The sequence below is a fragment of the Caloramator sp. E03 genome, from assembly GCF_006016075.1.
Lineage (GTDB): Bacteria > Bacillota > Clostridia > Clostridiales > Caloramatoraceae > Caloramator_B.
Genome location: NZ_CP040093.1, coordinates 749,729 through 807,399 on the forward strand (window position 1 = coordinate 749,729; position 57,671 = coordinate 807,399).

Genomic DNA, 57,671 nt, shown 5'->3' on the forward strand with positions numbered 1-57,671 from the left:
TGTACAATCTTTGGTGCAATTCATACATTGAATGCAGTCTAAACTATCAACTCTATTAACTTTATTAAGTTCTATACCCATGGGACAATTTCTTGTACATATACCACATCCATCTAAACAAATAGATTTATTTTTATTTATCCTAACTATTCTAAAGACTTGAAGTATAGATAAAAATGCTCCCAATGGACATAAATACCTACAAAAAAACCTTTCTATTAATAAAGAACCAATCAATATTAAAATTAAAACACTCAGTCCTGTAATACTTGGAACTGACGGCGGAAGCTGAGTTATTTGTGCAAATGCATTCCAAGGATTCAAATCATTCAACCCACTATATCCTAATGTCCAGACAAAAATAATACAAAACAATAGAACTATATATTTAATAAGTTTTAAATATTTATCTGCCTTTTTATTAATCTTGAACCTTATATTTAAAACCTTTGATGACAATTTATATAAAAGATCATTTATTGTTCCAAAGGCACATAGATATCCACAAAAAAACCGTCCAAATATCATTGTTAAAGGAATTAAAATTAAAAGATCCATAGTTAATGGTAGTATTTTATTTATCTCAAAATCACCATTTATAACATAGATATATATTTGTTTTACTTGCCCAAAAATCAATGTAAAAAGTTCAGGCATAATTATCAAAAACAAAATCTGAATTACTAATCTGATATATGATACATTATTTCTCTTATTCAATATTGAACCTCCTCAATGTTATGTCAGTACAATTTTCTTTTGACAAAATCTTTTCCTAAAATATAGTACAAATTAATTTATATCTTCCAGTAAACCTACCTTCTCTTGAAATAGTGGCCATTAAAATCTCTAAAATTATGTTTATCAATTAATCTTTTATCTTTGTTAATGTCCTTTACACTCATTACCTGACCTGATAAGTTTTTCTTTATAACTATTTTATCTCCAACCTGTATATTATCTAATGTATTTATAAAACTACCTATATCTACAGTTTGGGTTGTAAGATAATTAACTACTGTTATTTTACTTCCATCAATCCTGCTTACATAACCTTTTACTTCAAATGCAAAAGAATATGTAATTTTTAAAGCAGCAGCTATTATTATTACAATAACTACTTTTTTAAGATTTCTTTTATTAAAAACTCTTTTAATATTTTCCTTTACTTTTTCATTTTGTAAAAAAGCCATTATTTTTTCCTTCATTTTAATTACTCCTTTCATTTTTAAAAATATAATCAATTGAATTAAATTACTTATAGGCTATTTTATTAATAGAACCTTAAATAAACCTTAAATAGCAAAAAATTTCTTGGATTTGTTCTGTATAATTTAAAAGCTTCCATTTATATTTAAGGTTTAATTAAGGTTTGCTGTGATATAATTAATATTATTAAATCTCAAACAGAGAGGATTGATTTTAATGAGAATATTAATAGTAGAAGATGAAGTTCATCTTGCAGAGGCATTAACACAGATATTAAGAAAACATAACTATATAGTTGATGCAGTAAATGATGGCAGCAAAGGACTTGATAATGCTTTGAGTGGAATATATGATTTAATTATACTTGATATAATGCTCCCTGAAATGGATGGAATAACTGTACTTAAAAATATAAGAAAAGAAGGAATTTCAACACCTGTTATACTTCTTACAGCCAAAGGCGAAATCTCTGATAAGGTTAAAGGACTGGACAGTGGTGCTGATGACTACCTTGCTAAACCTTTTGCAACAGAAGAGCTACTTGCAAGAATTAGAGCTGCTCTAAGACGTAAAGGTGAAGTTTTACCTGACAACAATTTAAAGTTTGGAGATATAGAACTAAACACTTCTGCATTAAAATTATGCAAAGGAGATAAGGAAATTAAACTTATTTTAAAAGAATGCCAGCTTCTTGAACTTCTTATATTAAGAAAATCTTCTGTAACTCCAAAAGAACTTGTGATTGAAAAACTCTGGGGTTTTGATTCTGATGCTGAACATAACAATGTAGAAGTTTATATTTCATTTTTAAGAAAAAAGCTTGCTTCTTTAAACTCTAAAGTCTGCATAAATACCGTCAGAGGGGTAGGCTATATTCTGGAGGTGCAGCCTTAATGTTTAAGCAACTTAGGAATAAATTTCTTATTCTAAACCTAATTATAATATCAATAATGATGTTTATATCCTTTGGAGCAATTTACCTTATAACATATCAGAGCATACGTAGTAGAGTGTATGAAGAACTAATAGATGTTTCAATGTTCTATGGCAAAATGGATGAAAATTTTACACCACCAGAATTAACTATAAAAGTACCTCATCATAAAAAGCCTGGAAAGTTTGAAAATATATCAGAGCGTTCAATTTCTTTTTCACTGCTTACAGACAAGCAGTATAATATTATATCTAAATTATCAACATTTAATATAGATGATGCTCTCTATGAAAATGCACTAAAGAAAATACTATCGCAAAACAAATCTATAGGTACCTTTAAAATAGATGAAAATAATTGGGCTTATGTAATTAATCCTATAACAAATGGATATAGGATTGTTTTTATTGACATTACTTCCGAGCAACAGATTTTATCAAGCATGATATATACATTTATTTTAGTAGCTTTCATTATGCTAATTGTAATTTATTTTATAAGCAGATTTTTTGCAAACAAAGCTATAAAACCGGTTAAAGAAGCCTTTGAAAAACAACAGCAGTTTATTACAGATGCATCTCATGAGCTTAAAACTCCTCTTACTGTAATAAATACAAGTGTAGATGTACTTTTATCTAATAGCAGCGACACAATTAGCAGCCAGTCAAAATGGCTTTATTATATAAAATCAGAATCTGAAAGAATGGCTAAATTAACAAATGACCTTTTATATCTTACGCAAATGGATACATCTAATAATAAAATGTTTTTTTCAAATTTCAACGTAAGCGAAATTGTAGAAAATGTTATTTTGACTATGGAGGCAATAATATTTGAACATAATATTTCTTTAAATTATACTATAGAACCTAATTTGATAACTTTTGGAAATAGCGATCAAATAAGGGAAGTTGTTATGATACTTTTAGATAATGCTATAAAATATACCAATAATTCAGGCTCAATTAATGTTTCCCTAAAAAAACACAATAATAATATATTATTAACAGTAACTAACACTGGTAAGGGAATTCCTGAAGAGGATTTAGAAAAAATTTTTGACAGATTCTATCGCATAGATAAGTCACGTTCACGTAATAGCGGCGGATATGGTTTGGGCCTTGCTATTGCAAAAGCAATTATAAATCAGCATAAAGGTAAAATATATGCTAAAAGCATTATAAATGAGAAAACATCCTTTTATGTTGAACTACCATTTGTTCATTCATAAAATATAAGCCTTTGAAGATGAATCTTCAAAGGCTTATATTTTATTTCCAATTTTCAAGCAGGTATCTTTCTGCTTCTTTGCACCAAAGTCCATTATTTCTTTTTACTATTTCTGCAAGCTTTTTAAAGTGTGGATTTGTTTCACCCTTTTTCTCAAAATCATCTATTGCAGTAAGTTCCATATTTATATGTGTATAGATAAGTTTCTTTCCTCCAGGAATACCTGGTAAATTTAAAACAGTATCTGCAACTGAATCAATTCCCCCTATATGTGTTACCATAACTGCAGGATTAATAAGTCCTTTTTCTGTCATTTTTAAAGCTTCAATAAGATCATCAGTATTTCCACCTGTTGTTCCCATTACATGGGTATAAGAATAGTGAACGTTATAGAGATTAATTTTAGCAGAAAAATTTGTATCGGTAGGTCCTGCAAAAAAGTTTAAGCATCCATCTCTTCCAAGTATTTTATCGCCCTGCTCAACTACTTCTGAAACAGGGGCAAAGACAAATACATCATCATATCCCTTGCCGTCTGTTAATGATCTTAAATATTCAACAGGATTGTCTACTTTTTTTGTATTTACAAATATTAACTCAACATTACATCTTTTAGCTTCCTCTTCAGTAAATATCTGTCTTGCCCTTTTTAATCTTTCTTCATCAATGTCTGTAACAACAAGCTTTCCAGGCCTTCTATCACAATGAAGAGCATAATCTATGGCTCCAAGTCCCATAGGTCCTGCCCCTGCAAGTATTGCCATATTACCTCCTTCTACGATGCCCATCTTGTGAACATAGTTTCCCATTTCAGTATGATAATTTGCATGGAACGCTCCTATAATACAAGACATTGGCTCAGCAAGCGAAGCTTCATAGTATGCTTCTCCATTGTATTCTAATAAACATCCTATTTCCATAACTTCTTGAGGTATTATATTATATGTGGCATCTCCTCCAAAATACATATAAGAATATCCTGGAGACCACATAGTTCCTTTGTAGTTTAACGCTGGTTGAAGTGCAAACTTGCTTCCTTCTTTAAATTTGTCCTTCCACTTTGAACCTACTTTTATGATGTTACCTGCAAACTCATGTCCTATTATTATTGGATTTTTATCTACATCCTGTGGAACTCTTTTATGTCTTTTGCCTTGAATTACAGCTTTATAAGTAGACATACATACACTATCTGAAATTACTTCAACTAATATTTCATCATCCTTTATTTCAGGAAGTTCAAACTCTTCAAGCCTTAAATCATTTTCCCCATATAGTCTTACTGCTTTTGTTTTCATCTTTATACCTCCTAATCAACAATTAACTTATGTTTACCATATTCTTATATTTCAATATGTCTTCAATTTTTGGTGGTTGAGTCCCTGGTGATGCAACATTTGCAGTTGCTGCAGCAACTGCAAGAGAAGCGGAATTTTCAAGGTCATATCCTTTTTCAATAGAATACGCAAGAGCAGCTACCATAGAATCCCCAGCTCCAACAGTACTTTTTACATCAACAGAAATCCCTTTTACTCTTAATACCTTTTCTCTACTTACAAAAACTGCACCATCTTCTCCAAGAGATACAACAACTACTTCAATTCCATAATCTAAAAGTGATTTAGCAGAGCTAATAACATCGTTAATATCATTTATTTTTATATCTAAAATCCTTTCAAGCTCATTAACATTTGGTTTTATAACGTATGGACCAGCTTTTATTCCTTCCTTTAAAAGTTCTCCATCAGCATCAAGAAGAACCTTTACCTTATAATCCTTTGCCTTCTCAATCCATTTTTTATAGATATCCTTTTTAACATTACATGGCACACTTCCTGCAAGAACAAGTATTGAATCCTCTTTTAAATCATTAAATATCTTATTCTCTAACATCATCAAATCATCACTTGATACTTCATTTCCTGGCTCGTTTATATCAGTATTTGTATTATTAATTTTATCTACAACTTTTAAGTTTATCCTTGTTTCTCCATTTATAAATACAAAATCATTTTTTATATCTAATCCATCAAGATAATTTTTAACAAATTGTCCATTTATCCCTGCAAGAAAACCTGTTGCAATGCTATCTCCATTTAAAACCTTAATAACCTTTGATACGTTAATGCCTTTGCCTCCAGCATCAAGCATAATTGTTTTTATTCTATTTACTGAATTTATTTCAAAATTATCAATTTCAACAGTCTTATCAATGGCTGGGTTTAATGTTACAGTTTTAATCATTAGTTATCACCTTCTGTTAAAATATTAAGTATTTCATCTTTAGATTTTGCTTTTACAAGTTTTTTAACATTATTCTCATCCTGACAAACAAGTGCAATATTTGAAAGTATATTTATATGCTCGTCCCCAACCCCAGCAATTCCAATTAAAATATATGCAATATTCCCATCTCCAAAATCAACTCCATTTGGATACTGTGCTACAACTATTCCAGATTTTTTTATAAATTTAATATATTCTGATGTCCCATGTGGAATTGCTATTCCATTTCCAATATATGTTGTTACTTCATCTTCTCTTTTTCTCATACCTTCAATGTATTTATCTTCTACATATCCATTATCTTTTAAAATATTTCCTACCCTTTCAATTGCACTATATTTATCCTCAGTTTTTAAATTTAATAATATATTATTTTCATTCAATATATGCTTTTCCAATTACATCTCCTCCTTATTTATTATATCTACAAGTTTATTTCTAATATCAATTATATCTCCAAACCTTAATGCCTTAGTAAATTCATTATCTTGTACCATTGCAATGCTTATTTTTCCTAATGTTTCTAAAATATAGCTGCTTTCATTCTTTCTTGCAAGCATAACTAAAATAGTATCTACATTTTCTTTTACAACTCCTACTCCATTCATTTCGATAAAATTTTCAAGTCTATATGCTCCTAAATAAGGAGATTCGATTTCTTCTGTCCTTATATGAATAAGGGCAGTATGGCTTCCTGGTACTACTACACTTCCTTTTTCTTCTCTCTTTCTAATCTGATATTCCACTATTTCTTTTTTATTTATTGTATTTGATTTATAAAGATCATCTACAATTTTAATAATTACATCATTTATACTGTTTCCAGATATATTTCTAAGTCTAAAATTCTTCAATATATCATCAGCCAAAATAAAATCATCTCGACTTTCTGATTTTTCATCTTTATAAAATGGTATAAATAGATTTTTTATATTTTTACCTTCAGATTTTGCTTTGATTAATGAATTTATTTTTTCAACATCATCGTTTTGTAAAAAAGGTGAAATTACAGCTATATTTTCATACTTTTTATTTATTTCTACCGTTGAAAGGATTATATCGTAATCTTCTTTTATTTTTTCATCCATCTCTCTTAATGAGCAAACATCTATTTCATTAATCTCTGGAAACCTGTTTTTAATCTTGTTACATAATATTTTTGCAGTACTTATTCCATTAGGGCATACAATTAAAATCTTAAGGTTTTCCTTAAACTTACTTTGCCTTTCAATTGCTGCACCTATATGCATAGTTATATAGCCAACTTCGCTATATGGAACAGAAATGTTGTACTTTGAAAAAACAAGCTTGCAGGCATATTCAACTGTATCAAAAAGCTCCCTATAATATTCTCTAATCTCGTTTATTACAGGATTTCTAATTTCAAGTCCTAATGTAAGTCTGTAAATTGCTGGATTTAAATGCTGTTTTAACCCTGCCATAAGCTGATTATCGCAATGTAAATAAATATTAAGTCTTTTTGATACTATGTTTATTATTTCATTAATCAAATCTTCAATATCAAACCCAAATTCCATATTTTCTTTGTTTTCGCTTAAATTTATATTTTCATCTCCATTTAAGTGAATTGCAAGATAAGCAAGTTCACCCTCAGGAAGTTTTATTCCATTTTTAATAAATATTTCATCAATGCTTTTTGCTAAATTTCCTCCTTTTAAAGAAAATGCATTTTTTATGAAATGTTCAGGAAGTTCAATAGCCATATTATTTTCTGTTCTTTCAATTGATAGCAAAATGTGTATGAAAGCACTGAAATAGCTAATATCATTATCCTTTAATATATTTTTATTATTATAAAATTCCTTTATAATGTTTTTTGCCTTTAAAATCAAATCATCACCAAACGTAATTTTAAAAAAACTATTCAGCATATAGTCATTGCTGTCTTCATATAGATATGATAAAAGCTCAATAATGGAATTATAATCATATAAAAGTTCAACAAAAGCATTTCTTTTGTTCCATTCTGAACCAATAACCTGAATTCCATACCCTCGTTTTCTTATTAATTCTAAATTCTTCAATTTAAGATAACTTTCAATTTTATCAAGATAAAACGTAATAGTACCCTCTACAACATTAAACTGATAGCTAAAAAAAGCAGCTTTAATCGGCTCCTTTGCAAGAAGAAGTTGAGCTGTAATTAATAATTGCCTTTGTTCCTGTGTAAGCATCCATAAGAGTGGTATTTCATCAAACATTTTTTTTACTTTTTCAATATTTTCGGTGCTTCCATTTAATTGAATCTTACCACCACAATCTGAAATTCTAAGATTATACTGCTTTATAAAACTATTTATTGAAGAAATCTCTCTAAGAATAGTTCTATCACTAACATCGATTTGTTGAGAGAGGCCCTTAATATCTAAAGGGCCTTTCTCTATAAGACTGTTTAATATAAACTTTTGTCTTACAGTTAAACTCTCCATAAAATCACAACCTGATATCAATTTTTTATACTTTTTATAAATTCATCATAAGCTGATTGATCAAGGAAATTCTTTATTTTAACGATTTTAGCATTAGGTACAACCTGTGCTGCTCTTTGTGCAAGGCTCTCCTGTGTAAATACAACGTCTGCATTTTCAGGTATCTGATTTACTGCAGCATGTTTAACTTCTATTTCAAGGCCTGCATCTTTAATCTTTTTCTTAAGTATAGATTCTCCCATTGCTGAAGAACCCATACCAGCATCACATGCAAAAACAATAAGTTTAGGCATGTTTATTTCTATCTTTTGTCCTTTACTTTCAGCTTTCATATTGGCAACCATTCTCTTTGCATCATCAAGTGAATCGTATTCTGATTCATCTCCACTTCTTTTTATAATTACTGAAGCAATTGCAAAAGATACTATTGCCCCAACTGCAATACCTGAAATAACAGGTAAGAAACCTCCTTTTGGAGTCATCGCAAGTTCTGCAAAGATACTTCCTGGAGATGGAGTTGCTACAAGCCCTGCCTTTGTTATTACAAATGTTAAGTCAGCTGCCATTCCTCCTCCAATTACTGCAAGAAGAAGTAGAGGCTTCATCAATATATATGGGAAATAAATTTCATGAATTCCACCAAAGAAGTGGATTATAATAGCACCTGGTGCTGACTGCTTTGCTGTACCTTTTCCATAAAGCCAGTACGCAAGTAATACTCCAAGACCTGGTCCTGGGTTCGTTTCAAGAAGGAAAAATATAGATTTTCCAACTTCTTTAGCCTGTTGAATACCAAGAGGTCCTAAAATTCCATGGTTAATTGCATTGTTTAAAAATAATACTTTTCCTGGTTCAATAACTATTGATATTAATGGTAATAGTTTTGCATTTGTAACTGCTGTTGCAAAACTTCCAAGTGCTGTAGAAAAGCCTTGAACTACTGGTTCAACAACTGTATATGCAAGTAGAGCTAGAATTCCGCCAAGTATTCCTGATGAAAAATTGTTAACAAGCATTTCAAAACCTGTTGGTACTTTTCCTTCTACAAGCTTATCAAATTTTTTAATCGCCCATCCACCAAAAGGTCCCATTATCATTGCACCAAGAAACATAGGAATAGAAGAACCAACTATAATTCCAAAAGTTGCTATTGCACCTACTACTCCTCCTCTTACATCGTAAACAAGCTTACCACCTGTATAACCTATTAGTATAGGGAGAAGATAAGTTATCATTGGGCCAACCAACTTCCCAAGATACTCATTAGGAATCCACCCTGTTGGGATGAAAAATGCAGTAATCAATCCCCACGCGATGAACGCTCCAATATTAGGAATTACCATTCCTGCCAAGAATCCTCCAAATTTTTGGATTCTTGCTTTTGTTTTAGAAGTATTTTTTAAAGCTGTAGTATTTTGTATCATACATCCCCCTCCTTATTATTTATACTTTTATAATAAGGCAGAAGCTCTTGTGTTTCAATTTAAAGAAACCTTAAACTTGTCATGAATCTTCAATGACAAATTTAAATTATTAATAAGTAAAACACTATCTTTATATGCTTTTTTTTAATTCTTAACATAAAAAAACTTCTTTTGTAGCAAAACTTTATTAATAGTATAGCTACAAAAGAAGTAAAGTTATTCATGCACTATTCTTCATATATTCTTATAACATTTTCAACACTATTTATTCCTTCTAAAGCTTTTATTTCTTCTAATGAATTGACTATTTGCTTATGCTTTGCTTCATGAGTTATAAAAACAAGGTTTACATTATGCTCTTCTAATACATCTTGTGTTACTGACAATATACTTACATTATTATGTCCAAGTATTGCTGCTATCTGTCCTAAAACACCTGGCTTATCTTTTACATTAAGCCTTACGTAAAATTTTGATACATAATCATTTGAATCTTTAACATTCATTTTATGGTTATTATTTTCATATTGAACAAAAGAAGTATTGTTAAAATTGCTCCTTATTATTGAAATCACATCGCTAACTACTGCACTCCCAGTAGGTAGATCCCCTGCTCCTCTACCACAGAACAGTAAATCACCAACTGCATTACCTCTAATATATATTGCATTAAAAGAATCTCTAATATTTGCTATTGGATGATTTTTATTAATCATTGCCGGATGAACTCTAAGCTCCAAACTACCTTTTTCCTCCTTTGCTATGGCTAAAAGTTTAATAGCATATCCAAATTTTTTTGCATATTCAATATCGGTTGATTTTATTTTTGTTATGCCCTCTCTATATATTAAATTTACATTAACAGGTGTATTAAAAGAAAGAGATGACATAATTGCAAGTTTATAAACTGTATCATAACCTTCAATATCTAATGTAGGATCTGCTTCAGCATATCCAAGCCTTTGTGCTTCCTTTAATGCATCTTTAAATTCAACACCATCCTCTGTCATTTTGGTTAAAATATAATTTGTTGTGCCATTAACTATACCAATTATCTCTTTTATTCTATTTGCAGTTAAACTTTCATTTATGCTGCGTATTATTGGAATACCTCCTCCAACACTTGCTTCATAGCAAATCATAACATTATTATCATTTATCACTTTAAAAATCTCTTCTGCATGATTTGCAACAACAAGTTTATTTGCAGTAACAACATGCTTTTTTAATCTTGCAGCTTCTAATATATATTCCTTTGCAGGATTTTCTCCACCAATTAATTCTAAAACAATTTTTATTTCTTCATCATTAAAAATCTCATTAGGATTCGTTGTTAAAATATGCTTCGGAACATTAACTTCTCTTTTTTTATTTACATCTCTTACAAGAATTTTTTTAATTTCAATCTCATGACCACATTTTAAAGCTATTTCTTTCATATTTGAGTTTAATATTTTCCATACTCCTTGACCTACAGTTCCAAAACCTAATAATCCTATTTTAATTTTCTCCATAACCATCATCCTTTCAGCTTATTTTTTTGTCATTTATTTCATTTTCAACATTATCAATAAAAACATCATGTAATAAGTTTACTGCAGCCTTTGCATCTTCTTCCTTTACAAGGCACCATATAGTTGTATGAGAATCAGCTGTTTGAAGCACTTTAATATTTTTACTTCTTAGTGCTTTTAATATCGTTGCCATCACACCTGGCACTCCTCTCATTCTATTTCCAACTACTGCTACTTTGCTACATCCCTGTATTATTTCAAACTCAATATTTAATTCTTCTAATATATTTTTAACTTTTTTTTCATCACATTCATTTATTGTAAATACTTTTTTCTCTGGAAATATGTTAATCAGATCTATGCTTATATCGTTATCAGCCAAAATCTCAAATATATCATCATTTTCACAGTTAATAGTTACCTGTGATATTTTATTCGTACATGCAATACCAGTAATTAAATTATCATTATTAGAAACAAAATTTGCTATTAAAGTACCCTTTTCATTTGAAAGAGTATTCTTTATTAAAACAGGGACATTTCCTTTCATTGCATATTCAACAGCTCTGGGATGTATTACTTTAGCTCCTTCCTGTGCAAGTCTAAACACTTCATTATAGCTGATTTCATCTATTATCTTTGCATCTTTAACCATATTAGGATCTGCTGTCATAATTCCATCAACATCAGTATAAATCTCAACAAATTCTGCATTAAGTGCAGCTCCTAAAACTGTTCCTGTAATATCGCTTCCTCCTCTTCCAAGGGTTGTAAACTCTCCTTTTTTTGTTGCACCTTGAAATCCAGTAACAATTGGAATCATACCACTTTTTAATGTATTTATTATATCTTCAACTCTCATATCGATAATTTCTGCATTTCCAAAATTATCATTAGTTATAATACCTGCTTGAAATCCAGTAAAAACTTTTGCTTTATATCCCTTTGATGCAAATACATCCGACAATATAACAGATGAAATAATTTCTCCACAGCACATCAATAAATCAACTTCTCTTTTATTTAAACTATCCTTTTCATTAATTAAAGATAAAAGTGTATCTGTAGCATAAGGATCTCCTTTTCTTCCGATTGCAGAAACTACAACTACTGGGCTAAATCCTTTATTGATTGCTCCAATTACTTTATCAACAACCATTTCTCTCCTTTTAGCTGTTGATACTGAAGTACCGCCAAATTTTTGTACTATAATCTTCATATTATATCACCTTCATTCTATTAATTTCTTATAATATTCGCTCCTTGTTTATCAATATTTAGTTCTTTTAAAAGCCAGTTACTATTTATGCCTTTTAAAAAGCCCCCCATTTTATTAACAAAGAATTCATCATTTCCCCTTAAAACAGCCATAATAGTTGGACCTGCTCCACTTAAGAACACTCCTATTGCTCCATATTCATAGCATTTTTCAACTATATCATCATAATTTGCAATTAATTTTTTTCTGTATATTTGATGCATCCTATCTTCAAGGGCATATTTTACAAAGTCAAAGTTTCCATTTACAAGAGAAGAAATAAGAAGAGCTGTTCTGCCAATGTTATACACACCATCACTAAAAGATATTTCCTTTGGAAGTACTTCTCTTGCCTTTTTGGTCGAAAGCCTAAAATTAGGAATCAATGCACAAAACTTTATATTATCCAATATATTTATTTTTTCAAATATAACATTTTCATCCTGCATTATTGAAACAGTCATTCCACCAACTATGGCAGGAGTTGTGTTATCAGGATGCCCTTCAATTTTTGCAGCAATATTTATTATATCTTCTCTTTTTAATATGCCTCCAGATAGTTCATTAGCAGCCATAACACCTCCAACTATGCATGATGCGCTACTTCCAAGTCCCCTTGAAACTGGAACATTCCCTTCTATTTCAATTCTTAATCCTTTTGGCTTATAACCAATAATTTCAAAGGTTTTAATCATAGATGAATAAATCATATTATTTTTATTTTTAAATTCATCTTCACATCCTAATATTTCAACACCATTTTCAATCTCTTCAACTTTAAAACTATTATACATATTAAGTGCAATTCCCAAACAATCAAATCCTGGACCTACATTTGCACAAGTTGCTGGAACTCTAACTTTTATCATAAATTAAACCTCCAAATAACTTTCAATTATATTCTTCATGTCTTTTTTATTACATGAAATCTTATGAATAACAGGCTTATTTTCAAGTTCTTTAATTCTTTTTGGTACTTTAATATTCGATAACTTTGATAAGCACTCAACAGCTTTAAAATCATCTAAATCCTTAGTATCAACATTTAAAGCCTCTAAAACACTATTTGAAAATTTAAATGGACTTGCAGTTGAGGCTATTATTGTTTTTCTATCATCCATAGTATCTTTTACATAATTTTTATAAACAGAATAAGCAACAGCAGTATGAGTATCTATTACATATTCATAAGTCTTATAGACTTCAAAAATTGAATATAAAACTTCATCCTCTAATACGTATCCCGAATAAAAATCTGAAAGATTTTCATTCATCCTACTATCAATTACATACTCTTTTTTTCTATTAAGTCCTTGCATAAGCATTTTAACAACTTCAGTATCTTTGTTGCTTATTTCATACAAAAGTCTTTCAAGGTTACTTGAAATTAGTATATCCATGGAAGGTGAACTTGTAAGTTTAAGCTCACGCTTTGCATCGTATACTCCTGTTTTAAAGAAATCATAAAGTACATTGTTTTCATTAGAAGCACATATAAGTTTATTTATATTAATCCCCATCTTTTTTGCATAGTAGGCAGCAAGTATATTTCCAAAATTTCCAGTAGGTACAACTATATTTATACTATCCTTTGGTGTTATCTTATTTTTTCTAACAAGATCCAAATATCCATAAACATAATAAACTATCTGTGGTAACAGTCTTCCTATATTTATTGAATTTGCAGATGATAACATATATCCATTTTTTAATAATTTGTCATTAAAATCCTTGTCATTAAAAATATCCTTTACTCCACCCTGTGCATCATCAAAATTACCTTTAATTCCAACTACGAAGGTGTTATTTCCATTTTGAGTTATCATCTGCCTTTTTTGAATAAAACTAACTCCATCTTCCGGATAAAATACAATAATATTAGTGCCTTCAACATCTGCAAAGGCCTCAAGTGCAGCTTTACCTGTATCACCAGAGGTTGCGGTAAGAATTACAATTTTTTTATCAATTCCATTTTTTTTAATTGAAACTTTTAAAAGGTGAGGCAAAAGTGATAATGCCATGTCTTTAAATGCAAGAGTAGGTCCATGATAAAGCTCAAGAAAAAACATATTATCACATTCAGAAATTCCAATAATAGAATCCTTTTCAAACTTATCATCGTATGCCCTTTGAATACATCCATAAAGTTCATCATCATTAAAATCCGTTAAAAATTTTTTAAGTATATAAAAACACAATTCGTGATATGTCATATTTTTAAGTTCTTCTATAGGTTTATCGATTTTAGGTATTTCAACAGGTACATAAAGTCCCCCATCATCTGCAATACCTTTTATTATTGCTAAACTTGAAGTAATAAGATTTTTATCCCCACGTGTACTTTTGTAATACATGGTAGCCCTCCTTCTATCTTAGAATTTATAATTATGCAAAAAGCTCTCGTCCCTAAAAAGGGACGAGAGCTTACACTCCCGCGGTTCCACCCACATTGGTAAATACCCACTTTATGCTTTAACGCAGCAAACGTTAGCCTCTACTTAATTCAAAGCTACGCTCTCAGGTGGTTTTCAACCATCCATACTAAGGAAACTTCTCAGCCTTAGAGTTTCCCTCTCTTTTAGCTGGGCATGATTTACTCGTCCTGATCATCACTTTACTATATTCTTTTATGTATCAAAAAACTCTCGTCCCTAAAAAGGGACGAGAGTTTATACTCCCGCGGTTCCACCCACATTGGCAAATACCCACTTTATGCTTTAACGCAGCAAACGTTAGCCTCTACTTAATTCAAAGCTACGCTCTCAGGTGGTTTTCAACCATCCATACTAAGGAAACTTCTCAGCCTTAGAGTTTCCCTCTCTTTTAGCTGGGCATGATTTACTCGTCCTGATCATCACTTTACTTAATCGTATAAATATTATTTAATATGTATTTTATAATTTTAAAAATGAGTTGTCAACAAAAAAAATATTAAATATTCTTAAATTATTTATAATAATTTTTTAAGGCATACTACTATAAAGCAAATAAAAGAGGGGCAAAAGCCCCTCTTTTATTTGCTTTTAGAATGTGCCGCCTTTTCCAGCAAGGTTCCTCTCATAGGCCTCAACCATTTTCTTTACCATATATCCTCCAACGGAACCACAATCTCTTGATGTCATATTACCCCAGTATCCGTTGCTTGGTATCTGAACTCCAATTTCACTTGCTACTTCATGTTTAAATTGGTCAAGACCTGCTTTTGCTTCAGGAACTAATGACCTATTTTTTGAAGTTAAGTTTGTCATATTGTTTACACCTCCTGTTTGTTTCTAATATTATATTCTCCTGAATTCAACACCTTTAAACAGGAAAGTACAGTTTAATAATAAAAAATATACCAAAATGAATTTTGGATTTTAAGAGCAAATTATTTATCATATATAAAGCTTGTCCAATATAAATCAAAAAATTTTTTTAAATCGTTGTTTATTAAAAATTTCAATAAAAAATAAATTGGGCATTAATATCAATGCCCAATTTATTTTTTATTAATAATTATAAAGTACTTTTTTGCTTATGCTCTTTATGTCTTTGCAACCTGTAAGTATCATTGCTACTTTAAGCTCATTAGCTATTTTATCTATATAAGTTTTAACACCCTCTGCTCCTCCTCCAAATGACGCAGTCACAAAAGGTCTTCCTATTAAAACTCCATCTGCCCCAAGTGCAAGCATCTTTAATATATCAACTCCTGTTCTAACTCCTCCATCAGCAAGAATTGTAATCCTTCCCTTTACTTTATCAGCAATTTCAGGAAGTACCTGAGCAACACCAGGAGTTTCATCAAGAACTCTACCTCCATGATTTGACACAACAATAGCACTTGCACCAGTTTCTATAGCAAGTTCAGCATCTTCAATAGTCATTACTCCCTTTAATATAAACGGAAGCCTTGTACTATTTACAATTTCTTTTATTTCATCAACGGTTTTAGGTCCAACAGGTTTACCATGAAGTGCTAATGTTATAAGCCCTGCAGCATCAATATCCATACCAACTGCAAAAGCACCTGTATCCTCTGCCATCTTAACTTTACTTATTACATTTTTATTTTCCCAAGGTTTTATAATTGCAATACCTTCTCCACCTGCAGCTTTAAGTTCCTCAAGATTTGTAGTAAGAAAAGCATCAACAGCAGTATCTCCTACCATAGGATATATTCCGCCATCAAGGCACCCTCTAATTACCCATGAAATATATTCCTTTTCGGTAAACTTTCCTCCCATGTTAAGGGTTGTACCAGATACAGGTGCTGCAAATACTGGTATCCTCATTTTTTTACCAAAAAGAGTTGTTGTCATATCAGGATCCTTAGCATCATGTATAACCCTCATATTGAGTTTAACCTTAGCTAATGCCTCATAGTTTGCAGTAAAAGCCGAACCTGTTCCTGTTCCTCCCATACCTGGAACTTCTCCTGCACAAACTTTTCCATTGCAAACAGGGCAAACCTTACAACTACCATTAAGATTTTCACGTGCTTGTTTTAATATTTCCTTATAGTCCATATTTTGGCCTCCCCAACAAACAATTTTATTAATATAAATTTAAACAATTAGTATTCTTAACATAATTTCTACAGTTCTATTTCTTCTATAATACTTTTATTTTCAATATTTATAAACTTTATATTTTTATCATCAATTATAACTATGGATGGAATTTCATCTCCCTTAGGTACTCCAATGCTTCCAGGATTTATATAATGAATTCCTTTTATATATTCATGTTTTCTTATATGAGTATGTCCTGTTATCATAAACTTTATATTATAAAATTCAGCCATCCTTTTAAGCTTTTCATCATCTATATCATGTCCATGCATTACCATAAATCTTAAACCATCCTTTTCATAAATAACAACTGGAGAAAATACTGGAAAATCTAAAACCATAAGATCAACTTCAGCATCACAGTTACCCCTTGCAATAAGCATTGGTACTTTGACATTTCCTATCATCTCAATTAAATCCTTTGGACTATATCCTTCAAGTATTGGATTTCTTGGTCCATGATAGAGTATATCGCCTGCACATAAAATCATGTCACAATCATTGAAAAGCTCCATTGCTTTTTCAAATTTTTTAGGATAGCCATGAATATCACTAAATACCCCTATTTTCATTACTTTCCCTCCAATTAATCATACTCATAACTATTATATTATAATATCTTCCAGATTTGAAATACCTATCACGTAAAATCCCTTCTTTTTTAAATCCAACATTTAAATAGAGATTAATTGCTGCTTCATTATTTTCAACTACATTTAAATAAACTATATGCATATTCATATCATTAAATATAAAATCAAGGGCTGTTTTTATTGCATCCTTTGCATATCCTTTTCTTCTTTCTTTTTTATCATAAATAACAATTCCTATTTCACAGTTTCTATATTCCCATTTTATTTTATCTATTGTTATTATTCCTATTGGTTTTCTTTCCATGTTGTCAATTATAAATATTTTCTTGTTTTGATTTTCATCAGCATCCATTATAAAAGAATCTGCATATCTTTTAGAAATTGGATATATTATATCTAAAAATTCGTTTGTTTCTCTGTCATTAAGCCATGCTGATATTATCCTTGCATCTTCAAGTTCAGCAGCTCTTAATATAGTCTTCTCTCCCATTATCAATCTCATCAGCCCCTTTGCTTCATATCATCTTTTAAGTTCAACAATTGTAACTCCACTTCCTCCTTCATTGATATCACCAATTCTAATGCTTTTTACATAGTGATGCTTTTTTAGGGAAGATTGTATTCCTTCTCTTAAAACTCCTGTTCCTTTCCCATGAATAATCCTAACGCTTTCAAGCCCTGCAAGGAAAGCATCATCAAGATACTTGTCAAGGTTATATAAGGCTTCATCAAGAGTTTGTCCTCTTAAATCAATTGAAGTTGCTACATTATAAACTTTTTGTGATATTAACTTTGTTGTACCTGCTTTTTTACTTTCTTTTTTCTTATTCAAAACCTTTAAAAGCTTATTTAAAGGTACATTTATTTTCATGGCACCTATTTGAACTGTAACTTCTCCTTTAGAATCAACCAGTGAAATTACTTCTCCTTTTTGTGATAGGGTTGTTACAAAAACCTCATCCCCCACCTTAATATTATCGGCAGGTACCATTCCTTCTCTCTCATCAACAATTTCCTCAGATTTGTCCATTTCATCAAGCCTTTGCTTTAACTTCTTCCTAATATCTTCAGCTTCTTTAATTGATGCTGATTCCTGTGCTTTCATTCTTATATTATTTATTTCTTTAATCATAGAATCAGTTTCTATCTTTGCTTGTCTTATTATCTGCTTTGCTTCTTCCTGAGCCTTTCTTATTAAATTTTCTCTTTGACTATCTATTTTATACTTTTTCTCAGAAAGTTCCTTTTTAAGCATTTCCACTTCCCTTTTTAATCTTTGTACATCATCAAGTTCCCTTTGCACAAGAAGGGTTTTACTTTGAAGAGACTGTATTACATCTTCAAACTTTGCGCTATCCTTTGAAACAAAACTTTTTGCTCTATCTATTACATCCACATCAAGCCCAAGTCTTTTAGATATTTCAAAGGCATTGGACTTTCCTGGGATTCCTATTAAAAGCCTATAAGTTGGTCTTAAAGTCTCTACATCAAATTCAACGCTTGCATTTTCAAATCCTTCTTTTTCCATGGCAAATACCTTAATTTCGCTATAATGAGTAGTTGCAATTATTCTTGCACCTTCTTCATAAAATTTTTCAAGTATAGCCATTGCAAGGGCTGCTCCTTCCGTAGGATCTGTACCAGCTCCAAGTTCATCAACAAGCACAAGAGATTTATTATCAACATTTTTTAATATATCAACTATATTCTTCAAATGTGACGAAAAAGTTGATAAACTTTGTTCTATACTCTGCTCATCACCAATATCTGCAAATATCTTTTTGAATACAGAAATTTGAGAACCATCTTTTGCTGGTATTGCAAGACCTGCCATCCCCATTAAAGTTAAAAGCCCTGCTGTTTTTAATGTTACAGTTTTCCCTCCTGTATTAGGGCCTGTAATTATAACGGCTTTAAAAGTATCTCCAAGCCTAATATCAATTGGTACAACCTTTTCCTTGTCTATTAGAGGATGTCTTGCAGATTTAATATTCATTAGTCCTGAATCATTTACTTCAGGTATACTTCCGTTTAAATCAAGACCAAATTTTGCCTTTGCCATTAAAAAGTCAAGATAAGCTATATTTTCATTATCATACTCAATGTCATCAATATACTTCATCACCATTTCTGTTAGTTCTGAAAGTATTCTTTCTATTTCAGCTTTTTCCTTTAGCATAAGCTCTTTGATTTCATTATTCATTTCAACAACGACCATAGGTTCTATAAAAAGAGTAGATCCACTTGAAGATTGGTCATGTACAAGGCCTGGAACGTTTCCTTTATATTCCGCCTTTACAGGAATTACATATCTATCTCCTCTTATTGTAACTATGGGATCCTGAAGATACTTTGAATAGGTCTGAATTATCGATTGAAGTTTTTCTCTTATCTTTGAATTTTTTTCTCTTATTGCTTTTCTTATAGAAAAAAGTTTCTGACTTGCCCTATCATGTATCTCATCTTCACCTGCAATGGCATTATTTATTGAATCTTCAATACTTTTAATTACAAACAAAGATTCAATTATATCATGTATTATAGGAAAGTTTTCTTTCTTTGAACCGTCCTTCATAAATGTCTTAAGATTTCTTGCACATCTTAAAAGATCGCTAACGTTTAAAAGCTCCTTAGGACTTAGTACAAATCCCATTCTGCATCTTCTTATTGTATCAGTTACATCCCTTATTCCTTCTAAAGGAAGATTACCCCATTTTAATACAACATCCATTGCTTCTCTAGTTTCATTAAGATTGTCGCTAACTTCATGTATATTGTTTGAAGGCCTCAGCTCAACGCACATTTTTTTTCCCTTATTTGATACTGCATATTTTGAAAGCATGTTTATTATCTTATCATATTCTAAAACCTTAAGGGTTCTATCATCCATAATATCAAATCCTTTCTCTTTACTCTGCTCCTCTATAAAAATGTCCTTTAGTAATTTTACCCTTTAGCTTATCAAGAAGTTTTATCATGTTATCTGATAATGTAAAATCTTTTTTTATACATTTATTTATGCCATCTTTAAATGCTGCAACTATTAATGAAGCATCTTCAGGACTTTCATCTAAAAATTCAATAACAAAATAGGAAGCATTTAACTCCATTATATCCTTAATATGTTCAATCATACAAAGTATTTTAGAATTGTATATATGGCTTTTGCAGTTATAGTCAGTTACAACAGGAAATACCTCTCCTTTTCTATCCTTAAGGTAATGAATTTTATTTTTGCATAAAGCGTTACATCCTTCTTTACCATCACCAAGGCTACTTCCTACAATACACTGCCTACTTACCATAAGCTTCGTTCTTCCATAAACATTTACTAAAACATTTTGTTTTGTTTTTGAAATCAAATCTTTAATCTGTTTTAGATTTAGCTCATTAGATATTAAACAGCCACTATTTTTAAAGGTTTCTAAGGCATAAGAATTAAAAATATTAAATCCTTTATCAAGGTACACATTAAATCCTTTATCTATCAGAAAAGAATACAATCCTAAGTTTCCACATAAAGTAGTATTTAAACCAAGTGATTTTAGTCGATCTGCTTCTATCTTTAAGTTTTCGTAGTCCTCGAGTATAACCTCAGGATACCATGGAAAAACATTATTATATTTTGTATTTTTTATTATATCCTCAATAGTACCTGAATTTATCCTAAGATTATCTCCTCCAAAAAAAAGCAAATCGCATCCTTCATCTAAACATGCCTTTGCAATCTCTATTCGTCCAGTTTTAACTGCTATCTTAGGTATTGTATTTTTATCATATATTTTAAAATTTAAATTTACATTTTTATGTTCTTTAACATTTTGAAGATTATCTATTAGATTTTTAATTGCATCTCTCCTTAAGGCATTTATTTTTGATACAGGAATGATAATATTATTATCTATTTCTATATCTATATTTTCGAAATAAAAAGGGGTATCCTTGGTTTTTTTAAGGCTTTCTTCAATCTTTTCCCTATTTGTTGAAGTTTTTAATGCAACCTCTGGAGGTTCTGAAATAGCTTCTCCTTTAGTTCCTTCTCTATTCTCTATAATTAACTTAGTATTTTGCTCTAAATGTGCAGTTAATTTACCATAAATAGGTATTTTTTTAATGTCTTTTCCCTTAAAACTTTCTAATGATCTATTCATTAGATTTATATCAAGGGATTTGTAAATTATATCTCCTTTTTTTGCTCCTTGAAGAAAAACCTGTACAATCTCCCCTCTTTCTCCACTTTCAACTTGCTTTCCATTAATTTTTATTGATGTTACAGGAACACCTATACCTTTATTAAATATTTCAATCCCATCTCCAACATTTAGCTGTCTTTCAAGAAGTATTTGAGCAAATTTACCATCAGACTTTATTACCTTTCCAAGATAAGTTCCCCAATTTTTAGGCCTTTTATAGCTCATCATATCAAAGCCTTCTCTGCCCTTTAAAAAGGCATTGGTAAAACCACCTCTATTAAATATCTGAGTTATATCCTCTATATCCTTTTCTTTTATATTTCCTTCAAGAGCTTTTTTATATGTTGAAACAACAATAGCTACATATTCAGGCCTTTTCATCCTTCCTTCGATTTTAAGAGATGCAACCCCTGTATCCACTAATTCACTCAAAATATTTAGAGTTGACAAATCTTTAGGACTTAAATAATGGGACTTACTCTTATCATCAAGAACATATTCAAGCCTACATGGCTGAGCGCACCTTCCCCTGTTTCCACTTCTTCCACCAATTAAACTACTAAAAAGGCATTGTCCTGAAAAACTAATGCATAATGCTCCATGAACAAAAACTTCAATCTCAGCCTTAGTATTTTTTACTATATGCCTTATCTCCTCAAGAGATAGCTCCCTTGATAGAACAACCCTTTTTATTCCTATGTTGTATAAAAGATTTACAGCATCAAGATTATGAACTGTCATCTGAGTACTTGCATGTACTTCGAAATCCGGAAGATTTTTTCGGATAAGATATAAAAATCCTATATCTTGTATAATTATAGCATCAACTCCAATTTTGTACAGAAAAGCTGCATATTCTAAAGCAGGTAGAAGCTCATCATTCCTAAGAAGTGTATTAATAGTTACATAAACTTTAGTATTATACGAATGACAAAATCTAACTGCCTCTATTATTTCATCTCTATCAAAATTTCCTGCAAACTGCCTTGCAGAAAATTCCTTTCCTCCTATATATACAGCATTTGCACCATTTAATACAGCAGCTTTTAAACTTTCAAAATCTCCAGCTGGGGCTAAAAGTTCAACCATACAATCTCTCCTTATTTTCACATTAACTTTATTATACAATAAATCTTCACATTTACAAATTCCATGTTCTAATAACACCTTTAAACTTAACTTTAAAAATAATAGGGTAATCTTTAAAGCAAGGTTATCTAACCTTCTTCTCTGATTACCCTTTAAATAAATTTTATATTATTCAAACATTATGCCGAAAAATTTCTCTTTATTTTAGCATTTCTTTTTATCTGCTCAATTTCTTCCTGTGATACAGGACGTTCAAAACTTCTAAAACCTGCAAGCCTGAATCCATGTTTTTTAGCAAGCTGTGCTATTTCTCTTACCTTTTCAACTGTTAATTCTCTACCAAGTGAATAATTTTCAATTCTCCCTTCCATAGCAAGAATCATTGTTTCTGCCATACAAGCATAGCTTGTTTTTGGAGGGAAGCCGAAATTAAAATTGAAGTTGACATCTCCTGGTACTTCAACTGCGCCTCCTTCAATAACCAAAACATCATCTCTTTTTTTAGCAACTTCCTTTGAAACATCCCTTGGTCTTGCTACGTCACAAACTACAGCACCAGGCTTTAAATATTCAGGTAAAATGATAACATCCGTTGAACTTGTTACAGTAATTATTATGTCCGCATTTGAAAGTGCATCCTTTACATTTGTAGTTGTATAAACTTTTTTATTATATTTAACTCTAATATAATTTGAAAAATCCCTAAGCTTTTCTTTTTGTCTTGCAACTAAAGTTAAGCTCTTAACTTCTCCAACAAGGATTTCACAACAAACCTTCCCAATAGAACCAGTGGCTCCAATAACTGCAACATTACACTCATCAATATATTTTCCCATAATTTCAGCAGCTTTTTTAGCTCCCTCAATAGCAGTTGCTACAGTATAGCTATTCCCAGATGTGACAGCTATGTTCAAATTTTTTGAAATAGTAATTCCTGCATCTCCTACAACAGATGTTAATGCTCCAAGTCCTACTATATCAGCACCCAATCTTTCTCCAATTTTCCCTGCCTTTATTATTTTATTAATTACATAATCCTCTGGAAGTGAAAGCATCTGATTTGAAATTAAAGGAACAGCTACAAACCAACCCTCTGTTTCCCCAAAATTACTTTTTACCCCAGTAATTTTTGATATCTTTAGTGGAGGGAGCATCATAGCAAATTTCTCAACTGTCTTTTGGGAGAAATTTTTTAAAAATTTAAACTTTCGACTTACATCTTCATATTCAATAGGATGAATAATAAAGGCAAACCTATTCATACAGCATAAACCCTCCTTTCGTGCACATTTTGTACACATTCAATTAATATTTTATCCTAATTTTCCATTATTTTCAATAATAATACTATAAAATTCCAACATCCTACCGATTTAAAATTAACTTTTTGGGAATATTATTTAATTTAATAAAATAACAATATTTAGAGAATTATTTAAAAGATAGGGACAGTTACTTATTTTTTGAATTTAAAATAATTAGCTATCCTTTTTAAAGGAGATTAAATATGGAAAAGATATTTTTAGGTTGTCCTGTTCACAATAGAGAATGGATACTCCCTCTTTATCTTAAGCATATTTATAATATTGATTACCCAAAACATAACATTACTCTTTGCTTTATACTAAATGATAGTAAAGATAGGAGTAAAGAAATACTTTTAGACTTTAAAAAAAGCTATGAAGCTGAATACAGAGAAATAATTGTAAAAGAAATTAATTTTAACATGCCTGATGATTTAAGGCAAAATAGAATAAAAAATAAAATATATGAAAGGCTTGCTAATGTTCGAAATGAATTCTTAAGCTGTATAAAGGATGAAGATTATGTATTTTCAATTGATAGTGATATTTTAGTTCCTAAAGATTCTCTATTGAGGCTTTTATCTCACAAAAAAGATATTGTATCTGCCATTGTATACAATGATCCTAAAAAGAAGTATCCTAATATATTAATAATTAAAAACGGTAGAATAACTCACTTTATTGATTTTCCCAAAAACTCATTATTTGAAGTTGATATTACTGGGGCCGTTTATCTTTTAAAATCAGAGATATGTAAGAAAGTCAAATATGAATATCACTCCTTTGGAGAAGATGTACCATTTTGTATTTCAGCAAAAAAATTAGGTTACAAAATCTGGTGCGATAGCTCCATATTTTGTAACCATGTAATGTATCCTTATATGTTAAAATAATTGTGTCAAAATTTATCTAAGTGCATATATTATATCAGAAAAAAGTGAGGGTAATCCCCCACTTATTATAAATTAAATTAGCAGTCGTAAGGAACTCCACATATAAGAATATCCTGATCAATTCCAAGTTTATCAAGTAAATCTGCAAATACTGAAATGTGAACCTCGGTTCCATATATAACAGGTGATGTTCCGCAGGTGCATTCACCAAGTACATCATAGTCTGAAGTTATAGATTTTACAATGAGATGTGTTTGAAGGGTTGGATCAGTAAAGGCACTTGATGGAATTTCACCTTCAAACTCTGAGAGTGGGATGCTCTTAATCCATTTAAACATCTTACCACATACATCATCTATTATTTCAAGGCACTCATTATTTCCAATTGTCTGTGGACGCTCCTCAATGTCAGTAATAAAGCATGCTTTAGCATCAGGATTTGTGCTCATAGCATCATCAGGAAGTACTATGCAACCAAAGCAGTTATTTGTAAAAGTCACAAAGAGAACTACTTTGAATTTTAAAACAAGTTTTACCTTGTGATTACAAATAATTTCTTCGTCAGCCTCCAAATTAACTACCTTAATATCAGTAATGCATTTTACTGAATATCCATGATAATTATTTTCTGTTACTCCTGTATTATGAACACAAACTTTTAGTGCTTCTTTAATGTCTATAGGTGTAGTTCCTTCTTTAGATTCTCCAAACAGAATTTGCTCATCTAATCCCTGGTATTTTGCAAGTATCCTCTTTACATATATATCTAGCTGCTCAAACGGTGCTTCGCATGGTAATTGGATTTGTTTTTCACTCATCAACAATCCCTCCTATTATGATATTTGCTTCATTCATTATAATTACTAATTTATACTATGCACTTAATTTAAAAGCTGTGATATTTCATTGCGTCTTTTTAAAAATATTTGATAGAAATCTCCCTTTATCAACTTGTTTCTCTGAAGTATCTTTCATATTTTGTAGGACCTCAGAAATTAAAAATATTTGATTATTGACTAACTGCTTATATTCTTCAAAACTTTTCTTTATATTTTCAATTTCATTTTTCATCTGTAAAATATCAGTATTACCTTTCCTTTGAATTTCCTCAACAACTTTTTTCATTTCATCATTTATGTCAAATTGTTCATCTTTTTTTTGAATTTTTTCTAATTTTTCTTCTATACTTTTTTCAATTGACAATAATTTCTCTTCTAAATCAGATTGCTTTTTTATAATATTATTAATTAAAATCCTTAATTCTGTGAGGCTTATCTTTAATTCATTTATATTTTGGTTTTCCTTTGAAAAGTCCTCTTTAACCTTTGCTATCTCATCTTTTAAACTATTAAATTTTACATTTAATTCTGTTTCTACCTTGTTTTCATCAGTTATATTTTTAATCCTTTTCCATCCACTATTATATTCAGCACTTTTGAAACTCGGTTCCATCTTATCACCTCACGTACTTATATAGACATATTATGCATTAAGCCTTTTATATGTTACAAAAAAAAATAAAAGCCCGTAGGCTTTTAAACATTATTTATAAATTTTTTTATTTTATCTTTTAAAGTATAATTATCCTTTGTTAGCTTTGATAAAAGTTCGCTGTTCTCTTTTTTTATTTTTTTAAGCTCATCAATATTTCTTGAGTTCTCAATTTCAAGAAGATTAGCCCTTTTTTGCTCTTTTAAATACTTATCTTCCATTTCCTTTAGCTTTTCTATTAGCCTTTTATATTCACCCATAACCCCTTCATCTTTTCTTTTAATTTCATTATACTCCATATTCCTTTTATCAAGCTCAATATGGAGCCTTTTTATTTCATCCTTTAAAGATTTATTCTCTTCTTCAAGGTCATCAATTTTTTTTAAAACCATCTTCGATATACCTTCAAGATTATTAAGATAACTTTTAACATCGTCTGGTGCATCTTCGCTACTTATTGCTACCTGCTTAAAGTAGATTTCATTTTTATTGATATTTTCATTCAAAACAATGCACCTCTCTATCATCATATTTATGATTAAAAAACCTGTTACATCAATTTTTAATATTTTCCCAAATATATCTATATCAAATTTACACTCAAGTTGCCTTACATTTGCAATAAATTCTGATTTCCTAAAATCCTCTTCAGTAGGTACAGGTTTAAAACTACTTTTATGAATTCTTATTAATATATCTTCATCAAGTACACAAGGATAATTAAAAAGGCTCCCGTTCTCCTCAATACAGCAAATATAGTAAATCTCAACATTTAACATTACATCTATATATTTAGGTGTTGCAAAGCATTCAATTTTTATTACTCTTTCTGTATGATATGGTATGTCTTTAATAATCTTATCTTTACAACTATCGTATCTAATGTTTTTTGATAAAAATGTATGAAATGATTTATACTTTGACTTAACCACCTTTTGGCTGTATAGAGGCATAAGGATTCCTCTTATAATTATTCTATTTATATATATGTACAAAGTTTATTTACTATTTCTAAACGCCATGAAAAATAACAATATTTTTCATGGCGTTTAGAATTATTTCCTTTTATTTTGTAAATCTTTAAATTCCTTTTTAACCCTCACCAATTCAATCTGGCTTTCAAGAAGCTGATCTTTTAGATTAGCAATTTCATTCCGTAAATTTTCAAGTTCACCTTGAAGAATTTCATTCTTTTCCTTTAATTGTTCATTTTCCTTCTCAAGTCTTTCAAACTCATCATTTCTACTAATATAACTTGTATAGAGTTCATCATATTGATTTTTTAACACATTCATGTCATCATCTATTGCCTGCTGTTTAGATTTATATTCTTCATACTCCCTTGACATTGCAGTATAGGCATCATATAAATCATCATACTCTGTTTGGAGTTTCTTTAGTTTTTTCTCAGGCTCTTCAATTACCTTTTTTAACTTGAAAAGCTCATCAGCAACCGTCAAAGCAGCAAGCACAGCAGCAGATGAATTATTATGTTTAGGATTACTCGTAAGCGTTTCTCTTATTTTCTTATCAATATAATTTGCAATAGAAAACAAATACCCTTCATTTTCATCGCCAGTTAATATATATTCAACTCCATTTATTTTAACCGTTACTTTATTTTTAGGCATAACAGCACCCCTCAAACTTTATTAAAGCAACTAAACTTTTAAATCATAATTATACAAAACCGTATTAATTATATTTTACCAATTAATCTTATTTTTTTCACTATAATTTTTGAGGGTTGCATTATTTTATCTTAATTGAGCATTAAATTTTTTCTTTAAGGTATCAATTATACTTTCATGTATTTTATTTACTTCCTCATCCTTTAAAGTTCTATCCTCAGCTCTAAAAGTTATTGAAAAAGCAACACTCTTTAGCCCTTCCGGGATTTGCTTTCCTTTATAAACATCAAATAGCTTTATTGATTCAATAAGCTCATTTCCTGATTTTTTAATCGTCTTTTCAAGCTCTGAAACAGTAATATTTTCATCTACTATCATTGCAATGTCTCTTGTAATTGCAGGGAACTTTGGAAGAGGTTTGTATATCTTTTCAGATTTTGATGCTGAAAATAATGTTTTCAAATCAATTTCTGCCACATACACTCTTTCTTCAATCTCATAGTTTTCAGCAACATCAGGATGCACTTCTCCAAATACTCCTGCATTCTTTTTCCTTATATTTATTCTTGCTGCTCTTCCTGGATGAAAAATGCTATTATCTTCTTCTCTTTCAAATTCAACTTTATCGATTCCAAGCATATCTAAAAGATTTTCAACAATACCCTTTAAATCAAAAAAGTCAACTTTTCCATACATACCTATAATAAGTTTTTCATATTCATCAGGAAGTGGATTTTCTGATGGAATATAAACCTTTGTTATTTCAAATAATTTAGCTTCTTCATTATCCCTTTTATAATTCCTTGAAAGGCATTCAAGCATTGATGGAATACCCGTAGTTTTCATAATGCTAAAATCTTCTCCTAGGGGATTTAATATTTTAATGGCATTTCTAAGTTCATGATTTTCAGGAAGATTTACAAGATTAAATACCTTAGGACTTACAAAGGAATAAGTCATAGCCTCATAAAGTCCACATCCTACCATAAGGTTTTTAACTTTTCTCGTTAAACTTTGCTCTAATGACCAAACAGCCTCAACAGCCTCTCCCTTTATCTTATTATTAGGTATTTTATCATATCCATAAATCCTAACTATTTCTTCTGCAATATCTTCTTTTATTTTTAAATCCTGCCTAAAGGTTGGAACCTCGATTTTAAACTCTTCATCCCCTTCAACCTTCATTTTCAGGCTTTCAAGTATTCTTTTCATATCAGTAGGGCTTATTTCAATTCCAAGAAACTTATTTATCCAAGATGGCTTAACCTCAATTGTATGAGGCTTTATTACGTTTTCATATATATCTATAGTTCCTTTAACAACCTCTCCAGCCCCAATAAGTTCAACTAAATAGCATGCTCTTTTTAGTGCTAAATCTATTAAATTAGGATCTATATCTTTTTCAAACTTTGAAGATGCATCAGTCCTTAATCCAAGCTTCTTTGAAGTAAGCCTAACATTAGTCCCATCAAAATTTGCAAATTCAAATATAACTGTTGTAGTATCATCTTTAATTTCAGAATTTTCTCCACCCATAACTCCTGCAATACCTATTGGTCTTTCTCCATCTGCAATGACAAGCATTGAAGAATCAAGATTTCTTTCAACACTATCAAGGGTTACAAACTTCTCATTATCCTTCGCAGTCCTAACTACTATCTTCTTATCTGTTATATACCTATAATCAAAAGCATGCATTGGCTGACCAAGTTCAAGCATTACGTAGTTTGTTATATCAACTATATTATTGATAGGTCTCACATCACATTGTTTTAATCTCTCTTGCATCCATTCAGGAGATGGTTTTATTTTTACATTTTTAATCATCTTTGCTGCATATCTTCTGCAAAGATTGCTCTTAATTTCAACAGAAAGATATTTTTTAATATCGTCATCCACTTCATTAAACTGCGTTTCAAGTTCTTTTAGCTCTTTATTAAACGTTGCAGCTGCCTCTCTCGCAATGCCATATATACTAAAACAATCAGCTCTATTTGAAGTTATTTCAAAATCTAAGACTCCTCCATCAAGTCCAAGAACCTTTTTAATATCTTCGCCTATAGGGGTATTCTCTGGAAGTATCATAATGCCATGAACAGAATTTTCATTAGCAATTCCAAGCTCAGCCTCGGAGCAGAGCATACCATTTGACTCAACACCTCTTAGTTTTCCTTTCTTTATTTTTACTCCTCCAGGTAAACTTGAACCATGAAGTGCAACAGGAACAATATCCCCTTCTTTTATATTTGTAGCTCCAGTTACAATTTGAATTATTCCATCCTTAACATCTACTTTACATATTGTAAGCTTATCTGCATCTGGATGTTTCTCAGTTTTAATTATCTTTCCTGTTACAACCTTTTCTATTTCTTTTCCTGCCTCATAAACTTCCTCAACCTTTGAGCCTGACAAAGTTAAAGCTTCTGCCACTTCGTTTATATTTTTATCTAAATCAACATATTCACAGAGCCATTTATATGGAACTTTCATATCATATCCCTCCTTAGAATTGCTTTAAAAACCTTACGTCGTTTTCATAAAAAAGCCTTATATCATCAATTTCAAATTTCTTCATAACTATCCTCTCAAGGCCTAATCCAAAAGCAAAACCGCTATAAATTTCAGGATCAATTCCACCCTTTCTTAATACATCTGGATGAACCATTCCTGAACCTAATATTTCAATCCATCCACTTCCTTTACATACCCTACAGCCTTTTCCATCACACACATGGCAGGATATATCCATCTCAGCCGAAGGCTCTGTAAATGGAAAATGATGAGGCCTAAACCTTGTTCTTGTTTTTTCACCAAAAAACCTTTTTGCAAAGGTATCTAATGTTCCATAAAGATTTGCCATAGTTATTCCTTTATCTACTACAAGGCCTTCAATCTGATGGAAAGTTGGAGAATGTGTTGCATCAACTGCATCAGACCTATATACCCTTCCTGGAGCTATAATTCTTATAGGAGGCTTTACTTTTTCCATAGTCCTAACCTGTACAGGAGATGTCTGTGTTCTTAAAACAACAGAATCACTTATATAAAAAGTATCCTGTTCATCCCTTGCAGGATGATTTTTAGGGATATTTAACGCCTCAAAGTTGTAATAATCAAGCTCAATGTCTGGACCTTCAGCAATTGAAAAACCCATTCCAAAGAATATCTCCTTTATTTCATCTAAAACTTTTGTAATAGGATGAAGGTTTCCTATCTCCTTTTTACGTCCTGGCATAGTAATATCAACAGATTCTAAAGAAAGCCTTATATTTTTCTCTTTTTCTTTCACCTGCTTTAAAGCATTTTCAAGGGCACTTTCAATATCCTCTCTAACTTCATTAGCAAATTTTCCTATTATAGGCCTCTCATCCGGAGATAAATTCCCCATATTCCTTAATATTCCTGTTAATGCACCTTTTTTCCCAAGAAATTTTACCCTTAGTTCATCAAGTTTTAAACTATCTGTAGCCTTTTTTATTTCCTCTAAAGCCTCTGTTTTTATTTTTTCAATCTGTTCCTTCACATTAATCTCTCCTTTCAGTAAAATAGTACAAAAAAAATAACCTCCATCCCAAGGGACGAAGGTTATCTTCGCGGTACCACCCTAATTGGCAAACGCCCACTCATTTTTATAACGGATTACCGTCCCTGCCTACTTAGTTTCAACAGGGAAGCTCCAGAGGGAAACTTCAAATGACCTTTATATAAGAAGGCTCTCAGTCTTTGACCTTCTCTCCCTGTATATAGTATCATTCTACTTGCCTCTTTCAAAGCTTTATATATGTATTTGTATATATTATGTTGTACAAAACCTTTGGCGTACAACTTCATATATTATAACTCCTGCCGCAACAGAAGCATTTAATGATTCAGCCTTCCCAATCATTGGAATTTTAATTTTTTCATCTACAAGCTCAATATGCTCACAAGGAATCCCATTAGCTTCATTTCCTATTATAATAGCAGATTTTTTTCTAAAGTCAACATCATAAATATATTTATCAGCCTCAAGATCTGCTGCATATAAACTATAGCCTTTATTTTTTATATTCTCAACAGCAATCTTAAAATCATCATAAAACACAATAGGTACATGAAATATTGATCCCATTGTAGAACGAAGAGTTTTACTATTATATACATCAACACTTCCCTTTATTACAACAACTGCACCAAAAGCAGCATCACAGGTTCTAATTATAGTTCCAAGATTACCTGGATCCTGTATTCCATCGCAAACAACTATTAAATTGTTTTCTATATCATCAATAGACCATATCTTTTTATGCACAATACCAATAGCGCCCTGAGGATTTTCCGTATCAGTAAGCTCTTTTAAAAGTTCATTTGATATCTCATACTTGTCTATTAAAGAGTTTAGTATTCTCTCATAGCCTTTTGTTTCATATACCTTGCTACTATATAAAACATATTTTATACTTTCGCTCTTTATAGCCTCCTCAATAAACCTTATTCCTTCAATCAAAAAGAGCCCTTCTTTTTCTCTATATTTCCTTTGCTTTAGTTTTAAAGCGTCCTTTATTATCCTGTTTTCTCGTGATAACATAAAGTTTATTATTTGCTCCTCTCAAGAACTTTTAAATCTTCTGTACCTCCAATTACTACAAGAACATCTCCATGATAAATTTTATCATCTGCATTTGGAGATATATTAATATCGTTATTTCTTTTAATAGCCATAACGTTTATTCCATATTTGCTCCTCATATTAAGCTCCCTTAAGGACTTACCTTCCCATTCATGTATCGCTTCTAATTCCATAATACTATAATCAGGAGAAAGCTCTATATAATCTAGAATATTTGATGAACAAAGATTGTGAGCAACTCTAACTCCCATATCCCTTTCTGGAAAAACTACTCTATCTGCTCCTATTTTATATAAAACCTTTGCATGCATTTCATTATGAGCCTTTGCAATAACATATTTTACACCAAGCTCTTTACAAAGAAGGGTTATCATGATACTTGATTGTATATCAGAGCCTATTGTTACAACTGCAACATCAAAATTTCTAATGCCAAGGGAACGCAAAGTAGCCTCATCTGTTGCATCTGCCTGTACTGCATGGGTTACACTGTTTGATATACTTTGTACTATTTCTTCGTCAGTATCTATCGCAAGTACCTCATTTCCAAGGGAGTATAAAGTTGTTGCAACGCTTGAACCAAATCTCCCAAGACCTATTACAACAAATTGTTTTGATAACATACAAATCCTCCTTTATCCAACAAGCAGCTTATCTTCTGGATATTTAACGTTTGTATTTCCTATCTGTGCCCTTCTTGCAAAGGCAAAAGTTAATGTTAAAGGTCCTACTCTTCCAGCATACATTGTAATTATTATTATTATCTTTCCTATTAAAGTCAGCCTTGTAGTAAGCCCAAGAGTTAAACCTACAGTACCAAAAGCAGAAGTTGCTTCGTATAAATATTCAATAAAATCCCCTTCTTGAGTTATTGAAAGAATCATCGTAGTTAACATTACAAGCCCAAAGGATATAATTATTATTGCCAACGCCCTGTATACAAGGGATCTTCCTATCCTTTTCCTGAATATCTCAGTATCTTCCCTTCCTCTTATTACAGAAATAACTGTCATAAAAATAAGGGTAAAGGTTGATGTTTTAATTCCTCCTCCTGTTGAACCTGGAGATGCTCCTATAAACATCAATATTATAGTAAGAAACTTACCTGCCGTAGTCATATCAGATGTTGATATAGTATTAAAACCAGCAGTCCTTGGAGTTATTGCTGCAAATATACTTGCAAGTATCTTCCCCTTTAAACTTAATGGCTGCATTGTTTTGGGATTAGCATATTCAAATAGAAAGAATAAAACTGCACCTGATAAAATAAGTATTGCTGTTGTTGTAAGTACTACCTTTGTATGAAGTGAAAGCCTTTTAAATCCCCTGTTGTTTATAATTTCAGTAACAACTGCAAATCCTATACCTCCAATTACAATTAGAGAACATATCGTCAGATTTATAGTTGTATTTTCAACGAATGGAGTTAAGCTCTTAAAATCCCCAATAAGGTCAAAACCAGCATTACAGAAAGCTGAAACAGCATGAAATATTCCATAATATATACCTTTAGCAATCCCATACATAGGTATAAACTGTGTCATTAATATTATAGCACCGATACCTTCAATTGCAAAAGTTATTCCCATAACATAAAGCATAAGCCTTACCATGCCTTGAATATTAAAAGCATTAAAAGCTTCCTGCATTATTAGCCTTTCACGAAGTGAAATCCTTCTTCCAAGTATTACTGCAAAGAAGGTCGCAAAAGTCATAAACCCAAGTCCACCTATTTCAATTAAAATAATAATTATCAACTGGCCAAAAATAGACCAATGTGTTCCTGTATCTAAAGTAACAAGACCTGTAACACAAACTGCTGATGTTGAAGTAAAAATACAATCGATAAAAGGAGTTGAATTTCCGTCTGCTGAAGATATAGGCAAGCAAAGCAATAGTGCTCCTATAAATATAACCGTAGCAAATCCAAGGGCAAGTATTTGCACAGGTTCAAGTTTTATAAACTTTAATCTGCCTGCCTCTTCTTTTATAAGCATACTATAACCTCCTAAGACAAAAGCATACAAAATCTATTCCTACTAATTCTATCACTTTTATTACATAAAGCAAAGAGACCTGAAAAACAGGCCTCGTTATATTATGCATTAAGCTTTTCTTTTGCAATATTAACAAGTTCAGTAAAAGCTGCTTCATCATTAACTGCAATGTCTGCAAGCATCTTTCTGTTAATGTCAACACCTGCAAGCTTAAGCCCATTTATAAATTTTGAATATGAAAGACCATTTGCTCTTGCAGCAGCATTTATTCTTGCAATCCAAAGTTTTCTAAAATCTCTCTTTTTAAGTTTTCTTCCTGTATATGCACTGCTTAATGCTCTCATTACCGCTTGTTTTGCGATTCTATAGAGCTTACTCTTTCCACCATAATATCCCTTTGCAAGCTTCATTATCTTTCTGCGTTTTTTATGTGCATGAACTGCTCTTTTAACTCTTGCCATAACATTCCCTCCTTCTATTTATCATTATAGATAAGGTAATAACTTCCTTATCTTACTTGCTTCTACTTTATTTACATAAGCACCTTTTCTTAAATTTCTCTTTCTCTTTGAACTCTTTTTAGTTAAAATATGGCTGTGAAATGCATGGGCTCTCTTAAATTTGCCACTTGCAGTCTTTCTATATCTTTTAGCTGCACCCTTATGAGTTTTCATTTTTGGCATAATTTTTCCTCCTCTCTTAATATCAAACTTTCTTAGGACTTAAAATCATTATCATATTTCTTCCTTCAAGTTTTGGTTCTTTTTCTATTAAACTCACTTCTTGGAGTTTTTGTGCGAAATCCTTTAATATTTTTTCTCCAAAGTGAGTATAATCTGCTTCTCTACCACGAAATCTCATAGTTACCTTGACCTTGTCGCCATCCCTTAAAAATTTTTCTGCATTTCTTGCTTTAACATTAATATCATGTTCTTCAATAACAGGACTTAAACGTACTTCTTTTACATTGATAACCTTCTGCTTTTTTCTTGCTTCCTTTTCTTTCTTCTGAAGCTCATAGAGAAACTTTCCATAGTCCATAATCTTGCATACAGGTGGTTTTGCCACTGGTGCAATCATTACAAGGTCAAGCTGTTTAGACTCTGCAATTTGGAGAGCTTCTTTTGATGACATAATGCCAAGCTGGTTACCTTCGCTGTCAATTACCCTAACTTCCTTTTCACGAATTTCTTCGTTAATTAAATATTGTTTACTAATAACATTCACCTCCCAAAATTTTGGAAAAAAGGCATAGAAAAAGCGAATGGACGCACTCCATCCGCATAATATACACATTACAACTGGGCCTGATAACCTTACGAGCCTTGGCTGTAAGGTGAGAAGCGGATGGCTTCTTCTTAACATTGTTACTATACCATATATATTATTCTGTGTCAATAAAATTTTATTAAATATGGCTTATTTTCTTATCTATTTCTTCTTTTATCTTTGCAAGGAAAGCATTAAATTCCATGCTTCCTAAATCTCCATCTTTCCTTGCCCTAACTGATACATTTCCTGCTTCAACTTCTTTATCACCAAGTATTATCATATAAGGTACCTTTTCAAGCTGGGCTTCCCTTATTTTATATCCTATTTTCTCATTTCTAAGGTCAAGTTCAACTCTTATATCAAGTTCTTTTAATTTTTCTTCAAGCTGCTTTGCATATTCGTTTGCCCTATCAGTTACAGGAAGAATCTTAACTTGTACTGGAGCAAGCCATGTTGGGAATGCCCCTGCATATTGCTCTATTAATATTCCTATAAACCTCTCAATACTTCCAAAGATTGTTCTATGAACCATTACAGGCCTATGTTTTTCTCCATCTTCACCTACATAAGTCAAATCAAATCTCTCGGGCATTTGAAAATCAAGCTGTATAGTACCACACTGCCATGTTCTTCCTATGCAGTCCTTGAGGTGAAAATCTATCTTGGGCCCATAAAAAGCTCCATCTCCCTCATTAATCTTATAATCGAGCTTAGCAGCCTCAAGAGCCTCTTTTAATGAGTTTGTTGCATGTTCCCAGTCTTCATCACTTCCCATTGAATTTTCTGGCCTTGTTGAAAGTTCAACGTGATATTCAAATCCAAAAAGTTTATATACATAATCTGTAAGGTTAATAACACCTAAAACTTCATCCTTTATTTGGGATGGCATCATGAATATATGAGCATCATCCTGTGTGAAACATCTAACCCTCATAAGTCCATGGAGTGCACCGGATATCTCATGGCGATGTACAAGCCCAAGCTCTCCCATTCTAAGAGGAAGTTCTCTATAGCTGTGCATAGTATTTTTATACACTAGTATTCCTCCTGGGCAGTTCATAGGTTTTATAGCATAATCCATTTCATCTATCTTTGTAAAGTACATATTTTCTTTATAATGATCCCAATGCCCTGACTGATGCCAAAGTGCCTCATTTAATATTATTGGGGTTTTAATCTCCTTATAACCTCTCTTAGTATGTTCCTTTCTCCAAAAATCTTCAAGCATATTTCTAATTACCATTCCCTTTGGATGGAAGAATGGGAACCCTGGACCTTCCTCATGTATTGAGAACAAATCAAGCTCTTTACCAAGCTTTCTATGATCCCTCTTTTTAGCCTCTTCAAGCATTTTTAAATATTCATCAAGCTCACTCTTTTTTGTAAATGCCGTACCATAAACTCTCTGGAGCATCTTGTTTTTCTCATTTCCTCTCCAGTAAGCCCCTGCAACAGATAAAAGTTTAACAGCCTTAACCTTACCTGTTGATGGTACGTGGGGACCAGCACAAAGATCCACAAATTCACCCTGTTTATAGAAAGATATTACAGCATCCTCTGGAAGATCATTAATAAGCTCAACCTTATAAGACTCACCCTTTTCTTCCATAAACTTTATAGCTTCCTGTCTTGGAAGTTCAAATCTTTCAAGATTTAAATCCTCTTTTATTATTTTTTCCATTTCCTTTTCTATAGTTTCAAGCATTTCAGGAGTTATTGAAAAATCCGCATCAAAATCATAGTAAAACCCTGTATCTATTGCAGGACCTATTGCAAGTTTAACATTTGGATAGAGCCTTTTAACAGCCTGAGCAAGTATATGGGATGCAGTATGTCTAAGTGCCCATCTTCCATCTTCATCTTCAAAAGTTAAAACTTCAATATTACAATCACTATCTATTTGCGCCATAAGATCTTTAACTTCTCCATTGATTTTTATAGCTAATGCCGCCTTATAAAGTCCCATTCCTATTTTCTTTACAACTTCTTCAGCCTTAATAGGGCCTTCAAATTCAAGTACTTTTCCGTCCTTTAAAGTAATTTTTATCATACCTTTTCTCCTTTCATACAAAAAATAAAAAACCCGTCCACTAAGGGACGGGAAATATTCCCGCGGTTCCACCCAAATTGGCAAAGCCCACTTTATGCATTAACGCTGCGAACGCCTATCCTTACTTAATTCAGGATGGAGCTTCTGGGTGGTTTTCAATCCACTATGTTAAGGAAACCTTTCAGCCTTTGGGCTTCCCTCTCTAATAACAATCGTGAATTTACTCGTCCCAGTCATCGCTTCTTACACCTTTGGAATATATTTTATAATTATTTAAAACTTTTGTCAACCTTATTTTATAATTCGGGTTTTTGAGTCTTTGCTGGTATTTTTAAATTCTTACAGAGTTCACAGCCAGAGCAAATAGTTATCTTATCTAAAAATATGCTCTTTATAGTTTCCATTGTTTCTTCACATTGCGCATTTTCAATTCCGTGTATGATTATTTTTTTAGGGGAACAAGTTATAAGAGCACTAATTAGCATATCATGTTTATTTATTTCACCTTTTATATTGTCAATATCAAAATCTTCAAAAAACTCTTTAGTTATGCTGTTTCCATTTTCATCTTTTATTGTATATTCTCCTTTTTCATTTATAATTATGTTTATTAAATCATATCTACTTTCTTGTATTTCAACAAAATATTTCAAAAGCTTGATAAACTCACTATATTCTTTTTCAAGTACATATTCCTCAACAACGCCATCAATAATACTTATTATCTCTGAGTTCATTTCCTTTAATCTAAAAGTTATAAATCCATCAAGTATTATCTCATTGCTTTCTTGTAAAAATTCTTCAATCTTTTTTATCATGTTGTTTTTTCTATTTATAGTAGTTAATATGTTCTCTGCATCAAAAATCCCAAATCCCATAATAACAGAACTACATCGTTTTTTTATTTCAGTCAAGTCTTCACCAGATAGATAGCTATATCGCTCCTTTAAAATTTTATCCATTAAAGACAACTCATATTCTTGGCATATAAAATCGTATATTATATTTGAAGCATAAAGATAAAACATATCTCGGTAATCTTCGAATAACTTTATGTCATTCTCAGTATCCCTGAGTATACATTTTATATTATGCATATTACCTACATCATTTTCAACGATTGCAATATTCATTCCTTTATCCTTGAAGAACTTGCATAAATCTGAAAAACTATTTATTATATCCCTACTTTTTCTGCTATATCCAACTGACAGGAGAATCAAGCTTTATCACTCCCTTCAAGAATAGTATATGTGCGCATTAAAATGCTATACAGGAAAAAATTATTGCATTAATATACTATATTCTTTCAAAGGTATTAATGTCCCCAAGTCAATTATTATATTTTCACTTAAATTAATTACTTTTCTTCCATATTTTTTCACAAATGAATATATTTCCTCATGATCCGGATGAAGTTTTAAATTTCCAAAAAAAGCTATTTTGTCTTTAGACAAGTTTCCACAACTACCTCCAATAAAACCATAATTGAGATTAAACAATTTTATATGACCAGGAGTGATAAGCAGGGTATTTATATTATATTTGTCTAATTCTTTTTTTATTCCTTTATCAAAGGTAATCACACTATTACTATCAACTATACAAATAGAACATTTTGAATAACCTTGTTTAACATTTATCACTTTAACTCCTCTCTTATAAATCTCATGAAGAAGAATCTCATCAGTAAACCTTTCATTACATACAAGATACTTACCTATTCTTGCAGCATTATAATATATATCATAAGGATATTTTGTATATAATATGCTTTTACCTATAATTATGTTAAATCCTTCATTTTCAAGCTGATATACTAAAGAATTGTCTATATTTGGAGCCACAATTATATCCTTCCCTCCAAGATGATGAACCATAATATCAGGATGATAAGATATGGCTTCATAAAGGCTCTGAACTTTCTTTGTTTTTATAAGCCTTATATTCATTTTATAAAGCTCCCTTTCAATATCACTTGGTATTCTTCCGTCAACAATAGCAAGGCTTATATTATTCTCAGGAAGATTTGGTATTTTTACGTAATTTTCCATCATGTAATTCTCTCCTTCTTGAAAAAAGCAGCAAAAATCCCATAAATCCAATTACTCCACTTATTATAAAAGCATTGTTTGTCCCTAAAAATTTTGAAACAGCTCCTGCATATAAGCTTCCAACAGGTACAAGACCTCCAAATACAAGAGAATATACGCTCATTATCCTCCCCCTCATCTCATCTGGAGAATAGTATTGAAGTACACTGTTTGATGTGGTAGTAAACATAATCATAAAAAAACCACAGACAGCTAAAGATAAAAGAGAATAATAATAGTTAGTTATTAATCCCGTTATAATTAAAGCTGCTGAGAGCCCCAAGGAACCTACCAACTGATATAAAAACGCCTTTTCTTTCTTTCCTTTTGCTGCAACGGTAAGAGCACTTATTAAAGCCCCAAAACCCAGGCTTGATAGGAGCATTCCAAAGGCCTTTTCGCTAAGATGAAGAACATCCCTCGTATAAGGTGGAACAAGTATATTAAAGTTTATACAAAATGTAGGTATTATAGCAGTAGATATTATAGTATATAAAAGCTTTGGAGTTTTTCCGATATATTTTAATCCTTCTATAATCTCTTTTCTTGGATTTATTATATCCTTTTTTGAAGGTTTATCATCCATCTTCATCATAAAAAGACCTATTATAACTGCAATAAAGCTTATAGCATTTAAAAAGAAGCACCACCTTACCCCAAGATCTGCCATTATCCTTCCTGCAAAGGCAGGACCTATAAGCCTTGCACCGTTAAAGGCTGCAGAGTTAAGAGCTATTGCATTTAATAGGTGAGCTCTTCCTTCTACCATCTCAACAACAAAAGCCTGTCTTGCTGGATTGTCAAATGTTTGTACCGTTCCAATACAGAATAAAATAAGCAATATTAGTATATAGTTAGTTTTATTAAAGAAAACCATAAAAAACAGTAAAAAAGCAGCTATAAGCTGAAAAGTTTGAGTTGCTATTATTATTTTTCTCTTTGGATACTTTTCAATAATAAGACCTGCATAAAGAGAAAATAAAAATAGAGGAGTAAACTGAACTGCACTCATAAGACCAAGAAGAAATCTATGATTAGTTATCGAATAAACAAGCCAATTTAGAGCAGCGTTTTGCATCCAGCTGCCAATAAGGGATATTACTTGTCCAGTCCAAAATAATTTGAAGTTCCTATGAGTAAAGGCAGGATAATATTCCCTTAACTTATCTTTAACATTCATTTAACACCACCCCCATAACATCTTAAACCAATTTGCTAAAATGTACAATACAAAAACGCTGATTTTAGGGACCTGTTAGTGCAAAAAAGTTTTCTCCATCCCTGGTGCCTGGCACCGGAGATGGAGAAAAGAAGAAAAATGTTCCACCTAGTTGACAAGTGACAAACTTTTTCAAAGGTAACAGAAGGGACGGTTACTTATTATATTAAATAATAGACATAATATTTTATGCATGTCCCCCTGATTTTGCAGATATTGTGTATGAAATAAGTAACCGTCCCTTGTCTTGAACTTTTTTCCTTTTTTGTAAATGAACATTTTCACACTAACCGTCCCCTTAAGCTTTTATCATTTTGAAGCTTGTCAATACTTTTACAAAAAAAATAAGCTAAAGATCATCTTCCTTAGCTTTAATGGTTTATCTTACAGCTTTGAGCCGTGCAATATCAACCCAGTTGCTAGCCGTAGCCTCTTCGACCCTGCTCAAATCCCTTCTTATTGATTCAATTTGTCCCTTCATGTATGCTATATCGTTAAGCATATTATCATGTTCAGCTTTATTAACCTGTGCACTATGCTCTAATGCTCTTAATATTTGAGTATGCTCATCTAATCTCGCATTTACTTCTTGAAACTGTTTATTTACTTCTTTAAACTGTTCCCTTACTTCTTTAAACTGTTCATTTACTTCTTTTTTAAACTCCATAAGCAATTCAATAACTTCTTTGTCCATGACCTCACCTCCACAAATATATTTTACCACAAATAACTTATTAATCAAAGGTATATAATCTCTTAAGATAGACATTGCTTGTGATGATATATTTAAAACCATTATTATTAATTCAGGAATATGTTTTAAAATGTTATCAATTTGTTGTCACAGGAAAGAAAGGTTCTATAATATATGTTGGGGCGTAGCCCCAGCATATTTTTTTACAAAAAAATATGCACCTGTTTTAGATGCCTGGTAAAATTAAATTAACTACAAAAATATTACCTGAAAGGAGGCATCCAACAAGTGCACAATAATTATTTTATCAAAAATTTACTGGGTTTTAAAGATGTTATTATAACAAAAGTACTTGATAATGTTTGCTATGAAATTTATTTAGAAATGAAAAAGAAGCCTCATACTTGTCCTCGTTGTAATTCTGAAACTCGTAGAGTTCACGACTATAGAATTCAACGTGTTAAACATCTTCCTTTTTTCTTAAAACCTACGGTTCTTATTATTAAAAAACGTAGGTATCGTTGTAATGTTTGTGGTAAGAGATTCTATGAAAGTATTGAATTTCTTCCTCGATATCATAGAATCACCAATCTTCTATCTCTGTATGTAATTAATGAACTTGCTAATACTTGTAGTATGTCAAGTGTTGCTAAAAAAGTTAACTTATCTGTTGATACTATAAAACGCATTTTCAATAATGTGTCTTATTCTGCTGCTACTACTTTACCTAAAATTATTGCTATTGATGAATTTAAAGGTAATTCTGGTGGTGCTAAATATCATTGTTCTATCGTTGACCCTGTTAATAGAAAAATTATTGATATTATTAAAGATAGACAGTTTCACGTCCTATCGGACTACTTTAAAAAAATTAAAAATCGCGATAGTGTTGAATATTTTATTTGTGATATGTGGCAACCTTATATTGATTTAGCTAAAACTTACTTTAAAAATGCTATTATTGTTATTGATAAATTCCATTATATTAGGCACGCTATGTGGGCTGTAGAAGCAGTTAGAAAACGTGTTCAAAAAGAGCTATCTGTTAAATTAAGAAAATACTTTAAAAGAAGCAAAAAACTTATTCTTAAAAGATTTGACTTACTTGATGAAGATTCAAAGTTCGCATTACAAGTTATGTTTTCTTACAATAGCGATTTAGCTATTGCTCATACCTTAAAAGAAAAACTATTAAAAATAATTGATACTACCTCTTCTTCTAAAGAAGCTCGTACTTTATTAAAGGAATGGATTAAGTTTGCACAAAGTAGCGGCCTTAAAGAATTTGAAAGATGTGCTAATACTTATATCAGGTATTTTAATGAAATAGTGAATTCTTTTGATATACCATATACAAATGCTTGCACTGAAGGCTTTAATAACAAAATTAAAGTTATTAAAAGAAATGCCTTCGGCTTCAAAAACTTTGATAGGTTTAGAAATAGAATTCTTCATTGCTGTAATTAAAGTAAATTATAATACCAAATTTTAGAAAACCAACTCACGTTGGTCTTTTTGTCCTGCAATTTTTGTGGGATACTCTCCCCAATCTAACTTATCTTTCTAAAATAACTCTCAAACAAGATAGGACAGGCATTCTAATCGAATACCCGCCCCAACAATTGACAAAGAGCCGAAAGAAAAATAAAAATCACAAAAAACTTTAAAGCCTGTAACCTTTGAGATTACAGGCTTTTCTTTGGAGGCGCCACCCAGATTTGAACTGGGGAATAAAGGTTTTGCAGACCTCTGCCTTACCGCTTGGCTATGGCGCCATATATGGAGCGGAAGACGGGACTCGAACCCGCGACGTTCACCTTGGCAAGGTGACGCTCTACCAACTGAGCCACTCCCGCATAGATGGTGGCCAGAGCCGGAATCGAACCAGCGACACGAGGATTTTCAGTCCACTGCTCTACCGACTGAGCTATCTGGCCATGTTGGCGACCCAGAAGGGGCTCGAACCCTCGACCTCCGGCGTGACAGGCCGGCACTCTAACCAACTGAGCTACTGGGCCGCAAGTGGTGGGAACAATAGGGCTCGAACCTATGACCCTCTGCTTGTAAGGCAGATGCTCTCCCAGCTGAGCTATGCTCCCAAATTCTTGTGACGATTATTATTGTACCATGCATACTCTACTTTGTCAACCGCAAACTTCTTTTTTTATTTTAACAAGCTTTGCAGCGAACAATTAATATAATAGCTTATAATCTTACTTATGTCAACATCTTTTTAATAAATCTTTTAAAAAACTTTGTGCCCAATAATTATTGGGCACATTCAATAAGCTTTTCTATTTCATCTTCACTAAAGACATATCTTTCATTGCAAAAATGACACTGCATTTCAATTTTTTTATCTTCATTCTTTATTTTAATAAGCTCATCCTTCCCAAGGGCAATTAGAGCCTTTTCAACCCTTTCCTTTGAACAGTCACATATATAGTCAACTTCGATTTTCTCATATATTTTAAGATCCATATCATCAAATAACATGTTTAATATATCCTCTCCACTTTTACCTTCTGCAATAAGCTTTGATAAAGGTGGTATTTCATGAAGCCTAAAGGTTATTATATCCCCAAGCATCTCATTGGCACCAGGAAGCATTTGAATTAATATACCTCCTGCTGCTTTAATAGTTGTATCAGTATCGACAAGAACCCCAAGCACTACTGCAGATGGTACCTGCTCTGATACTGCAAAGTAATATGCAAGATCCTCAGCTATTTCCCCAGTCTGAATAGGCACCTGACCAACATAAGGCTCTTTTAGCCCCATATCCTTAACTACTGTAAGCATTCCATTTTTCCCAACAGCCCCTCCAACATCTAATTTTCCTTTTAAGTTAAGCGGTAAGTCAATTGAAGGGTTTGAAATATATCCTTTTACATTACCTTTTGAATTAGAACAAACTACAAGGTTTCCAGTAGGGCCTCCCCCATTCATTGTTATAGTTAAATTATCTTTTTCACCCTTTAACATTACTCCCATAATTGAACCAGCTGTTAATAGCCTTCCTAAAGCTGCTGAAGTTGTTGGACTTAAATTATGAATTTTTCTTGCTTTTTCAACAATATCAGTTGAATGTACCATAAAAACTCTAATATCACCATTTGAAACAGTAGCTCTTAAAAGATATCCCATATTATTCCTCCTTTTTGGCAATGATAACTGCTCTTAAACTGTCATTTTTAATATCTGACAGGGTATAATCATCAAAGATTTTAATATCCTTAAATCCTATTATTGAGAGATAATGCATAATTTTATCAACTTCATAAGCTTTTTGAATATGTCTTTCATCAAATCTTTTATATAAAGCTCCTTCCTTTATAAAAAAGGTTATATACATTTCTAGTATATCCCCATCTAAATAGTTATCCCAAATATAACAAAGCTTTTCCTCATTAAGTGTAAAAGTATTATTAGCTATTATATTTTTAAGCTTATATGAAGTACTTATATCAAATAAGAAATACCCATTGGGCATTAGGTGTTTATACACATTATTAAAGCTTTTTATTATATCATCATCTTCTATTACATAATTATAGCCATCACAAAAGCAAAATATATAATCAAATTTTTTATCTATATTAAAACTTCTTATGTCCTGCTTTAAAAAATTTATCTTCTGCCTGTTTATCCTTGCCTTCTCCTCAGCTATAGATAACATATCTTCTGATATATCAAAGGCTGTAATATTACATCCTTTCTCTTTAAGACGTAAAGTCATATTTCCAGTGCCACAGGCAAGTTCAAGTATATTTTTATTTTTTAGACTCCAACTAAAATAGTTTTCAACAAATCTCATCCATTTATCATAATCAATATCAATCATATCATCATATATCTTTGACAATGCTGTATATTGTTCCATATATGTCCCACCTTAAATAATTAATTTGTTTCTTTATATATTATAACGTATAATTTAATATAGAGTAGATATAAGGAGGTTAAATTTTATGCTTTACCCACTCTTTTTTGAGCCAATATATAAAAATGTTATTTGGGGAGGAAGAAATTTAGAAAGATTATTCAATCGTTCACTACCTGAAGGAAATATAGGAGAAAGTTGGGAGATTTGCTGCCACAAAAACGGTACAAGCATAGTATCACAGGGACCATTAAAAGGCTATAGCCTAAAAAATCTTATAGAAAAATACGGCAAGGAATTGCTTGGAAGCAAAGTATCTAATCATTCAACCTTTCCTCTTTTAATAAAACTAATTGATGCAAAGGACAAACTATCTATTCAGGTTCACCCTGATGATAAATACGCTATGGAAAATGAAGGCGAAATGGGAAAAACAGAAATGTGGTATATAATTGATGCAAAGGAAGATGCAAAACTTATATATGGAGTTAAAAAAGGAGTTAATAAATATGATTTTAAAAATGCAATAACTGAAGGTAAACTCGAAGAATATGTAAATTATGTAAATGTAAAAAAAGGAGATGTTGTATTTATACCTACAGGTACAATACATGCAATACTTGAAGGTATAGTAATAGCTGAGATACAACAAAACAGCGATACTACATATAGAGTTTATGATTTTAATAGGGTTGACTCAAAAGGAAATCACAGAGAACTTCATATTGAAAAAGCCCTTGATGTTATAAACTTTGACTTTCAAGGAACAATAAACAAGCCAAAGACAATATTTTTTGATAAATACAGCATAGAAAATATAGCAAAATGTGAATATTTTTCAGTAGATAAAATAAAAGTTAATGAAATTTATGAGGATATATGCAATGGCTTTACATTCCATGCATATTTATCCATAGAAGGTGAAGGGGAACTTCTACATAATGGTTTAAGCTACAAAATTCCTTTAGGCTGTAGTTTTCTAATACCTGCTTATGCTGGGGAATATAAAATAAAGGGAGATATCACTCTTTTAAAATCCTATTTATAGTCTATTTTTTATTCCATACTCTACCACACTCCCTGTTCTTTTGAGTCATAATTCCACCTATTCTTCCTGTTTCTTCTGCCGTTAACCCACTCCATCCATATTTTTTAACTTTTTCAGAAAGTCCAAGTTCCTCAGCTATCTCATATTTTATTTTTTCTCTTTCCTTCTCTTCTTCCGTAAGTTCTTTTTTAGCTTTTATTTTTGCCTTTACTATTTTTTTAAAAGGAGTTGACATTAAAATACCTCCTCTCTTTATTTTTATTATTACAACAACGATAATTTTTATGTACAAATATTTTTGCATAGAAGTAATTTTTATATTATATTTTGCATAAATATAATGTTTTGAATCTTTATTTCTTTTTTAAATATGTTATAATACTTTTTAATAATCATAAAACATAAAATAAATTGAAGACTTTATAAGGAGGTATATTATGGGAATTAAACTTGCTGTTGTTGGTGCAACTGGAATGGTAGGAAGAAAATTCCTTGAAGTACTTGAAGAAAGGAATCTTCCAATTGATAAATTCTATGTGTTTGCATCTGCAAAATCAAAAGGTACAATACTAAAGTTTCAGGGAAAAGAATATGAGGTTGAAGAATTAAAAGAAGATTCATTTGACAGGGGAATTGACATTGCGCTTTTTTCTGCAGGTGCTTCTACGAGCCTTAAATACGCTAAAATTGCAGCTTCAAAGGGTTGTGTAGTTATTGATAATAGCAGTGCATGGAGAATGGACGATACAGTTCCACTTGTTGTTCCTGAGGTTAATCCTGAAGATATAAAATGGCACAATGGAATTATTGCAAATCCAAACTGTTCAACTATTCAGGCTGTAGTAGCTTTAAAACCTCTTGATGATAAATTTGATATTAAAAGAATCGTTTATTCAACTTATCAGGCTGTTTCAGGAGCTGGAATGGGTGGCTATGAAGATCTTGTTAATGGCGTTAAGGGAATGCCTCAAAATAAGTTTCCACATCCTATAGCCTACAACGTACTTCCTCATATTGATGTATTTCTTGAAAATGGATATACTAAGGAAGAGATGAAAATGATAAATGAAACAAGAAAAATAATGCACAAAAAAGACCTTAAAATAACAGCAACGACTGTAAGAGTACCTGTTTTCTATGGACATAGTGAGTCTATAAATGTAGAATTCAATAAAGATTTTGAACTAAATGAGATATATGATGCATTAAAAAATGCCCCCGGAGTTATTATTGAAGACGATCCTTCATCAAATAAATACCCAATGCCAATAAATGCAGCTGGTAAGGATGAAGTATTCGTTGGAAGAATAAGAAGAGATGAAAGCGTAGAGAGAGGAATAAATATGTGGGTTGTAGCAGATAACATAAGAAAAGGGGCTGCAACAAACGCTGTTCAAATAGCTCAGCTTTTAATTAAGTAGTTTTTACTACCATTATTACATATTGAATCATATAATATAAATATATAATAGTTTTGAAAGGATGATTAAAATGAGCCTCTTTAAAGGGTCTGGAGTAGCTATTATAACCCCCTTTAATGAAACTGGCGTTGATTTCAAAAAACTTGAAGAACTTTTAGAGTGGCATATAAAAGAAAAGACAGATGCTATAATAGTATGTGGAACAACTGGCGAAGCTTCAACAATGAGTGAACAAGAAAGAAAGGAGACTATAAAGTTTACTGTTGATGTTGTTAAAGGTAGAGTTCCTGTTATTGCAGGAACAGGAAGCAACAATACCAAAGCTGCAGTTGAAATGAGTAAATGGGCAGATAGCATAGGAGTTGATGGCCTTTTAGTTATAACTCCTTACTACAACAAAACTACTCAAAAGGGATGTATTGAGCACTTTAAAGCTATTGCCTCTCAAGTTACAAAACCAATTATAATATATAACGTTCCTTCAAGAACTGGGCTTAATATACTTCCTGAGACATTATATGAACTATCAAAAATAGACAACATAGTTGCAGTAAAGGAAGCAAGTTCAAATATTGTACAAATCGCAGAAATTGCTCAGCTTTGTGGTGATAATCTTGATATCTATTCAGGAAATGATGATCAAATACTTCCTCTTTTATCCCTTGGTGCAAAGGGAGTAATTTCTGTTGTTGCTAATATTCTCCCAAGAGATACCCATGATCTGTGCGAAAAATACTTTGCTGGAGATATAGAAGGTTCAAGGGCACTTCAACTTAAGATGCTGCCACTTATCAAGGCTCTGTTTATAGAAACTAACCCTATCCCTGTAAAAGCTGCAATGAATCTTATGGGAATGAACGTTGGATCCTTAAGGCTGCCTCTTGTTGAAATGTCCCCAAAAGGTCTTGAAGTTCTCAAAAAAGAAATGATTGCTTACGGAATAAATATATAGGAGTGATTTGATGAGAGTTCTTCTTCATGGCTGCAATGGTAGAATGGGCCAGGTAATTACAAGATTGATTTCAGATATGAGTGATGTAAAAATTGTATGTGGTGTTGACAGCAATATTAATAAAGCTTCTAATAACTATCCTGTTTATACTTCATTAAGTGAAGTTAAAGAAGAAGTTGATGTTCTTATAGATTTTTCGAACCATTCCTGCATAAGTGATATATTAAAATATGGACTTGATAAAAAAGTTCCTCTTGTAATATGTACAACAGGATTTTCAACTGAAGAAAAGCAAAAAATAATAGATGCTTCAAAATATATACCTATATTAAACTCTGCTAATATGTCCCTTGGGGTTAACCTTATTATATCCCTTGTAAAACAAGCTGCATCAGTATTATACAAGGATTTTGACATAGAAATAGTTGAAAAGCATCATAATCAAAAACTTGACTCACCAAGTGGTACTGCACTTGCTATTGCAGATGCTATCAACGATTCACTTAATAACAAATTTGAATATAAATATGGCAGGTATGGTAAAACTGAAAAAAGGGCAAAAAATGAAATAGGCATCCATGCTGTAAGAGGTGGAGCAATAGTTGGAGAACATGACGTTATATTTGCAGGTGGAGGAGAAATAGTTGAAATATCCCATCAGGCACTTTCACGTGATGTATTTGGATATGGTGCAATAAGAGCTGCTCAATTTTTAATTAAAAAGCAGCCTGGATTTTACAGCATGAAGGATGTTATTGAAGAAGAATAACCTTTAGAAGCCCATAATACTTTAAAAATTTTAGTATTATGGGCATAATTTATAAGAAGGGATGAAAATATGGAGCACCTTATAAATAAAAGAGTAAAAGAAATAGAAATATCCGGGATAAGAAAGTTTTATAATCTCGTTTCTCAGTATAAAGATACTATATCCTTAACTATTGGTCAGCCTGATTTTCCAACACCACAACACATAAAAGATAGTACCAAGTTGGCCCTTGATAACAACAAAACTGCTTATACCCATAATGCAGGTCTTTTGGAATTAAGAACTGCTGCTAAAAAATTTATATCAAAATATAACCTTTACTATGATGAGGATGAAATAATAGTAACAAATGGGGCAAGCGAGGCAATTGATACATCGCTTAGGACAATACTCGAGGAAGGATGTGAAGTGATACTTCCTGGGCCTGTTTATCCAGGGTATGAACCAATAATAAGACTTTGTGGTGCAAAACCTGTATATGTTGATGTAAGGGATAGTAGCTTTAAATTGACAGCAAATAAGATTAAAGAAAAGTTAACATCTAATACCCGCTGCATTATTCTCCCCTATCCTTCAAATCCTACAGGTGTAGTTTTATCTAAAGATGAACTTTATGATATTGCACAGCTTATTAAGGATAAAGACATATTTATATTATCAGATGAAATCTACAGTGAGCTTGTGTATGACTATCCACATAATTCTATTGCTTCAATAGATTTTATTAAAAACAAAGCCATAGTTATAAATGGGCTTTCAAAATCCCATTCAATGACTGGCTTTAGAATTGGATTTATATTTGCTCCTTCATATATAACAAAACATGCAATTAAGGTTCATCAATATAATTCAACCTGTGCATGTACTATTAGCCAATATGCAGCTTTAGAAGCTTTAACAAATGGTGCTGATGATTCATTAGTTATGAAACTAGAGTATAAAAAAAGAAGAGACTATGTATACGAAAGATTAATTAAGATGGGTTTTGAAGTTGAAAAACCTAATGGAGCTTTTTACATATTCCCTTCAATTAGTAAATTTGGTATGTCATCCTTTGACTTTGCATTAAAGCTTCTTGAAAGCAAAAAAGTTGCTGTTGTCCCTGGAAGTGCCTTTTCAATCTATGGAGAGGGTTTCATAAGGATTTCTTATGCATATTCAATGGATGTACTTGAAGATGGACTAAACAGAATAGAACAGTTCGTAAAATCTTTATAAAATAATCATAAATTGGAGGTATAAGTATGAACAAAGGAAAAAAATATGATTTAACAAATCCATACGAAATAGCAAGATATATAAAAGAAGCAAAAAAAACTACACCAGTTAGAGCTTACATAGACGGAGATCTTAAAGGAATTAAGGATGATAAAATTGAAATATTTGGTGATAACAGTTTTTACATACTCTTTGGAGAACATGGGGATATAGATGAATTTATAAAAAATAATAAAGATAAAATCAAAAAGTTCAAAGTTGATTTTGATAGAAGAAACTCTGCAATACCTATGCTCGATATTAGAAATGTAGATGCAAGAATTGAGCCTGGAGCAATAATAAGAGAAGGAGTCACTATTGGCAAAAATGCCGTTATTATGATGGGTGCAGTAATAAATATAGGGGCTGAAATAGGTGAAGGTGCAATGATTGATATGAACGCCGTTGTTGGTGCAAGGGGCAAAATTGGGAAAAACGTACATGTTGGAGCAGGTGCTGTAATAGCAGGAGTTCTAGAACCTCCAAGCAGCGAACCTGTTGTTATTGAGGATGACGTTTTAATTGGTGCAAATGCAGTTATTCTTGAAGGTGTTAGAGTTGGTAAAGGGTCTGTTGTTGCTGCTGGTTCTGTTGTTACAGAAAACGTTGAAAGTGGAGTTGTTGTTGCAGGAACTCCTGCAAAGGTTATCAAAAGAGTTGACGAAAAAACAAAAAGTAAGACTGCAATACTTGAAGATCTAAGAAAATAAAAATAATGTTTTTACAGAAATGCTGCTAAAATAAAATTATTTTTTATTTTAGCAGCATTTTTATTAATTCTATTTTACAAATTGGCTATTATAAAGATCTGCATAGAATCCACCTTTATCGAGAAGCTCTTTATGAGTACCCTGCTCAATTATTGTTCCATGATTCATAACAAGAATTAAGTCAGCATCACGGATTGTAGAAAGTCTATGGGCAATAACAAAACTTGTACGTCCTTTCATGAGATTAGACATAGCTTTTTGTATTAAAACTTCTGTTCTTGTATCAACGTTACTTGTTGCCTCATCAAGTATCAATATTGATGGATTAGCTAAGAAAGCACGAGCTATTGTAAGTAGCTGCTTTTGTCCCTGTGAAATATTTGATGCCTCTTCATTTATAATAGTATTATACCCTTGTGGTAATGTTCTTATAAAATGATCCGCATGGGCAGCCTTTGCTGCATTAATAATTTCCTCTTCAGTTGCATTTTCTCGTCCATAAGCTATATTATCCCTTATAGTTCCATTAAACAGCCATGTATCTTGAAGAACCATACCGAAAATTTTCCTTAGATCTCCTCTTTTCATATCTCTTATGTCAATTCCATCTATTGTTATTCTTCCACCTTTAACATCGTAAAATCTCATTAAAAGATTAACCAGAGTAGTTTTCCCTGCCCCTGTTGGACCTACAATAGCAATTGTTTGCCCTGGTTTTACATGTATATTTATATCCTTCATTAAAATATCATCATCTTTATATCCAAACTTTACATGTTCAAAATTAACTTCACCAAATGGAGATTCTATAACCTTTGCATCAGTCTTTTCTGGAACTTCTTCCTCTTCATCAAGAACTTCAAAAACACGTTCTGCTGATGCAACTGTTGATTGAATAATATTAGCAATATTTGCAGTTTGAACAATCGGTTGTGTAAATTGCCTCATATACTGTATAAAAGCCTGTATATCTCCAATTTCAATTTTTCGCTTTGCAACAAAAACTCCACCTACAACACAAACTAAAACATATCCCACATTGTTTACAAAGTTTAATGCCGGCATTATAAATCCTGACATAAACTGTGCCTTCCATCCAACACTATATAATTTTTCATTTATCTCTTTAAACTTATTTATTGAATCTTCTTCTCGTCCAAAAGCCTTGACTATTTTATGCCCTGTATACATTTCTTCAACATGACCATTTAGCTCTCCAATTATCCTTTGCTGCTGTGCAAAATACTTTTGAGATTTTTTTGCAATAATAGAAGTAATTATACCAGAAGCAGGAAGTGTAACAAGAGCTATCAGCGTCATAACAGGGCTTATTGAAAGCATCATAATTAATATACCTATTATTGTTACAACAGAAGTAATAAGCTGTGTTAAACTCTGTTGCAGTGTTGTTGCTATATTATCCATATCATTTGTTACTCGGCTTAATATTTCTCCATGGGTTCTTGAATCAAAATATTTTAAAGGCAGCCTATCAAGCTTGTCTTTAACTTCAGAACGCATCTTAAAAACTATCTCTTGAGATACGCTTGACATAACATAAGACATTAAAAAATTAAATAAGGCACTTATTATATATAAGCCTAAAAGTATAATCAATATTCTTCCAATATAGTTATAATCTATTGAAGGAACAGGCTGACTTTTAAGTTTAGCTATAACATTTGATGGCATTTTCTTTTGAATTGCTGCTTGAATCTGTAATATATGCACATATTTTGCCAATATGCCTTCACCTAATTTTGTTGTTGCTTTTCCCATTATTTTGGGACCAACTATGTTAAATACTGTACTTAAAATAGCAAGGACAAAAACAGCAATGAATTTACTCCTCTGAGGCTTCATATATTGAATTAATCTTATAACTGTACCTTTAAAATCCTTTGCCTTTTCTACTGGCATTCCCATAGCAGGTCCCATTGGGCCTCTATGTCCTGCTGGTCTTTTTACTCCTCTATTCTCACTCATACCATCTCCTCCTTAAGCTGGGAGGATACTATTTCACGATAAACTTCACAAGTCTTTAATAATTCATTATGTTTTCCTATCCCAACTATTTTTCCTTCATCTAAAACAATTATTTTATCTGCATCCATAACAGTACCAACACGCTGTGCAACAATCAAAACAGTGGAGTTTTTAGTTTCTTTTTTAAGCTGCATACGTAGCTGTGCATCCGTTTTAAAATCAAGTGCAGAAAAGCTCTCATCAAATATATAGATCTCAGGTCTTTTTACCAAGGCCCTTGCAATAGAAAGACGCTGTTTTTGACCTCCAGATAGATTTGTTCCCCCTTGAGATACTAAGGAATCATACCCATCTTTCATTTGTGAAATAAATTCACTTGCTTGTGCAACTTCTGCTGCATGTATAATTTCTTCTTCCGTTGCATCATCTTTTCCGTATTTTATATTATCTTTAATTGTACCAGAAAACAAAACTGCAGTTTGAGGTACAAATCCAATCTTTGATCTCAATTCCTTTTGAGACATTTCCCTAACATCTACACCATCTACTAACACGCTTCCACTATCTACATCATAAAATCGTGGAATAAGGTTAACTAAAGTAGACTTACCAGATCCTGTCCCACCTATTATAGCAGTAATTTCGCCTGGTTTTGCTTCAAAGGAAATATCACATAAAGCTGGCTGCTCAGCCTTTGAATAACTAAATGTTACATTTTTAAATTCAACATGCCCTCTTATTTTATAATTATCTTTTGGTTCTTTAGGATCATTAATCTCTGGTTCTAAGTCAAATATTTCATTAATTCTATCAGCTGAAGCCTGTGCACGAGGAACCATTACAAACATAATTGACACCATTATTATTGAAAACATAATCTGCATTGCATATTGAAGAAAAGCCATCATATCACCAATTTCTAATTTGTTATCTCCAATTCTCAAACCTGCAAACCATATTATTGCTATGTTTGTAAAATTCATAAGAAGAATCATTATAGGCTGCATAGCTGCCATTATTTTATTTACTCTAATTGAAGTATCAGTAAGATCTCTGTTGGCTTTTAAAAACCTTTCTTTTTCTGTTCCAATTCTGTTAAAAGCTCTAATAACGCGTATACCAATTAAATTTTCACGAAGTATTAAATTGAGTTTATCTAATTTCTTTTGAAGGGATTTAAACATTGGTACAACTTTAGTTGCAAGAATAATAATAGTTGCAACAAATATAGGCAATACAACCGCAAGTATTATAGTTAGGCTTTTATCCTTTGAATAGGCCATTATTATTCCACCAATACACATTATTGGTGCATAAATCATAAACCTCATCATCATTACAAGCACTGTCTGTATCTGATTAATGTCATTTGTTGTCCTTGTAATCATTGAAGCTGTACCAATTTTATCAAATTCATTTAATGAATAACTCTCAACCCTTGTAAATACCTTATCACGTAATATTTTTCCAAATCCAACTGCTACCTTTGCAGAAAGAAAACTACCGACTATTGAGCTTATTGAGCTTGCCCCTGCAACAAGAAGCATATAACCACCATACTTCCAAATATAAGCCGTATCCCCTTTCATCATTCCATTGTTAACAATATCAGACATTAACGTTGGAAGATAAAGTTCAGCAATGGCTTGAAAGAACATAAAAGTTAAAATAAAAAGAACAAGCCATTTGAATCTATCTAAATATCTAAATAGTTTTATCATATAATCATCCCCAGTGCTATTACTTTTATTTTACATTTACTGCTGCATTGTCAAATAAGTTATTTACATTTGAAATAGCAACCTTTTCATCCATATTTAAACCACTTATTATTTGACACTGATTATCATTTGTTACGCCAACTTCAACAATTCTTTTTTTAGCAATATTGTTTTCTATAACATATACATAGCTTTCTCCATCATTTTGAATGATTGCAGAGCTTGGAATCACTATTCCTTCCTCCGATGAAATATTTATAGCTGCATGTGCAGAAACTCCAGGTTTAATATTATCAATATTTTTTATACTGATCTCTATTGGAAAATACATCCCTGTATTTATTGCCATAGGTCCAATGTTGCTTACTTTTCCTTTATAAATTTTATTTGGATAAATATCAACCTGAACATCAATATCCTGTCCAACCTTTACAAATGGAATATATTTTTGTGGTATCGTACCTTTAAGTTTAAGAGTAGAAGTATCAGCTATTGTAAAAAGAGGATTAGAGGGTGATGCTAATTCCCCGACATTTATGTTTCTATTAACTACAACACCATTTAAAGGGCTTAAAATATTTGCATTTTCAATCTGAACCTTTATATTATTTATATTTGCTTGAGCAGAACTGATTGCAGCTTTGGCTTGATTTAAAGAAGCACCTGTTGCAAGTTCATATTGCTTTTTAGCAATTTCATATTTTGTAGTCATATCATCCATTTCTACTTTGCTTACAGCACCAGAATTGTATAATTCTTTTGTTCTCTCATAAGCTCTTGTTACTGATTCAAAATTTAATTTAGACTGTTCAGCTTGATTTTTAGCTATTTGCTCAGAAACTAACGCTGAGTTTAATGACGCTTGAGCTTGTTGAAGCTGAGTATTTAAAGTTTTAGTCTCTAAAGTAGCAACTATCTCTCCAGCTTTAACATTACTCCCCACATCAGCTCCTATATTTTCCACCTGACCTGTTAATTTGCTAAACACATTAACAGTTTTTACAGGAACTAAAACACCTGAAATGCTTAAAGATGAATCAATCTTTTGTTTCTTTGCTGACATTATTTGTACATCTATTATTTTTGAAACATCAGATGTCTTTGTATTACATCCTATTGTAAAAATTAACAATGACAAAGCTATTAAAATAACACCTACTCTATTTTTCATTTTCTGCCACCTCTCAATCTACTTAATATAAATTTTTACAGTTGCATTCATACCAGGCATTAATGTTAAACTTTCAGCATTTTGAATACCTATCTTAACGGGAATATATTGAGTTTGCTTTGAATATTCCCCACTCGTATTTAAAGACAAATATGATGAGAAGGCTGATTCCGTTGCCTGTCCAATACTTTTTACATATCCTTCAAAAACTTTACCTGGGTATGCATCTATCTTTATATCTACCCTCTGGCCTTCTTTTACTTTTAAAATACTTGTTTCTTCAATATTAGCCTTTATATATATATTTGACGTATCTGCAATTTCTGCAATTTCAATTCCTGGAGAAACTACCTGCCCTATAACAACACTTGATAATACAACTTTTCCATCTATAGGAGATTTAATATCAGCCTTTGAAATTACCGGATCTGCTGCATTGTTTAAAGATTGTGGGTTTATTGCACTATTAGATATAAGAGCACTTATATCCTGATGACCAATAATTTGACCTTTCTTTACAAAATCTCCTTCTTTTACTTTCCATGAATCAATTTTACCAGTCACTTCTGGAGTTATTGCAACCATATTTGCTGAAACCTGAGCATTATCTGTTATTATGTAGTGGCTATCATTGTAAAAATAATAATATATACCAATACCTCCACCAATTAATATTAATAACAAAATTACAACAAATAAGGCTTTTATCTTTTTCATTTATATCCTCCTTTTCTATTAATTACTACTGTATTTTGTCAAAAAGT

General features: G+C 31.5%; 53 protein-coding genes, 5 tRNA genes and 5 other annotated features (2 of these 63 running past the window's edge). Of the genes, 10 read left to right on the forward strand and 48 right to left on the reverse strand.

What is annotated here, in order from left to right:
- Both FDN13_RS03840 and FDN13_RS03845 read right to left on the reverse strand, forming a co-directional pair.
- Positions 1 to 720: the 5' portion of an FMN-binding protein gene (locus FDN13_RS03840; protein WP_138978991.1), read on the reverse strand. Its footprint begins 549 nt before the window's first position; 720 of the gene's 1,269 nt are visible here — the first part of the coding sequence; the start codon lies at positions 718 to 720; the stop codon falls past the left edge of the window.
- Positions 721 to 815: 95 nt separating this feature from the next.
- Positions 816 to 1,208, reverse strand: coding sequence for a hypothetical protein (locus FDN13_RS03845; protein ID WP_138978992.1), 393 nt, complete (start codon positions 1,206 to 1,208; stop codon positions 816 to 818).
- A gap of 217 nt (positions 1,209 to 1,425) precedes the next feature.
- Between FDN13_RS03845 and FDN13_RS03850 the strand changes: the two genes are divergently transcribed.
- Together FDN13_RS03850 and FDN13_RS03855 are read left to right on the forward strand one after the other, a co-directional pair.
- Positions 1,426 to 2,103, forward strand: a complete 678-nt coding sequence (locus FDN13_RS03850; protein WP_138978993.1) for a response regulator transcription factor — start codon at positions 1,426 to 1,428, stop codon at positions 2,101 to 2,103.
- The gene (locus FDN13_RS03855) at positions 2,103 to 3,374 is read left to right on the forward strand and encodes a sensor histidine kinase (RefSeq protein WP_138978994.1); all 1,272 of its coding nucleotides are present in this window, start codon (positions 2,103 to 2,105) and stop codon (positions 3,372 to 3,374) included. The genes FDN13_RS03850 and FDN13_RS03855 overlap by 1 nt, the downstream gene beginning before the upstream one ends.
- 40 nt (positions 3,375 to 3,414) lie before the next feature.
- Here FDN13_RS03855 and FDN13_RS03860 read toward each other — a convergent pair whose 3' ends face one another.
- The 16 genes from FDN13_RS03860 to FDN13_RS03935 form a co-directional block, all read right to left on the reverse strand.
- On the reverse strand, positions 3,415 to 4,671 hold the full coding sequence (locus tag FDN13_RS03860; RefSeq protein WP_138978995.1) for a zinc-binding dehydrogenase: 1,257 nt from the start codon (positions 4,669 to 4,671) through the stop codon (positions 3,415 to 3,417).
- 22 nt (positions 4,672 to 4,693) lie between these two features.
- Positions 4,694 to 5,617 carry a 1-phosphofructokinase gene (pfkB, locus tag FDN13_RS03865; RefSeq protein WP_138978996.1) on the reverse strand — a complete coding sequence of 308 codons (924 nt, stop codon included), beginning with the start codon at positions 5,615 to 5,617 and terminating at the stop codon, positions 4,694 to 4,696.
- The gene (locus FDN13_RS03870; protein ID WP_138978997.1) at positions 5,617 to 6,057 is read right to left on the reverse strand and encodes a PTS sugar transporter subunit IIA; all 441 of its coding nucleotides are present in this window, start codon (positions 6,055 to 6,057) and stop codon (positions 5,617 to 5,619) included. The genes pfkB and FDN13_RS03870 overlap by 1 nt, the downstream gene beginning before the upstream one ends.
- Complete coding sequence (locus tag FDN13_RS03875) at positions 6,058 to 8,109, reverse strand: BglG family transcription antiterminator (RefSeq protein ID WP_138978998.1); 2,052 nt, start codon at positions 8,107 to 8,109, stop codon at positions 6,058 to 6,060.
- 17 nt (positions 8,110 to 8,126) lie between these two features.
- Positions 8,127 to 9,533: a PTS mannitol transporter subunit IICB gene (locus FDN13_RS03880; RefSeq protein ID WP_138978999.1), complete on the reverse strand. Its 1,407-nt coding sequence runs from the start codon at positions 9,531 to 9,533 to the stop codon at positions 8,127 to 8,129.
- A gap of 227 nt (positions 9,534 to 9,760) precedes the next feature.
- On the reverse strand, positions 9,761 to 11,047 hold the full coding sequence (locus tag FDN13_RS03885) for a homoserine dehydrogenase (protein ID WP_138979000.1): 1,287 nt from the start codon (positions 11,045 to 11,047) through the stop codon (positions 9,761 to 9,763).
- A 13-nt stretch (positions 11,048 to 11,060) separates the two neighbouring features.
- Complete coding sequence (gene dapG / locus FDN13_RS03890; protein ID WP_138979001.1) at positions 11,061 to 12,266, reverse strand: aspartate kinase; 1,206 nt, start codon at positions 12,264 to 12,266, stop codon at positions 11,061 to 11,063.
- A 20-nt stretch (positions 12,267 to 12,286) separates the two neighbouring features.
- The gene (gene thrB, locus FDN13_RS03895) at positions 12,287 to 13,174 is read right to left on the reverse strand and encodes a homoserine kinase (RefSeq protein WP_138979002.1); all 888 of its coding nucleotides are present in this window, start codon (positions 13,172 to 13,174) and stop codon (positions 12,287 to 12,289) included.
- Positions 13,175 to 13,177: 3 nt separating this feature from the next.
- Positions 13,178 to 14,659 (reverse strand): threonine synthase, encoded by a 1,482-nt coding sequence (gene thrC, locus FDN13_RS03900; protein WP_138979003.1) that lies wholly within the window; start codon positions 14,657 to 14,659, stop codon positions 13,178 to 13,180.
- 55 nt (positions 14,660 to 14,714) lie between these two features.
- Positions 14,715 to 14,924 (reverse strand) — a binding site (T-box leader).
- Positions 14,925 to 14,959: 35 nt separating this feature from the next.
- Positions 14,960 to 15,169 (reverse strand) — a binding site (T-box leader).
- Between the two features lie 159 nt (positions 15,170 to 15,328).
- Positions 15,329 to 15,553 (reverse strand): alpha/beta-type small acid-soluble spore protein, encoded by a 225-nt coding sequence (locus FDN13_RS03905; protein WP_138979004.1) that lies wholly within the window; start codon positions 15,551 to 15,553, stop codon positions 15,329 to 15,331.
- Positions 15,554 to 15,796: 243 nt separating this feature from the next.
- The gene (locus FDN13_RS03910; RefSeq protein WP_138979005.1) at positions 15,797 to 16,816 is read right to left on the reverse strand and encodes an alpha-hydroxy-acid oxidizing protein; all 1,020 of its coding nucleotides are present in this window, start codon (positions 16,814 to 16,816) and stop codon (positions 15,797 to 15,799) included.
- 68 nt (positions 16,817 to 16,884) lie between these two features.
- Entirely contained in the window at positions 16,885 to 17,433 is a 549-nt protein-coding gene (yfcE, locus tag FDN13_RS03915) for a phosphodiesterase (protein WP_138979006.1), read from the reverse strand.
- Positions 17,414 to 17,956, reverse strand: coding sequence for a GNAT family N-acetyltransferase (locus FDN13_RS03920; RefSeq protein ID WP_138979007.1), 543 nt, complete (start codon positions 17,954 to 17,956; stop codon positions 17,414 to 17,416). Before FDN13_RS03920 ends, yfcE begins: the two co-directional genes overlap by 20 nt.
- 18 nt (positions 17,957 to 17,974) lie before the next feature.
- The gene (locus tag FDN13_RS03925; protein WP_138979008.1) at positions 17,975 to 20,344 is read right to left on the reverse strand and encodes an endonuclease MutS2; all 2,370 of its coding nucleotides are present in this window, start codon (positions 20,342 to 20,344) and stop codon (positions 17,975 to 17,977) included.
- A gap of 19 nt (positions 20,345 to 20,363) precedes the next feature.
- The gene (locus FDN13_RS03930; RefSeq protein WP_138979009.1) at positions 20,364 to 22,736 is read right to left on the reverse strand and encodes a DUF3656 domain-containing U32 family peptidase; all 2,373 of its coding nucleotides are present in this window, start codon (positions 22,734 to 22,736) and stop codon (positions 20,364 to 20,366) included.
- Positions 22,737 to 22,915: 179 nt separating this feature from the next.
- A complete protein-coding gene (locus FDN13_RS03935) occupies positions 22,916 to 23,998 on the reverse strand; it encodes a shikimate dehydrogenase (RefSeq protein ID WP_138979010.1) in 1,083 nt (360 codons plus the stop codon).
- A 245-nt stretch (positions 23,999 to 24,243) separates the two neighbouring features.
- Here FDN13_RS03935 and FDN13_RS03940 point away from each other — a divergent pair, with 245 nt between their 5' ends.
- Positions 24,244 to 24,933 carry a glycosyltransferase gene (locus FDN13_RS03940; protein ID WP_138979011.1) on the forward strand — a complete coding sequence of 230 codons (690 nt, stop codon included), beginning with the start codon at positions 24,244 to 24,246 and terminating at the stop codon, positions 24,931 to 24,933.
- A gap of 77 nt (positions 24,934 to 25,010) precedes the next feature.
- Here the strand turns inward: FDN13_RS03940 and FDN13_RS03945 are convergent, their stop codons facing one another.
- The 17 genes from FDN13_RS03945 to FDN13_RS04025 form a co-directional block, all read right to left on the reverse strand.
- Entirely contained in the window at positions 25,011 to 25,751 is a 741-nt protein-coding gene (locus FDN13_RS03945) for a hypothetical protein (RefSeq protein WP_138979012.1), read from the reverse strand.
- Positions 25,752 to 25,836: 85 nt separating this feature from the next.
- Positions 25,837 to 26,385: a hypothetical protein gene (locus FDN13_RS03950; protein ID WP_138979013.1), complete on the reverse strand. Its 549-nt coding sequence runs from the start codon at positions 26,383 to 26,385 to the stop codon at positions 25,837 to 25,839.
- Positions 26,386 to 26,468: 83 nt separating this feature from the next.
- The gene (locus tag FDN13_RS03955) at positions 26,469 to 27,356 is read right to left on the reverse strand and encodes a hypothetical protein (protein WP_138979014.1); all 888 of its coding nucleotides are present in this window, start codon (positions 27,354 to 27,356) and stop codon (positions 26,469 to 26,471) included.
- Between the two features lie 123 nt (positions 27,357 to 27,479).
- Complete coding sequence (gene zapA / locus FDN13_RS03960) at positions 27,480 to 28,055, reverse strand: cell division protein ZapA (protein WP_138979015.1); 576 nt, start codon at positions 28,053 to 28,055, stop codon at positions 27,480 to 27,482.
- 126 nt (positions 28,056 to 28,181) lie between these two features.
- Entirely contained in the window at positions 28,182 to 30,545 is a 2,364-nt protein-coding gene (gene pheT / locus FDN13_RS03965) for a phenylalanine--tRNA ligase subunit beta (protein ID WP_138979016.1), read from the reverse strand.
- A 13-nt stretch (positions 30,546 to 30,558) separates the two neighbouring features.
- A complete protein-coding gene (pheS, locus tag FDN13_RS03970; protein ID WP_138979017.1) occupies positions 30,559 to 31,578 on the reverse strand; it encodes a phenylalanine--tRNA ligase subunit alpha in 1,020 nt (339 codons plus the stop codon).
- Between the two features lie 48 nt (positions 31,579 to 31,626).
- Positions 31,627 to 31,835 (reverse strand) — a binding site (T-box leader).
- Positions 31,836 to 31,851: 16 nt separating this feature from the next.
- Positions 31,852 to 32,622 carry a TrmH family RNA methyltransferase gene (locus FDN13_RS03975; protein WP_243120260.1) on the reverse strand — a complete coding sequence of 257 codons (771 nt, stop codon included), beginning with the start codon at positions 32,620 to 32,622 and terminating at the stop codon, positions 31,852 to 31,854.
- An 8-nt stretch (positions 32,623 to 32,630) separates the two neighbouring features.
- Entirely contained in the window at positions 32,631 to 33,287 is a 657-nt protein-coding gene (locus FDN13_RS03980) for a potassium channel family protein (RefSeq protein WP_138979019.1), read from the reverse strand.
- Positions 33,288 to 33,299: 12 nt separating this feature from the next.
- The gene (locus FDN13_RS03985) at positions 33,300 to 34,661 is read right to left on the reverse strand and encodes a TrkH family potassium uptake protein (RefSeq protein ID WP_138979020.1); all 1,362 of its coding nucleotides are present in this window, start codon (positions 34,659 to 34,661) and stop codon (positions 33,300 to 33,302) included.
- A gap of 101 nt (positions 34,662 to 34,762) precedes the next feature.
- The gene (rplT, locus tag FDN13_RS03990) at positions 34,763 to 35,122 is read right to left on the reverse strand and encodes a 50S ribosomal protein L20 (RefSeq protein WP_138979021.1); all 360 of its coding nucleotides are present in this window, start codon (positions 35,120 to 35,122) and stop codon (positions 34,763 to 34,765) included.
- A gap of 24 nt (positions 35,123 to 35,146) precedes the next feature.
- On the reverse strand, positions 35,147 to 35,344 hold the full coding sequence (gene rpmI, locus FDN13_RS03995; RefSeq protein ID WP_138979022.1) for a 50S ribosomal protein L35: 198 nt from the start codon (positions 35,342 to 35,344) through the stop codon (positions 35,147 to 35,149).
- Between the two features lie 22 nt (positions 35,345 to 35,366).
- On the reverse strand, positions 35,367 to 35,888 hold the full coding sequence (gene infC / locus FDN13_RS04000; RefSeq protein WP_243120261.1) for a translation initiation factor IF-3: 522 nt from the start codon (positions 35,886 to 35,888) through the stop codon (positions 35,367 to 35,369).
- Between the two features lie 19 nt (positions 35,889 to 35,907).
- Positions 35,908 to 36,027, reverse strand: a sequence feature (ribosomal protein L20 leader region).
- A 42-nt stretch (positions 36,028 to 36,069) separates the two neighbouring features.
- Complete coding sequence (thrS, locus tag FDN13_RS04005) at positions 36,070 to 37,983, reverse strand: threonine--tRNA ligase (RefSeq protein ID WP_138979023.1); 1,914 nt, start codon at positions 37,981 to 37,983, stop codon at positions 36,070 to 36,072.
- A 40-nt stretch (positions 37,984 to 38,023) separates the two neighbouring features.
- Positions 38,024 to 38,229 (reverse strand) — a binding site (T-box leader).
- 50 nt (positions 38,230 to 38,279) lie between these two features.
- Positions 38,280 to 39,206, reverse strand: coding sequence for a putative sporulation protein YtxC (gene ytxC, locus FDN13_RS04010; protein ID WP_138979024.1), 927 nt, complete (start codon positions 39,204 to 39,206; stop codon positions 38,280 to 38,282).
- A gap of 60 nt (positions 39,207 to 39,266) precedes the next feature.
- Positions 39,267 to 40,040, reverse strand: coding sequence for a DUF6873 family GME fold protein (locus FDN13_RS04015; RefSeq protein WP_243120262.1), 774 nt, complete (start codon positions 40,038 to 40,040; stop codon positions 39,267 to 39,269).
- Positions 40,003 to 41,256 carry an MFS transporter gene (locus tag FDN13_RS04020; protein ID WP_138979025.1) on the reverse strand — a complete coding sequence of 418 codons (1,254 nt, stop codon included), beginning with the start codon at positions 41,254 to 41,256 and terminating at the stop codon, positions 40,003 to 40,005. The genes FDN13_RS04015 and FDN13_RS04020 overlap by 38 nt, the downstream gene beginning before the upstream one ends.
- 418 nt (positions 41,257 to 41,674) lie before the next feature.
- Positions 41,675 to 41,989, reverse strand: a complete 315-nt coding sequence (locus tag FDN13_RS04025; RefSeq protein WP_243120263.1) for a hypothetical protein — start codon at positions 41,987 to 41,989, stop codon at positions 41,675 to 41,677.
- A 288-nt stretch (positions 41,990 to 42,277) separates the two neighbouring features.
- Between FDN13_RS04025 and FDN13_RS04030 the strand changes: the two genes are divergently transcribed.
- Positions 42,278 to 43,456, forward strand: coding sequence for an ISL3 family transposase (locus FDN13_RS04030; protein ID WP_138979026.1), 1,179 nt, complete (start codon positions 42,278 to 42,280; stop codon positions 43,454 to 43,456).
- A gap of 233 nt (positions 43,457 to 43,689) precedes the next feature.
- On the opposite strand, the gene FDN13_RS04035 is transcribed toward FDN13_RS04030, so the two are convergent.
- The 7 genes from FDN13_RS04035 to FDN13_RS04065 form a co-directional block, all read right to left on the reverse strand.
- A tRNA-Cys gene (locus FDN13_RS04035) sits at positions 43,690 to 43,764 on the reverse strand.
- Positions 43,765 to 43,769: 5 nt separating this feature from the next.
- A tRNA-Gly gene (locus FDN13_RS04040) sits at positions 43,770 to 43,845 on the reverse strand.
- A gap of 5 nt (positions 43,846 to 43,850) precedes the next feature.
- A tRNA-Phe gene (locus FDN13_RS04045) sits at positions 43,851 to 43,926 on the reverse strand.
- Positions 43,927 to 43,930: 4 nt separating this feature from the next.
- A tRNA-Asp gene (locus tag FDN13_RS04050) sits at positions 43,931 to 44,007 on the reverse strand.
- Between the two features lie 5 nt (positions 44,008 to 44,012).
- Positions 44,013 to 44,088, reverse strand: a tRNA-Val gene (locus FDN13_RS04055).
- 169 nt (positions 44,089 to 44,257) lie between these two features.
- Complete coding sequence (gene hslO, locus FDN13_RS04060) at positions 44,258 to 45,136, reverse strand: Hsp33 family molecular chaperone HslO (protein WP_138979027.1); 879 nt, start codon at positions 45,134 to 45,136, stop codon at positions 44,258 to 44,260.
- Position 45,137: 1 nt separating this feature from the next.
- Positions 45,138 to 45,872, reverse strand: coding sequence for a class I SAM-dependent DNA methyltransferase (locus FDN13_RS04065; protein WP_138979028.1), 735 nt, complete (start codon positions 45,870 to 45,872; stop codon positions 45,138 to 45,140).
- Between the two features lie 88 nt (positions 45,873 to 45,960).
- On the opposite strand from FDN13_RS04065, the gene FDN13_RS04070 reads away from it, so the two are divergent.
- Entirely contained in the window at positions 45,961 to 46,920 is a 960-nt protein-coding gene (locus tag FDN13_RS04070) for a type I phosphomannose isomerase catalytic subunit (protein WP_138979029.1), read from the forward strand.
- A 1-nt stretch (position 46,921) separates the two neighbouring features.
- Here FDN13_RS04070 and FDN13_RS04075 read toward each other — a convergent pair whose 3' ends face one another.
- Entirely contained in the window at positions 46,922 to 47,155 is a 234-nt protein-coding gene (locus FDN13_RS04075; RefSeq protein ID WP_138979030.1) for a small, acid-soluble spore protein, alpha/beta type, read from the reverse strand.
- Between the two features lie 202 nt (positions 47,156 to 47,357).
- Here FDN13_RS04075 and FDN13_RS04080 point away from each other — a divergent pair, with 202 nt between their 5' ends.
- The 5 genes from FDN13_RS04080 (at position 47,358) to dapD (ending at position 52,029) form a co-directional block, all read left to right on the forward strand.
- The gene (locus tag FDN13_RS04080) at positions 47,358 to 48,341 is read left to right on the forward strand and encodes an aspartate-semialdehyde dehydrogenase (protein WP_138979031.1); all 984 of its coding nucleotides are present in this window, start codon (positions 47,358 to 47,360) and stop codon (positions 48,339 to 48,341) included.
- A gap of 70 nt (positions 48,342 to 48,411) precedes the next feature.
- Positions 48,412 to 49,293, forward strand: coding sequence for a 4-hydroxy-tetrahydrodipicolinate synthase (dapA, locus tag FDN13_RS04085; RefSeq protein WP_138979032.1), 882 nt, complete (start codon positions 48,412 to 48,414; stop codon positions 49,291 to 49,293).
- 7 nt (positions 49,294 to 49,300) lie between these two features.
- Positions 49,301 to 50,062 carry a 4-hydroxy-tetrahydrodipicolinate reductase gene (gene dapB, locus FDN13_RS04090; RefSeq protein WP_138979033.1) on the forward strand — a complete coding sequence of 254 codons (762 nt, stop codon included), beginning with the start codon at positions 49,301 to 49,303 and terminating at the stop codon, positions 50,060 to 50,062.
- A gap of 69 nt (positions 50,063 to 50,131) precedes the next feature.
- Positions 50,132 to 51,280 (forward strand): aminotransferase A, encoded by a 1,149-nt coding sequence (locus tag FDN13_RS04095; RefSeq protein ID WP_138979034.1) that lies wholly within the window; start codon positions 50,132 to 50,134, stop codon positions 51,278 to 51,280.
- A gap of 26 nt (positions 51,281 to 51,306) precedes the next feature.
- Positions 51,307 to 52,029: a 2,3,4,5-tetrahydropyridine-2,6-dicarboxylate N-acetyltransferase gene (dapD, locus tag FDN13_RS04100; RefSeq protein ID WP_138979035.1), complete on the forward strand. Its 723-nt coding sequence runs from the start codon at positions 51,307 to 51,309 to the stop codon at positions 52,027 to 52,029.
- 69 nt (positions 52,030 to 52,098) lie between these two features.
- Here the strand turns inward: dapD and FDN13_RS04105 are convergent, their stop codons facing one another.
- The 5 genes in view from FDN13_RS04105 to FDN13_RS04125 are tightly spaced (at most 25 nt apart) and all read right to left on the reverse strand, a layout consistent with a single transcriptional unit that may run on beyond the window.
- Positions 52,099 to 54,015 (reverse strand): ABC transporter ATP-binding protein, encoded by a 1,917-nt coding sequence (locus FDN13_RS04105; protein ID WP_138979036.1) that lies wholly within the window; start codon positions 54,013 to 54,015, stop codon positions 52,099 to 52,101.
- Positions 54,012 to 55,736, reverse strand: a complete 1,725-nt coding sequence (locus tag FDN13_RS04110) for an ABC transporter ATP-binding protein (RefSeq protein WP_138979037.1) — start codon at positions 55,734 to 55,736, stop codon at positions 54,012 to 54,014. The genes FDN13_RS04105 and FDN13_RS04110 overlap by 4 nt, the downstream gene beginning before the upstream one ends.
- 25 nt (positions 55,737 to 55,761) lie before the next feature.
- A complete protein-coding gene (locus FDN13_RS04115) occupies positions 55,762 to 56,907 on the reverse strand; it encodes an efflux RND transporter periplasmic adaptor subunit (RefSeq protein ID WP_138979038.1) in 1,146 nt (381 codons plus the stop codon).
- 18 nt (positions 56,908 to 56,925) lie between these two features.
- Positions 56,926 to 57,624, reverse strand: a complete 699-nt coding sequence (locus FDN13_RS04120) for an HlyD family secretion protein (RefSeq protein ID WP_138979039.1) — start codon at positions 57,622 to 57,624, stop codon at positions 56,926 to 56,928.
- 25 nt (positions 57,625 to 57,649) lie between these two features.
- Positions 57,650 to 57,671, reverse strand: the 3' portion of a protein-coding gene (locus FDN13_RS04125) for a MarR family winged helix-turn-helix transcriptional regulator (protein ID WP_138979040.1). 404 nt of this gene lie beyond the right edge of the window; only the last 22 of its 426 coding nucleotides appear in the window; the start codon falls outside the window, past its right edge; it ends in the stop codon at positions 57,650 to 57,652.

Excerpts from the sequence above, each read along its gene's own strand:
- pheT (WP_138979016.1), bottom strand. The coding sequence starts at position 30,545 with ATGAAAGTTCCATATAAATGGCTCTGTGAATATGTTGATTTAGATAAA.
- rpmI (WP_138979022.1), bottom strand. The coding sequence starts at position 35,344 with ATGCCAAAAATGAAAACTCATAAGGGTGCAGCTAAAAGATATAGAAAG.
- FDN13_RS03985 (WP_138979020.1), bottom strand. The coding sequence starts at position 34,661 with ATGCTTATAAAAGAAGAGGCAGGCAGATTAAAGTTTATAAAACTTGAA.
- thrC (WP_138979003.1), bottom strand. The coding sequence starts at position 14,659 with ATGTATTACAAAAGTACACGTGGGGATAAAAATCTTATTACTTCAAGT.
- FDN13_RS03875 (WP_138978998.1), bottom strand. The coding sequence starts at position 8,109 with ATGGAGAGTTTAACTGTAAGACAAAAGTTTATATTAAACAGTCTTATA.
- FDN13_RS03925 (WP_138979008.1), bottom strand. The coding sequence starts at position 20,344 with ATGGATGATAGAACCCTTAAGGTTTTAGAATATGATAAGATAATAAAC.
- FDN13_RS03975 (WP_243120260.1), bottom strand. The coding sequence starts at position 32,622 with ATGTTATCACGAGAAAACAGGATAATAAAGGACGCTTTAAAACTAAAG.
- dapG (WP_138979001.1), bottom strand. The coding sequence starts at position 12,266 with ATGAAGATTATAGTACAAAAATTTGGCGGTACTTCAGTATCAACAGCT.
- FDN13_RS04015 (WP_243120262.1), bottom strand. The coding sequence starts at position 40,040 with ATGATGGAAAATTACGTAAAAATACCAAATCTTCCTGAGAATAATATA.
- zapA (WP_138979015.1), bottom strand. The coding sequence starts at position 28,055 with ATGCCTAAAAATAAAGTAACGGTTAAAATAAATGGAGTTGAATATATA.
- FDN13_RS03905 (WP_138979004.1), bottom strand. The coding sequence starts at position 15,553 with ATGACAAACTTAACTTCAAAAAATAGGTCATTAGTTCCTGAAGCAAAA.
- FDN13_RS04070 (WP_138979029.1), top strand. The coding sequence starts at position 45,961 with ATGCTTTACCCACTCTTTTTTGAGCCAATATATAAAAATGTTATTTGG.
- FDN13_RS04020 (WP_138979025.1), bottom strand. The coding sequence starts at position 41,256 with ATGAATGTTAAAGATAAGTTAAGGGAATATTATCCTGCCTTTACTCAT.
- pfkB (WP_138978996.1), bottom strand. The coding sequence starts at position 5,617 with ATGATTAAAACTGTAACATTAAACCCAGCCATTGATAAGACTGTTGAA.
- yfcE (WP_138979006.1), bottom strand. The coding sequence starts at position 17,433 with ATGAAAATAGGGGTATTTAGTGATATTCATGGCTATCCTAAAAAATTT.
- FDN13_RS04080 (WP_138979031.1), top strand. The coding sequence starts at position 47,358 with ATGGGAATTAAACTTGCTGTTGTTGGTGCAACTGGAATGGTAGGAAGA.
- thrB (WP_138979002.1), bottom strand. The coding sequence starts at position 13,174 with ATGATAAAAGTTAGAGTTCCAGCAACTTGTGCAAATGTAGGTCCAGGA.
- FDN13_RS03845 (WP_138978992.1), bottom strand. The coding sequence starts at position 1,208 with ATGAAGGAAAAAATAATGGCTTTTTTACAAAATGAAAAAGTAAAGGAA.
- FDN13_RS03935 (WP_138979010.1), bottom strand. The coding sequence starts at position 23,998 with ATGAATAGGTTTGCCTTTATTATTCATCCTATTGAATATGAAGATGTA.
- FDN13_RS03950 (WP_138979013.1), bottom strand. The coding sequence starts at position 26,385 with ATGGAACCGAGTTTCAAAAGTGCTGAATATAATAGTGGATGGAAAAGG.
- FDN13_RS03930 (WP_138979009.1), bottom strand. The coding sequence starts at position 22,736 with ATGGTTGAACTTTTAGCCCCAGCTGGAGATTTTGAAAGTTTAAAAGCT.
- FDN13_RS03860 (WP_138978995.1), bottom strand. The coding sequence starts at position 4,671 with ATGAAAACAAAAGCAGTAAGACTATATGGGGAAAATGATTTAAGGCTT.
- hslO (WP_138979027.1), bottom strand. The coding sequence starts at position 45,136 with ATGGGATATCTTTTAAGAGCTACTGTTTCAAATGGTGATATTAGAGTT.
- FDN13_RS03940 (WP_138979011.1), top strand. The coding sequence starts at position 24,244 with ATGGAAAAGATATTTTTAGGTTGTCCTGTTCACAATAGAGAATGGATA.
- FDN13_RS04115 (WP_138979038.1), bottom strand. The coding sequence starts at position 56,907 with ATGAAAAATAGAGTAGGTGTTATTTTAATAGCTTTGTCATTGTTAATT.
- thrS (WP_138979023.1), bottom strand. The coding sequence starts at position 37,983 with ATGATAAAAATTACTTTAAAGGACGGAAAAGTACTTGAATTTGAAGGC.
- FDN13_RS03945 (WP_138979012.1), bottom strand. The coding sequence starts at position 25,751 with ATGAGTGAAAAACAAATCCAATTACCATGCGAAGCACCGTTTGAGCAG.
- FDN13_RS03855 (WP_138978994.1), top strand. The coding sequence starts at position 2,103 with ATGTTTAAGCAACTTAGGAATAAATTTCTTATTCTAAACCTAATTATA.
- rplT (WP_138979021.1), bottom strand. The coding sequence starts at position 35,122 with ATGGCAAGAGTTAAAAGAGCAGTTCATGCACATAAAAAACGCAGAAAG.
- FDN13_RS04075 (WP_138979030.1), bottom strand. The coding sequence starts at position 47,155 with ATGTCAACTCCTTTTAAAAAAATAGTAAAGGCAAAAATAAAAGCTAAA.
- FDN13_RS04025 (WP_243120263.1), bottom strand. The coding sequence starts at position 41,989 with ATGGACAAAGAAGTTATTGAATTGCTTATGGAGTTTAAAAAAGAAGTA.
- dapD (WP_138979035.1), top strand. The coding sequence starts at position 51,307 with ATGAACAAAGGAAAAAAATATGATTTAACAAATCCATACGAAATAGCA.
- FDN13_RS04065 (WP_138979028.1), bottom strand. The coding sequence starts at position 45,872 with ATGGAACAATATACAGCATTGTCAAAGATATATGATGATATGATTGAT.
- FDN13_RS04105 (WP_138979036.1), bottom strand. The coding sequence starts at position 54,015 with ATGAGTGAGAATAGAGGAGTAAAAAGACCAGCAGGACATAGAGGCCCA.
- FDN13_RS03850 (WP_138978993.1), top strand. The coding sequence starts at position 1,426 with ATGAGAATATTAATAGTAGAAGATGAAGTTCATCTTGCAGAGGCATTA.
- FDN13_RS04120 (WP_138979039.1), bottom strand. The coding sequence starts at position 57,624 with ATGAAAAAGATAAAAGCCTTATTTGTTGTAATTTTGTTATTAATATTA.
- dapA (WP_138979032.1), top strand. The coding sequence starts at position 48,412 with ATGAGCCTCTTTAAAGGGTCTGGAGTAGCTATTATAACCCCCTTTAAT.
- FDN13_RS03880 (WP_138978999.1), bottom strand. The coding sequence starts at position 9,533 with ATGATACAAAATACTACAGCTTTAAAAAATACTTCTAAAACAAAAGCA.
- FDN13_RS04110 (WP_138979037.1), bottom strand. The coding sequence starts at position 55,736 with ATGATAAAACTATTTAGATATTTAGATAGATTCAAATGGCTTGTTCTT.
- FDN13_RS03885 (WP_138979000.1), bottom strand. The coding sequence starts at position 11,047 with ATGGAGAAAATTAAAATAGGATTATTAGGTTTTGGAACTGTAGGTCAA.
- FDN13_RS03980 (WP_138979019.1), bottom strand. The coding sequence starts at position 33,287 with ATGTTATCAAAACAATTTGTTGTAATAGGTCTTGGGAGATTTGGTTCA.
- FDN13_RS04095 (WP_138979034.1), top strand. The coding sequence starts at position 50,132 with ATGGAGCACCTTATAAATAAAAGAGTAAAAGAAATAGAAATATCCGGG.
- FDN13_RS03920 (WP_138979007.1), bottom strand. The coding sequence starts at position 17,956 with ATGAGATTGATAATGGGAGAGAAGACTATATTAAGAGCTGCTGAACTT.
- FDN13_RS03910 (WP_138979005.1), bottom strand. The coding sequence starts at position 16,816 with ATGGACTATAAGGAAATATTAAAACAAGCACGTGAAAATCTTAATGGT.